This window comes from Actinomyces timonensis (assembly GCF_040702965.1).
In the GTDB taxonomy this organism is placed as follows: Bacteria; Actinomycetota; Actinomycetes; order Actinomycetales; family Actinomycetaceae; genus Actinomyces; species Actinomyces timonensis_A.
The window spans coordinates 1780349-1837252 of the sequence record NZ_CP159989.1 but is presented as its reverse complement, the minus strand read 5'-3'; the positions used below and the strand labels follow the sequence as shown (position 1 = coordinate 1837252).

The 56904-nt window shown below is 71.2% G+C and carries 47 protein-coding genes, 5 tRNA genes, 1 other RNA gene and 4 pseudogenes (2 of these 57 only partly in view); 37 read left to right on the top strand and 20 right to left on the bottom strand.

Annotated elements, in window-relative coordinates; all coding sequences use genetic code 11:
• Positions 1-1737 carry the 5' portion of a polysaccharide biosynthesis protein gene (locus ABXS69_RS08035; RefSeq protein ID WP_366180175.1) on the bottom strand. 432 nt of this gene lie to the left of the window's left edge, so the window shows 1737 of its 2169 coding nt (coding positions 1-1737); its start codon is at positions 1735-1737; its stop codon lies beyond the left edge, outside the window.
• A gap of 328 nt (positions 1738-2065) precedes the next feature.
• Between ABXS69_RS08035 and cimA the strand changes: the two genes are divergently transcribed.
• Positions 2066-3748 (top strand): citramalate synthase, encoded by a 1683-nt coding sequence (cimA, locus tag ABXS69_RS08030; RefSeq protein WP_366180174.1) that lies wholly within the window; start codon positions 2066-2068, stop codon positions 3746-3748.
• Here cimA and ABXS69_RS08025 read toward each other — a convergent pair.
• The 3 genes from ABXS69_RS08025 to orn form a co-directional block, all read right to left on the bottom strand.
• Positions 3735-4133 (bottom strand): DUF6463 family protein, encoded by a 399-nt coding sequence (locus tag ABXS69_RS08025; RefSeq protein ID WP_366180173.1) that lies wholly within the window; start codon positions 4131-4133, stop codon positions 3735-3737. The two genes, cimA and ABXS69_RS08025, sit on opposite strands and share 14 nt — an antisense overlap.
• A gap of 68 nt (positions 4134-4201) precedes the next feature.
• A tRNA-His gene (locus ABXS69_RS08020) sits at positions 4202-4277 on the bottom strand.
• Between the two features lie 150 nt (positions 4278-4427).
• Positions 4428-5057, bottom strand: coding sequence for an oligoribonuclease (orn, locus tag ABXS69_RS08015; protein ID WP_366181574.1), 630 nt, complete (start codon positions 5055-5057; stop codon positions 4428-4430).
• Between the two features lie 158 nt (positions 5058-5215).
• Between orn and ABXS69_RS08010 the strand changes: the two genes are divergently transcribed.
• Genes ABXS69_RS08010 through ABXS69_RS08000 form a run of 3 tightly spaced genes read left to right on the top strand, consistent with a single transcriptional unit; the run spans position 5216 to position 8017 of the window.
• Positions 5216-6355: a serine/threonine-protein kinase gene (locus ABXS69_RS08010; RefSeq protein WP_366180172.1), complete on the top strand. Its 1140-nt coding sequence runs from the start codon at positions 5216-5218 to the stop codon at positions 6353-6355.
• The gene (locus ABXS69_RS08005) at positions 6352-7032 is read left to right on the top strand and encodes a hypothetical protein (protein ID WP_366180171.1); all 681 of its coding nucleotides are present in this window, start codon (positions 6352-6354) and stop codon (positions 7030-7032) included. Before ABXS69_RS08010 ends, ABXS69_RS08005 begins: the two co-directional genes overlap by 4 nt.
• Positions 6977-8017: a hypothetical protein gene (locus tag ABXS69_RS08000; RefSeq protein WP_366180170.1), complete on the top strand. Its 1041-nt coding sequence runs from the start codon at positions 6977-6979 to the stop codon at positions 8015-8017. Before ABXS69_RS08005 ends, ABXS69_RS08000 begins: the two co-directional genes overlap by 56 nt.
• A gap of 6 nt (positions 8018-8023) precedes the next feature.
• Here ABXS69_RS08000 and ABXS69_RS07995 read toward each other — a convergent pair whose 3' ends face one another.
• The gene (locus ABXS69_RS07995; RefSeq protein WP_366180169.1) at positions 8024-10891 is read right to left on the bottom strand and encodes an ATP-binding cassette domain-containing protein; all 2868 of its coding nucleotides are present in this window, start codon (positions 10889-10891) and stop codon (positions 8024-8026) included.
• Positions 10892-11076: 185 nt separating this feature from the next.
• On the opposite strand from ABXS69_RS07995, the gene ABXS69_RS07990 reads away from it, so the two are divergent.
• The 4 genes from ABXS69_RS07990 to ABXS69_RS07975 all read left to right on the top strand — a co-directional run bounded on the left by ABXS69_RS07990 (position 11077) and on the right by ABXS69_RS07975 (position 15113).
• A tRNA-Arg gene (locus ABXS69_RS07990) sits at positions 11077-11149 on the top strand.
• 103 nt (positions 11150-11252) lie between these two features.
• Positions 11253-12857: a GTPase gene (locus tag ABXS69_RS07985; protein ID WP_366180168.1), complete on the top strand. Its 1605-nt coding sequence runs from the start codon at positions 11253-11255 to the stop codon at positions 12855-12857.
• A 59-nt stretch (positions 12858-12916) separates the two neighbouring features.
• Positions 12917-14347: a GTPase gene (locus ABXS69_RS07980; RefSeq protein WP_366181573.1), complete on the top strand. Its 1431-nt coding sequence runs from the start codon at positions 12917-12919 to the stop codon at positions 14345-14347.
• Positions 14348-14504: 157 nt separating this feature from the next.
• Complete coding sequence (locus ABXS69_RS07975; protein ID WP_366180167.1) at positions 14505-15113, top strand: single-stranded DNA-binding protein; 609 nt, start codon at positions 14505-14507, stop codon at positions 15111-15113.
• A gap of 33 nt (positions 15114-15146) precedes the next feature.
• Here ABXS69_RS07975 and ABXS69_RS07970 read toward each other — a convergent pair whose 3' ends face one another.
• Positions 15147-15686, bottom strand: a complete 540-nt coding sequence (locus tag ABXS69_RS07970; RefSeq protein ID WP_366180166.1) for a hypothetical protein — start codon at positions 15684-15686, stop codon at positions 15147-15149.
• 205 nt (positions 15687-15891) lie between these two features.
• Between ABXS69_RS07970 and ftsE the strand changes: the two are divergent.
• The 6 genes and pseudogenes from ftsE (at position 15892) to ABXS69_RS07940 (ending at position 20687) form a co-directional block, all read left to right on the top strand.
• Positions 15892-16582: pseudogene (gene ftsE, locus ABXS69_RS07965) on the top strand (cell division ATP-binding protein FtsE).
• 12 nt (positions 16583-16594) lie between these two features.
• Positions 16595-17512, top strand: a complete 918-nt coding sequence (ftsX, locus tag ABXS69_RS07960) for a permease-like cell division protein FtsX (protein ID WP_366180165.1) — start codon at positions 16595-16597, stop codon at positions 17510-17512.
• A gap of 8 nt (positions 17513-17520) precedes the next feature.
• Positions 17521-18801 (top strand): peptidoglycan DD-metalloendopeptidase family protein, encoded by a 1281-nt coding sequence (locus tag ABXS69_RS07955; protein ID WP_366180164.1) that lies wholly within the window; start codon positions 17521-17523, stop codon positions 18799-18801.
• Positions 18802-18938: 137 nt separating this feature from the next.
• On the top strand, positions 18939-19481 hold the full coding sequence (gene smpB, locus ABXS69_RS07950; protein ID WP_366180163.1) for an SsrA-binding protein SmpB: 543 nt from the start codon (positions 18939-18941) through the stop codon (positions 19479-19481).
• Positions 19482-19600: 119 nt separating this feature from the next.
• Positions 19601-19971: a transfer-messenger RNA gene (ssrA, locus tag ABXS69_RS07945) on the top strand.
• A gap of 110 nt (positions 19972-20081) precedes the next feature.
• The gene (locus ABXS69_RS07940; RefSeq protein WP_366180162.1) at positions 20082-20687 is read left to right on the top strand and encodes an NAD(P)H-dependent oxidoreductase; all 606 of its coding nucleotides are present in this window, start codon (positions 20082-20084) and stop codon (positions 20685-20687) included.
• A 235-nt stretch (positions 20688-20922) separates the two neighbouring features.
• On the opposite strand, the gene ABXS69_RS07935 is transcribed toward ABXS69_RS07940, so the two are convergent.
• On the bottom strand, positions 20923-21090 hold the full coding sequence (locus tag ABXS69_RS07935) for a hypothetical protein (protein ID WP_366180161.1): 168 nt from the start codon (positions 21088-21090) through the stop codon (positions 20923-20925).
• 180 nt (positions 21091-21270) lie between these two features.
• On the opposite strand from ABXS69_RS07935, the pseudogene ABXS69_RS07930 reads away from it, so the two are divergent.
• Positions 21271-21527, top strand: a pseudogene (locus ABXS69_RS07930) (hypothetical protein); the annotation flags it as partial.
• 137 nt (positions 21528-21664) lie between these two features.
• Here the strand turns inward: ABXS69_RS07930 and ABXS69_RS07925 are convergent.
• Together ABXS69_RS07925 and ABXS69_RS07920 are read right to left on the bottom strand one after the other, a co-directional pair.
• The gene (locus tag ABXS69_RS07925) at positions 21665-23647 is read right to left on the bottom strand and encodes a solute carrier family 23 protein (protein ID WP_366180160.1); all 1983 of its coding nucleotides are present in this window, start codon (positions 23645-23647) and stop codon (positions 21665-21667) included.
• Positions 23648-23767: 120 nt separating this feature from the next.
• A complete protein-coding gene (locus tag ABXS69_RS07920) occupies positions 23768-24445 on the bottom strand; it encodes a GntR family transcriptional regulator (RefSeq protein ID WP_366180159.1) in 678 nt (225 codons plus the stop codon).
• Between the two features lie 228 nt (positions 24446-24673).
• On the opposite strand from ABXS69_RS07920, the gene ABXS69_RS07915 reads away from it, so the two are divergent.
• The 13 genes and pseudogenes from ABXS69_RS07915 to ABXS69_RS07855 all read left to right on the top strand — a co-directional run bounded on the left by ABXS69_RS07915 (position 24674) and on the right by ABXS69_RS07855 (position 39711).
• Positions 24674-26308 carry an ABC transporter substrate-binding protein gene (locus tag ABXS69_RS07915; RefSeq protein ID WP_366180158.1) on the top strand — a complete coding sequence of 545 codons (1635 nt, stop codon included), beginning with the start codon at positions 24674-24676 and terminating at the stop codon, positions 26306-26308.
• 227 nt (positions 26309-26535) lie between these two features.
• On the top strand, positions 26536-27501 hold the full coding sequence (locus ABXS69_RS07910; RefSeq protein ID WP_366180157.1) for an ABC transporter permease: 966 nt from the start codon (positions 26536-26538) through the stop codon (positions 27499-27501).
• Positions 27501-29638 (top strand): annotated as a pseudogene (locus ABXS69_RS07905) (dipeptide/oligopeptide/nickel ABC transporter permease/ATP-binding protein). Before ABXS69_RS07910 ends, ABXS69_RS07905 begins: the two are co-directional and overlap by 1 nt.
• Positions 29638-30477 (top strand): ATP-binding cassette domain-containing protein, encoded by an 840-nt coding sequence (locus ABXS69_RS07900; protein WP_366180156.1) that lies wholly within the window; start codon positions 29638-29640, stop codon positions 30475-30477. The pseudogene ABXS69_RS07905 and the gene ABXS69_RS07900 overlap by 1 nt, the downstream one beginning before the upstream one ends.
• A 53-nt stretch (positions 30478-30530) precedes the next feature.
• Positions 30531-31451 (top strand): dihydrodipicolinate synthase family protein, encoded by a 921-nt coding sequence (locus tag ABXS69_RS07895; RefSeq protein WP_366180155.1) that lies wholly within the window; start codon positions 30531-30533, stop codon positions 31449-31451.
• A 106-nt stretch (positions 31452-31557) separates the two neighbouring features.
• On the top strand, positions 31558-32577 hold the full coding sequence (locus tag ABXS69_RS07890) for an ROK family protein (RefSeq protein WP_366180154.1): 1020 nt from the start codon (positions 31558-31560) through the stop codon (positions 32575-32577).
• A gap of 79 nt (positions 32578-32656) precedes the next feature.
• Positions 32657-33388, top strand: a complete 732-nt coding sequence (locus tag ABXS69_RS07885; protein ID WP_366180153.1) for an N-acetylmannosamine-6-phosphate 2-epimerase — start codon at positions 32657-32659, stop codon at positions 33386-33388.
• A gap of 202 nt (positions 33389-33590) precedes the next feature.
• Complete coding sequence (locus ABXS69_RS07880; RefSeq protein ID WP_073452310.1) at positions 33591-33875, top strand: HU family DNA-binding protein; 285 nt, start codon at positions 33591-33593, stop codon at positions 33873-33875.
• A 151-nt stretch (positions 33876-34026) separates the two neighbouring features.
• Positions 34027-34809 (top strand): ABC transporter ATP-binding protein, encoded by a 783-nt coding sequence (locus ABXS69_RS07875; RefSeq protein ID WP_366180152.1) that lies wholly within the window; start codon positions 34027-34029, stop codon positions 34807-34809.
• Positions 34785-36497, top strand: coding sequence for a transporter (locus ABXS69_RS07870; protein ID WP_366180151.1), 1713 nt, complete (start codon positions 34785-34787; stop codon positions 36495-36497). Before ABXS69_RS07875 ends, ABXS69_RS07870 begins: the two co-directional genes overlap by 25 nt.
• Positions 36498-36647: 150 nt before the next feature.
• Positions 36648-37391, top strand: a complete 744-nt coding sequence (gene nagB / locus ABXS69_RS07865; RefSeq protein WP_366180150.1) for a glucosamine-6-phosphate deaminase — start codon at positions 36648-36650, stop codon at positions 37389-37391.
• Between the two features lie 161 nt (positions 37392-37552).
• The gene (locus tag ABXS69_RS07860) at positions 37553-37897 is read left to right on the top strand and encodes a DUF3039 domain-containing protein (protein ID WP_366181572.1); all 345 of its coding nucleotides are present in this window, start codon (positions 37553-37555) and stop codon (positions 37895-37897) included.
• Positions 37894-39711, top strand: coding sequence for a DEAD/DEAH box helicase (locus tag ABXS69_RS07855; protein ID WP_366180149.1), 1818 nt, complete (start codon positions 37894-37896; stop codon positions 39709-39711). Before ABXS69_RS07860 ends, ABXS69_RS07855 begins: the two co-directional genes overlap by 4 nt.
• A gap of 84 nt (positions 39712-39795) precedes the next feature.
• On the opposite strand, the gene ABXS69_RS07850 is transcribed toward ABXS69_RS07855, so the two are convergent.
• Positions 39796-41196 carry a nicotinate phosphoribosyltransferase gene (locus ABXS69_RS07850; RefSeq protein WP_366180148.1) on the bottom strand — a complete coding sequence of 467 codons (1401 nt, stop codon included), beginning with the start codon at positions 41194-41196 and terminating at the stop codon, positions 39796-39798.
• 64 nt (positions 41197-41260) lie between these two features.
• Between ABXS69_RS07850 and clpS the strand changes: the two genes are divergently transcribed.
• From clpS to ABXS69_RS07825, 5 genes and pseudogenes are all read left to right on the top strand, one after another.
• Positions 41261-41581, top strand: coding sequence for an ATP-dependent Clp protease adapter ClpS (gene clpS / locus ABXS69_RS07845; protein WP_366181571.1), 321 nt, complete (start codon positions 41261-41263; stop codon positions 41579-41581).
• Complete coding sequence (locus tag ABXS69_RS07840) at positions 41578-42141, top strand: DUF2017 family protein (RefSeq protein ID WP_366180147.1); 564 nt, start codon at positions 41578-41580, stop codon at positions 42139-42141. Before clpS ends, ABXS69_RS07840 begins: the two co-directional genes overlap by 4 nt.
• Positions 42142-42162: 21 nt before the next feature.
• A pseudogene (murI, locus tag ABXS69_RS07835) lies at positions 42163-43037 on the top strand (glutamate racemase).
• Positions 43034-43840: an MBL fold metallo-hydrolase gene (locus tag ABXS69_RS07830; RefSeq protein ID WP_366180146.1), complete on the top strand. Its 807-nt coding sequence runs from the start codon at positions 43034-43036 to the stop codon at positions 43838-43840. Before murI ends, ABXS69_RS07830 begins: the two are co-directional and overlap by 4 nt.
• The gene (locus ABXS69_RS07825) at positions 43837-44391 is read left to right on the top strand and encodes a DUF3054 domain-containing protein (protein ID WP_366180145.1); all 555 of its coding nucleotides are present in this window, start codon (positions 43837-43839) and stop codon (positions 44389-44391) included. The genes ABXS69_RS07830 and ABXS69_RS07825 overlap by 4 nt, the downstream gene beginning before the upstream one ends.
• On the opposite strand, the gene rdgB is transcribed toward ABXS69_RS07825, so the two are convergent.
• The 8 genes from rdgB to pip all read right to left on the bottom strand — a co-directional run bounded on the left by rdgB (position 44373) and on the right by pip (position 48577).
• Positions 44373-45122, bottom strand: coding sequence for an RdgB/HAM1 family non-canonical purine NTP pyrophosphatase (gene rdgB / locus ABXS69_RS07820; protein ID WP_366180144.1), 750 nt, complete (start codon positions 45120-45122; stop codon positions 44373-44375). The genes ABXS69_RS07825 and rdgB overlap by 19 nt on opposite strands.
• Complete coding sequence (gene rph / locus ABXS69_RS07815; protein ID WP_366180143.1) at positions 45119-45913, bottom strand: ribonuclease PH; 795 nt, start codon at positions 45911-45913, stop codon at positions 45119-45121. The genes rdgB and rph overlap by 4 nt, the downstream gene beginning before the upstream one ends.
• 213 nt (positions 45914-46126) lie before the next feature.
• Positions 46127-46208: transfer RNA gene (locus ABXS69_RS07810), tRNA-Leu, on the bottom strand.
• Between the two features lie 64 nt (positions 46209-46272).
• Positions 46273-46749 carry a thioredoxin-dependent thiol peroxidase gene (gene bcp, locus ABXS69_RS07805; RefSeq protein WP_366180142.1) on the bottom strand — a complete coding sequence of 159 codons (477 nt, stop codon included), beginning with the start codon at positions 46747-46749 and terminating at the stop codon, positions 46273-46275.
• Between the two features lie 57 nt (positions 46750-46806).
• Complete coding sequence (locus tag ABXS69_RS07800; protein WP_366180141.1) at positions 46807-46974, bottom strand: hypothetical protein; 168 nt, start codon at positions 46972-46974, stop codon at positions 46807-46809.
• 360 nt (positions 46975-47334) lie between these two features.
• Positions 47335-47408 (bottom strand) — tRNA-Lys (locus ABXS69_RS07795).
• Positions 47409-47445: 37 nt separating this feature from the next.
• Positions 47446-47519 (bottom strand) — tRNA-Lys (locus ABXS69_RS07790).
• A gap of 116 nt (positions 47520-47635) precedes the next feature.
• Positions 47636-48577 (bottom strand): prolyl aminopeptidase, encoded by a 942-nt coding sequence (pip, locus tag ABXS69_RS07785; protein WP_366180140.1) that lies wholly within the window; start codon positions 48575-48577, stop codon positions 47636-47638.
• Positions 48578-48899: 322 nt separating this feature from the next.
• Between pip and ABXS69_RS07780 the strand changes: the two genes are divergently transcribed.
• Positions 48900-49820: a glutathione synthetase gene (locus tag ABXS69_RS07780; protein WP_366180139.1), complete on the top strand. Its 921-nt coding sequence runs from the start codon at positions 48900-48902 to the stop codon at positions 49818-49820.
• 140 nt (positions 49821-49960) lie between these two features.
• Complete coding sequence (locus tag ABXS69_RS07775; RefSeq protein ID WP_366180138.1) at positions 49961-50344, top strand: YccF domain-containing protein; 384 nt, start codon at positions 49961-49963, stop codon at positions 50342-50344.
• A 46-nt stretch (positions 50345-50390) separates the two neighbouring features.
• On the opposite strand, the gene ABXS69_RS07770 is transcribed toward ABXS69_RS07775, so the two are convergent.
• On the bottom strand, positions 50391-51773 hold the full coding sequence (locus ABXS69_RS07770) for an amino acid permease (RefSeq protein WP_366181570.1): 1383 nt from the start codon (positions 51771-51773) through the stop codon (positions 50391-50393).
• A gap of 189 nt (positions 51774-51962) precedes the next feature.
• Between ABXS69_RS07770 and mmuM the strand changes: the two genes are divergently transcribed.
• Positions 51963-52994 carry a homocysteine S-methyltransferase gene (mmuM, locus tag ABXS69_RS07765; RefSeq protein WP_366180137.1) on the top strand — a complete coding sequence of 344 codons (1032 nt, stop codon included), beginning with the start codon at positions 51963-51965 and terminating at the stop codon, positions 52992-52994.
• A gap of 26 nt (positions 52995-53020) precedes the next feature.
• On the opposite strand, the gene ABXS69_RS07760 is transcribed toward mmuM, so the two are convergent.
• Complete coding sequence (locus tag ABXS69_RS07760; RefSeq protein WP_366180136.1) at positions 53021-55726, bottom strand: DUF3516 domain-containing protein; 2706 nt, start codon at positions 55724-55726, stop codon at positions 53021-53023.
• A 120-nt stretch (positions 55727-55846) separates the two neighbouring features.
• On the opposite strand from ABXS69_RS07760, the gene ABXS69_RS07755 reads away from it, so the two are divergent.
• Positions 55847-56904: the 5' portion of an alanine/glycine:cation symporter family protein gene (locus tag ABXS69_RS07755; protein WP_366180135.1), read on the top strand. It continues 481 nt past the right edge of the window; only the first 1058 of its 1539 coding nucleotides appear in the window; it begins with the start codon at positions 55847-55849; its stop codon lies off the right edge, out of view.

The window sequence follows — 56904 nt, the reverse complement described above, 5'->3', positions numbered from 1 at the left end:
GGCGAAGCGCCTGGCCAGGGACTCGATATTGTGCGGCTCGCCCATGTCCAGGACGAGGACCTCGCCGGAGCGCCCCAGCGCCCCGGCTTGGAGGACCAGTTGGCAGGCCTCGTTGATGGACATGAAGAAGCGCTCCATACGGGGATCCGTGACGGTCAGGGGCAATCCGCGCTCCAGCTGGGAGGCGAAGGTGTGGAGCACCGAGCCGCGCGAGCCCAGGACATTGCCGAAGCGCACGGAGATGAAGCGCCGCTCGGCGGGAAGGCTCATCCCCACGGCGGCGGTCAGCCGTTCGGCGATGCGCTTGGAGTGGCCGAGCACGCTGGTGGGATCGGCCGCCTTATCGGTGGAGATGTTGATGAACAGGCGTACGTCATGGCTGGTCGCGGCTGTGAGGAGGTCACGGGTGGCGGCCACGTTGGTCAGGAACGCCTCCTCGGGGAAACGCTCGGTGAGGGTGAGGTGCTTGAGCGCGGCGGCGTGGAAGACGATCGTCGGGCGAGCCTCGTCGAAGAGGCCGCTGATGAAGCCGGGGACGCGCAGGTCCCCGAGGATGAGGTCGGGGGAGTCGAGCATCGCCTCACCGTCGAGGGACAGCTGGACGGCGTGCAGGGCGGACTCGTCCCTGTCCACGAGGATGAGCCGCTCGGGCCGGTACCGCGCGATCTCATGGCACAGCTGCGCCCCGATGGAGCCCCCCGCGCCGGTCACGAGGATTCTCTCGCCGGTCAGGTAGGAGGCGATGGCGTCGACATCGGTATCGATCGCCCGGCGCCCCAGCAGGTCCGAGATCTCCAGGGGGCGGAAGATCCCGGTGCCCCGCTGGGCGACGGCGCTCGGCGGCGCGGGCGCGAGGGAGGGCGCCAGGCCCATGAGCTCCTCGGTGCCGGGCATGACCCGGATCTCGAGGCCGAGCTCGCGCGCCCGGGTCACGACGCCGTCGACCTCATCCGGCCTGGCGGAGGGCACGGCCAGCAGGACGAGGTCGGCGTTTGTCTCCCGGGCCACCTGCGCCAGGGAGCGCCAGGGGCCGAGCACCTGCACGCCGGAGAGCCGCAGGTGCCGCTTGGCGGGGTCGTCGTCGAGCAGGGCGACGGGGGCGTAGGGCGAGGAGGGGTCGTCCTGCATGATGCTGATGGCCGCCGCCCCGCCATGACCGGCGCCCATGACGATCACGCGGCGGGCGCGCCGGCCGACCGGGCGATGACGCGTCTCGACCACGCGCAGGAAGAGCCATCGGCAGGCGAGGTGGAGGGTGAGGGCGGCGCCGCCGGAGAGGATGGAGTAGCGCAACGGCAGGAGGAGGCCCGCGGAGATCCCTGAGGCCGCCGACAGGGCGACGGCGATGATGACGTCGGTGAGCAGGACGGAGGGGACCTCGTCGATGGTCGCGAAGCGCGCCCTGCCCCGCAGGAAGGCGAGGTAGCCGGCGATCTGGAGGATGACCGCCAGCAGCGCCGTCAGCGTGACCCCCATGCCCTCGGGATGGGCGTCGCTCCCCGCCGTCAGGCTGAGGGCGGCCACGGCCATCACGGCCAGCCCCCACATCGCGGAGTCGAGGGCGGCGGTCGCGCCGTGGGGCAGGTGCAGGCGCGAGCCGCCGATCTCCCTCTCCCGCCACTGGGGCACCGCCCCGTCCTCCAGGGGCGGTGGGGGCTCCGACGGTGATGGGGGCGTCGCGGACTGACGGGCAGCCCGCGCCCCGGCCTCGGTCGGGGCGGCGCCATGCTCAGGCACGGGGAGAGTCCTTCGTTCAGGGAAAAGGGCGCGGCGCCCGCGGAGCCGGTGCGGGGATATAACAGGTCAGGCGTTATATCATCACTGAGGCACCTGAGGCGGCGTCAACCCAGTATCCCCTATAAGCGCTGCTTGTGGAGTGGATTCGGTGGAGATCACAGGCTCCTCCTTTCGCGGGAGGGGCGGCCGAGCGGTGGTCGGCGCGTGGTCCGCCAAGGGCGCTGACCGCGTTTTCATGACAGGATGACGGCTGAAATGCCGCGCTGGTCACGACTGATCGCCGTCCTGGTCGCCGGACTGCCGGCCGACGATCGATGAAGGAGACGCCATGGGACTCGGTAGCGCGGCCCCGGCCGCTGGCGGTGGCGCCGTCGCCATCTATGACACGACGCTGCGGGACGGCGCCCAGCAGCAGGGCGTCTCCTTCACCGTGGGGGACAAGCTCGCCATCATCGCCCTCCTCGATGAGCTCGGCGCGGCCTATGTCGAGGCGGGCTGGCCCGGTGCCATCCCCAAGGACACAGAGCTCTTCGAGCGGGCCCGGGAGTTGGACCTGGCCACCGCGCGGCTCGTGGCCTTCGGCGCCACCCGTCGCCCGGGCTCCCGCGCCGCCGAGGACCCTGGCCTGCGCGCGCTCCTGGACAGCGGAGCCGGCGCGATCACCCTCGTGGCGAAGTCCGACCCGAGGCACGTCGAGCGGGCTCTGCGCACGACGCTGGAGGAGAACCTGCGCATGGTCGTCGACTCGACGGCCCTGCTGGTGGGCGCGGATCGGGAGGTGATGGTCGATCTGGAGCACTTCTTCGACGGCCTGGACCGACAGGCCGACGGCGCCTACGGGATCGAGGTGGCCCTGGCGGCGGCCCGCGCCGGCGCTGGCGCCGTCATCGCCTGCGACACCAATGGTGGCGCGCTCCCGGGCGCCATCGCGGACTCCGTCGCCCGCCTGCGCCGCGCCCTGGACGCCGCCGGGCACCCCGACTGCGTCGTCGGGATCCACACCCATGACGACTCGGGCCTGGCCGTGGCCGGCGCGATGGCGGCGGTGGAGGCCGGAGCCCGCCAGGTGCAGGGCTGCGTCAACGGCATGGGGGAGCGCACCGGGAACGCCGAGCTGCTGACCATCATCGCGAACCTGGAGCTCAAGACCCGCTTCACCGCCCTTCCGGGGGATGAGGCCGAGCGGGCGCGGCGCTTGTCCGAGCTCTCGCGCATCTCGCGCTCCGTGGGGGAGATCGCCAACCGCGCCCCCTCCACCCGCCAGGCCTACGCGGGGGCCAAGGCCTTCGCCCACAAGGCGGGCCTGCACGCCTCGGCGATCCGCGTGGATCCCGATCTCTACCAGCACGTCGACCCCGCCCGCGTGGGCAACACGATGAGCATGCTCGTCTCGGAGATGGCGGGGCGCGCCTCGATCGAGCTCAAGGCCCGCGAGCTGGGCATCGACCCCTCCGGGGAGGGCGACGTCCTGGGCGGGGTGGCCGAGGCCGTCAAGGCCCGTGAGGCCGTCGGCTACGCCTACGACGCCGCGGACGGCTCCTTCGAGCTGCTGCTGCGCCAGGCGCTGGGGGAACCGCCCGACTACTTCCGCGTGGAGTCCTGGCAGGCCTCGGTGCGCGCCGCCCCGGTGGGGGCGGATCGCTTCCTGCCGGCGGACGGCTCCACCCTCACCCAGGCGGAGGCCACGGTGCGCCTGTGGGCGGGCGGGAGGCGCTTCGCGGTGCTGGGGGAGGGCAACGGCCCGGTCAACGCCCTCGACGCCGCCCTGTGCGACGCGCTGGCGCAGGTGTACCCCGAGATCCGGGCCTTCGAGCTGACCGACTACAAGGTGCGGATCCTCGACGCCGAGCGGGGCACGCGCGCGATCATCCGAGTGCTCATCGACCTCACCGATGGTGAGCGCACCTGGTCCACGGTGGGTGTGGGCACGGATATCGTCGAGGCGACCTGGGAGGCCCTTACCGACGGGCTCGTGGTGGGGCTGATCCGAGCCGGCGTCAGCCCGCGCTGACGGGCGGGCCCGCCTGAGAGCGCCGGCGCAGGAGCGCGAGGGCCAGCGGGATCGTCAGGAACCAGAATCCTGAGGCCGGCATCGTGAGGACGCCCCCGATCGTCAGGGTCGCCAGCCCCGCGAGGACGCCCCGGGGCAGCGCTCGCTCATGGCGCTCGAGCGCGGCGACGGCTCCCCCCAGGAGAATGAGTGCCGCCCCGGCCACGAGGAACCAGTAGGCGGACGCCGTCTCGGCGCTGGAGCCCCACGTCCCGATCCCACCCTCGGCGAGGCCCGCCTTGATCCGGGGCCACTGGGACGACGATCCTACGAGGGTGTGGAGCACGCCGACCGCCATGAGGCACCAACCCACGATCGGCCGTAGTGAGGAGGTGATCGCCATCATGCTTCGAGGATACCGGCGGCACGCGCTGAAAAAGCGATCCTAAAATCCCGCCGTGCCCCGTTGCCTTCTGGGGTGGCTGACGGGGCTTGAACCCGCGACCTCCTGGACCACAACCAAGCGCTCTGCCAACTGAGCTACAGCCACCACGCGCAGTTCCCACGATGAGCAGGACCGCGACGAATCGGTACTGTATCGGTTCGCTCAGAACTCCGGCAAACCAGGGGCCGTGGACTGCGTCACGCCACGGTCCGGGCCCGCTGCCCCGGCTGCTCGCAGACCCGCGGTCCGCCGGGCTCAGGCCTGGCGACCGACCGCCGTCGTCGGGTTGGCGAGGATCTGGGCGGCGACGGCCCGGCAGTCATCCGAGGACGGCCCCTCGCCGTCGGGGAACAGCACCGCGCGGTAGTAGCGCAGCTCGTCGATCGACTCCAGGATGTCGGCGAGCGCGCGGTGACCGCCCCGCTTCTGGGGGGCATGGAAGAAGGTCCTGGGGAACCAGCGCTTGGCCAGCTCCTTGATGGAGGAGACGTCCACCACCCGGTAGTGCAGGTGGTCGATGAGCTCGGGCATGTCGCGCGCGAGGAAGGCCTTGTCCGTTCCCACCGAATTGCCCGCGAGCTGTGCCGCGCGGGCCGTGGGCACGAGGGAGCGGACATGGTCGAGCACCACGCGCCGCGCCTCGGGCAGGCTCAGCCCGCCGTCGAGCTCATCGAGCAGGCCGGAGGAGGAGTGCATGGAGCGCACGTAGTCGCCCATCTGCTCCAGGGCGGCGGCCGGGGGCTTGATGAGCACGTCGATGCCCTCGCCCAGCGGGACCAGCTCGTAATCCGTCACGATGACGGCGACCTCGATGAGCGCGTCGGCGCCCAGGTCGAGGCCAGTCATCTCGCAGTCGATCCACACCAGGGGATCCGAGGTCGTTATCTGTCGGCTCACGGGCCAGCAGTCTAGCCCGGCCCGTCACCCTCGGGGCCAATAACCTTCCGGAGCCAATCACCCCAAACGCCTCCCCATCGGCCCGCCGCCTGACGTAGATTCGACCTCAGTGCCACCCCTCGCCCCGCAGATCACGGAGTTCCTCGATGACATCCTCCGACGAGCCGCGTCCCCTCGGCAGTTCCTACTTGCTCAATGAGCGGATCGGGCGCGGTGCCCAGGGGGAGGTGTGGCTCGCCAGCAGGACCGGGGAGGCCGACGGAGCCGCGACGCCGCTGGCGGTCAAGATCCTGCGGTCCGACCTTGTCGAGGACCCCAGCGTCGTCGAGCGCTTCGTGCGTGAGCGCGCCACCCTCATGCGCGTTCACTCGCCCTACGTCATCGCGGTGCGGGACATGGTGGTCGAGGGCACGACCTTCGCGATCGTCATGGACTACGTGCCCGGGCCGGACCTGCGCGAGGCGGTCATGGCCACCGGCCCCCTGCCTCCCGCCGCGCTCGCCCGCCTGGGCGCACGGATCGCCGAGGGCCTCGTCGCCGTCCACGCCGCCGGCGTGGTTCACAGGGACATCAAGCCCGCCAACATCCTGTTGGAGAACTGGCGGTTCGGCGCGCGCCTCGGGCGGCACACCTCCCCGGCCGCGCCGTCAGCCGCCCAGGCGCCCTCCGACGCCGCTGCCGCCACGATGACCCCCGCGGCGGTGACCACCTGGGGTGACGGCGGCATCATCGCCCCGATCCCCAGGATCGCGGACTTCGGGATCGCGCGCATCTGCGACTCGCTGGCCACGGTCACCGGAACCGGCGTCGTCGGAACACCCCTCTACATGGCTCCTGAGACGATCGCGGGCGCCCAGCCCGCCCCCGCCGCGGACGTCTACGCCCTGGGCATCGTCCTGTACGAGCTCGCCTGCGGCGTCCCGCCCTATGAGGGCCAGCCCGTCCAGGTGCTCGCCCAGCACGCCCAGCGCGACCCGGGCCGGCCCGCGGGCATCCCGGACGACCTGTGGGGCCTCATCGCCTCCATGCTCGCCAAGCGCCCCGACCACCGCCCCACGATGCGGCGGGTCGCGGAGGGCCTGGAGCGGATGGCCCGGCGCTCCAGGGCCTGCCGGCCACGGCGGCCCTCGCCGCCCCGCCTCCGACCACTCCCTCGGTCATGCCCTACGGCTGGGAGGAGGCGGCGGGCCCCGGCGCGGCGGGTGGGGGAGCGGCCTCCGCCCCCACCGCGGCATCCGGGCCGTCCGAAGCGGGTCCGGAGGGGCGCGCGGAGACCCTCGCCGTGAGCGCCTCCACGCCCCCGACGATGGCCGCCCCCTGGCTCTCCACGGGCCAGGGCGGGCGGACCTCGCCGACCATCGCCATGGCAGGCGGCGCGCCGGCTGCTGACGGCGCCCAGCGGGCCACGCCCATGAGCTCTGCGGGGACCGCTCCCACCACCGCCGTCATGCCGGGTGGAGCGGGCGCCGCCGCGAGCCCCGGCCCGGGGAGCCCCTCACTGCCCGCCGCGGCCCACTCGCCGGCGGGGCCGGCCGCCGACGGCGCCGCCCTTCCCCGCGAGCGGCGCCGCAAGGCGGCGCTCGGTGGCCTGGCCGTCCTCCTCGTCCTCTCGCTCGCCGCGGGCGGCGCGTGGTGGTGGATCCACGGTGGCACGGGGGCCGAAGACCGGTCGGCCATGGGCTGGACATCGGGAATCACAGCGGGCAGCAGCGCCGACTCCCAGCGCGAGTTCAAGGACGCCGACGACGGGCTCCGGCTGTCCCCCGAGGGATCGGTGATGCTCGCCAAGGTCAAGGGGGCGGGCAAGCTTCAACAAGTTCGCCCTCTACGACCTGGCCTCCTCCTCCCAGGAGGCCGTCTGGACCGGGGAGTGCGACAGCGCGGTCGCGTTCTGGACCGAGCGCCAGGTGATCTGCCAGAGGAGCGGCTCGAGCGCATCCGTCCTCGTGTCCCTCGCCGCTGATGGGACGGCGACGGAGAGCGCCTCCCCCCTGTCCAAGGGCCAGGCCCCCATCGGCTCCGATGGGATGCGGGCGATCGTCCACAGCGGAGGCTATGAGGGCAACCTCATGGCCCTGGACAGTGCCGGGAACACGGTGTGGACCGTGCGCGGCGAGTATCGGAAGGCGATCATCCGCGATGGCTTCATCCAGGCCTACGACTCGTGGTCGCAGCAGACGGTGGTCCTCGACTCGGCTACCGGGAAGCGGATCGTGAGCAGCTCTTCGGGCGGTTCATCGGATTTCGACGGCAGCGATCCGCAGCCGGGGGGCATCGGAATCGACGCCGGGCCGCAAACCGTCTACCAGTGCGATCGAAGCAGCTGCACGGTCTACGACTCGGCCGGCAACAGCGTCGGCACCGTCACCGACCCCGGCCGGAGCTCCTGGGTGCTCTCCGGCCCCGTGACGCCCAAGCGCCTCCTGGAGATCCTCCAGCGGGCGGGCCAGGAAGGGATCCGGGGGGGCGAGATCGAGCTCATGGGATCCCTGAAGGTCCCGAGCCTCCAGGAGCCCAATTCTGACGGCAAGACCCTCGTGGTGGGGGCGGAGCGCATGGATGTGGTCACCGTCGACTCCGAGGCCTGCACGGCGACAGTCGGAGGCACCTCGCTGTCCATCCCTCCCAAGGAGACGAGCGACAAGTGCCGCATCAACCCCGTTGGCTGGACCGCTGGGGACAAGGCGATCCTCGTCCAGCTCGGTGGATCGTCCCCGGGCACTCCGTACAAGGGCGACATCCTCGGAGCCTACGACCCATCGACCGGCGCCGAGCTGTGGCGCGTGCCCGGTGACTGGGCCGCGGTCCCCGGCCGGGGCGCCGCGGCGGACGGATCAGCGGTCCGGGCGGCGGGCATCGACCCAGCCGGTCTGCGTAACCTCTTCCTCATCTGGCAGGCCAGCTCCGCGTTGAACGGCGAGTACGTCCTCTACCGCGCCAACGGCTGAGGCCGCTCAGCGGCGGCCCCGGCGCCACAGCCCGACGTAGCACGCGGTCAGCGCGACAACGAGGATGGCCCCCAGCGCGCCGAGGTTCGCCAGCCACTGCCCGGAGGCGTGATCCCACATCTCGTCGCCGCGCAGCGGGTTGATGGTGTTGAGATCCACCGTCCCCGCCGTCATCGCGAAGCCCCAGCGCGAGGGCATGACCCAGGAGAGCTGCTCGAAGACCGCCTTGCCCGCCACGGGGATGATGCCGCCGGACAGCACGAGTTGCGCCATGATCGAGACCACCAGCACCGGCATGACCTGCTCGGAGCTGGACACGAAGGCGGACACCGCCAGGCCCAGCAGGCCGGAGGCGAAGGCCACCGCCCACAGGCCGATGGCCAATTCGAGCCCCGGATCGCCCAGGAGGATCGCCTCGGAGGGGGCCTTGTTGAGCACCAGGGAGATCCCTACCATGAGGCTGACCTGGATGGTGACGATGAGCGCGAGCACGATCGTCTTGGCCAGCAGGTACGAGCCCGAGCGCAGGCCGACCGCCTTCTCGCGCAAGAACACGTCCCTCTCCCCGATGAGCTCGCGGATCGTCACCGACATCCCGGAGAACGCCGCGCCCGTCACCAGGATCACGAGAAGCTGCAGCGCCTGGTTGGAGTAGTAGACACATGGCTGCGACTCGGTCGGCTCGGGGATCACCGGCACGGAGAAGCCGTCGCTGCCCGGGATCGCCTTGGTCAGGAGCCCCATGACCACGGGCAGCGCCAGCATGAACATGAGGTAGGAGGGGTCCGCCGCGATGATCCGCAGGTGCCTGCGCACCAGCGTGGATATCTGCCGCACCGCCGACTGCTTGGGGATCCGCTTCGTGGAGGCGTCCACCTCCCGCTCCTTGGCGGGAGCGCCGCCGCGGCGCGTCGAGGGCACGGTCGCCTCGAGGTACTGCCTCAGCTCGGGGGTGTGGTTGCGGATGAGCGCGTACACGTCCGCGAAACCGTCGATCGCCGGCGGATCGGTGAAGTCGCCCTTGGGTGCGTAGAGCTTGAGCCTGCCCTGACTGGTGAGCTCGGCGTGACGCTGCCGGAAGTGGGGCAGGATCTGCTGGGGCGGGCCGTAGTAGACGGGCTTGCCGCCAGCGGCCAGGATGAGGACCTTGTCCGCCCTGTCGATGTGGTTCTCGTTGTGCGTGACCACGACGACCGTGCGCCCCGTGTCGCCCGGCCGGGTGCCGTGCGCGAGACTCGCGAGCAGGTCCATGACGTCGCGGTCGAGCTGGGGGTCGAGGCCGGACGTCGGCTCGTCGAGGAACAGCAGTGAGGGGCGGGTGAGCAGCTCGATCGCCGTCGACACCCGCTTGCGCTGGCCGCCGGAGAGCTTCTTGACCCGCTTGCCCACGTGCTGGGTCAGGTCGAGATCCTCGAGGACCTCGGCGATCCTGTGCCTGCGCTCCTCCTTGGACACGTCCTTGGCGAAGCGGAGCTCGGCGGCGTAGTCCATCGTCTGCTGGACGGTGAGCGCCTGGTGGACGACATCGTTCTGGGGGACCACGCCGATCTTGTTGCGCATGATCGGGTAGTGGTCGTAGACGTCGATCCCGTCGAAGAGCACCTGGCCGTGCTGAGCCTTCTGCTCGCCGGTGAGGGCCTTGAGGAGGGTGGACTTGCCCGCCCCGGAGGGGCCGACGACGGCGAGCAGCTCGTTGCCGGGCAGGGAGAAGGACACGCCGTCGAGGAGGCGCAGGCTCCCGCCGTTCACCTCGAAGACGAGGTCCTGGCCGATGAGCTCGCCGCCGGTGCCCGCGTTGACCTGCACCTCGCAGGTGCCATCGGGATTGACCGCGATGAACGTCGAGCCGATGCCGACGATGCTCGGCCGCGTCACCAGGACGCGCGGAACCCTCTGAGGGCCCAGGTAGATGCCGTTCGTCGAGCCCAGGTCAGTGATGAGGATGCCCTGCGGCGTCGGCTCGATCCTGGCGTGGTGCTTGGAGACGAGCGGGTCGTCGAGGACGAGGGCGTTGTCCGGCGCGCGGCCGATCGTGCCGGCCGCCGTGATGCGGAAGGCCTGGATCGTCTGGCGGCGCACGGGAGCGCGCATGCGGTCCACGTCCTCGCCCGGCAGGGCGGTCGAGCGCATGGGCTCGACCGGGGCCCCGGCGCGCGGCGCCGGGGGAGCGCCCAGGAGCGTCTCCGCGCTCCGCGCCTCAGGGGAGTCCTCGGCCACGGCGCGGTTGGAGGCATCCGCGGAGGGCGCCGAGGCGCCCGGGCCGGGGGCCTGGGTGGGTCCCGCGGCGCTATCGGCGTGAGGCGCGGGCTGCCCCGGCGTCCCAGCCGGCCCTGTGGGCGCGGGAGCGCCTGCCACCCCGTGGGGGCCGTGCTGCCCGAGGGGCTGCCCCGCCGCGCTCTGGTAGTGCCCCGGCGGAGGGCCGGCGGGCGGCTGGGCGAAGGGCTGCCCGGGCCCTCCGGCGGGCGGCCCCGCGGGCGCCCCCATCGGGGGCATCATCGGCTGGCTGGGCGGTGGTCCCATCGGCATCCCCGTCTGGGGCGCGCCGGGAGCCCCGGGAGGGGTGACGGGACCACCCACGGGGGTCATCGCGATCGCCGGCCCGGAGGCGTCGCCGAGCTGGATGCGCGTGCCATGAGTGATGAGGGCCTCTCGCACCGGCACGCCGTCGACCAGCATCCCGTTGCGGCCCTCGCACAGCACGTACCAGCCGGCGGGCTCGGGGCGCACGATGAGGTGGTGGCGCGAGACCAGCGGGTGGTTGACCTGGACCTGGCAGTCGGGCGTGCGGCCCACCCGGAACGGCTCGGTGAAGGTCTTGGGCTCCGCCGGGGCATGGGAGGACAGTGACTGAACGACGAGCGCGATGGGTGGCACGGCGATCCTTCCGGACGGGCGGACTGGTTCACGCGAGAACTGGAACGGGATGCCGACGCGCCGCAGGACTGCCACGGTGAGCCGCCTCAGCCTGGCGCCGGTGCCCCACGCCACGATACCGGGAGGTCGGGCTCGGGGCACGGCGTGGCGTAGGCTGGAATCGCCGTCGGGGTGCCCCGGCGCGCGCCTCCATAGCTCAATGGATAGAGCGTCGGCCTTCTAATCCGCAGGTTCCCGGTTCGAGTCCGGGTGGGGGCACCGTTGGAATGACGCCGTTTCCCGGATCCCTGGGCCCGGCTGGCGGCATCGCCGCGCCGGAGCGGTCGAGCGCGATCAGCCCCGTTGCCCATATTGTTGGATCATGCCCCCTACCGCCCCGTCGGCATCCCCAGCACCCCATGGGGATGGCCTGCCCTCCTCGGCGCTCAGCCGCGCCCAGCTCATCGAGGTGCTCAACAGCACTGTCGGCGACCTCGAGCGGCTCGATCTTGCGCTGGGCGCTTCCGAGACGGAGGCCGCCCGCCGTCTGCGCCACAGCCTCATCTGCCAGATCCGCGACCACGTCCTGCCCCGCATCGCCGACGCCGAGGTCCCGGCCATCGTCGTCGTCGGCGGCTCCACCGGCGCCGGCAAGTCCACCCTCGTCAACTCCGCGCTCGGGGCGGAGGTCTCCGTCGCCGGGGTCCTGCGCCCGACGACGCGCACCCCCGTCCTCGTGGTCAACCCCGAGGACCGCGAGTCTCTCAGCGACCACTCCCTCGCCGGCGTGTGCGCGTTCCAGGAATCCGAGGCGGTTCCCGCCGGCCTGGCCCTCGTGGACGCCTCGGACCTGGACTCGGTCCACGAGTCCAACAGGGTCCTGGCCGCGCGCCTCCTGGAGTCGGCCGACCTGTGGCTCTTTGTCACCACTGCCGCTCGCTACGGGGACCAGACGCCGTGGAGCACGCTGGAGGCCGCCGCTGAGCGGAAGATGCCCATCGCGATCGTCCTCAATCGCGTGCGCGCCGACGTCCTGCCCGAGGTGCGCAGGGACCTCATGACCCGCCTGGACCAGATCGGGCTGGCCGAAGCCCCCTTCTTCGTCATCCCCGACGCCGGCCCGCACGAGGGTCTCCTGCCCGACGACGCCGTCGCCGAGATCCGCGACTGGCTGCGGCTCCTGGCCGGGCGCCATCGCGCGGCCGGCCTCGTGCGCCGCGGCGGCCGCGGCCTGTGGTCCGCCCTGAAGAAGGACCTGGCAGCCCTGGCTGACGCCGTTGATGTCCAGGACGACGCCGCCAAGCGCCTGGAGGAGGCCACCGCCGCGCTGCTCGTCGACCCCGGCGCCGAGATCCGCTCGGACCTGGAGCGCGGGGAGATCGGTGACGGCGCGCCCGCCACCCGGTGGGTCACCCTGGCGTCCTCCGGCGCCCCGCTCGCCCCCCTGGCCACGGGATCGCGCCTGCCCTGGGGCATGCTCGGGCGCGCCGCCAAGGCCCGGGTGGAGGCTCTCGCCAAACTCGCCTCCGACGCCCAGTCGGCCCTCGCCTCGCGCCTCGAGGCCGCCCTCGTCGCCCTGGCCGACGACGTCCAGCGGATCTGGGCCGAGGCCGGGGCGGAGGAGCCCGCTGGGCGCCTCCTGCCGGCCGTCCCCGACTCCGAGGCGATCATCGCCGAATGGGCCGACGCCGTCCGCGCCAACCCGGGGGCCTCCGCCCGCGGCCTGCGCGGGACAGCGATCGGCGATCTGATCATCGCGGCCGCCGCTGGCGTCGAGGGCTCGCGAGCCGCCACTGACAGGCTCCGCCTGGACGACGCCGTGAACTCCGCGCGCGCCTCCCTGACCGCCACGCTCGACGCCGCCCTGGCGCGCGTGGCTCCCCCCGGGACAGCCCTCAGCCTCGCCCCCGACCCCGCGCTCGCCGCGGCGCTGCGCCTGCGCTCGGGCGAGCTCACTCCCTTCACCCGCCCTGGAGCGACCGCATGACCACCTCCCCCAAGCCTGATCAGTCCCGCACCGCCTCCACCGCCCGGGAGGACGCCCCGATGGTGCTCGACGCCGCCCACCTCGACGCGCGGCTCCACCGCCTGCGCGCGGCCATCGACTCCTGCCCGATGGAGGTCCCCGCCTCCCTCGCCCTGCCCGCTCGAACCAGCCTCGAGGAAGTCGGCGAGCGGCTCGTCCTGGGCGTGGACCACACCGTCGTCGCCCTCCTGGGAGGCACCGGATCGGGGAAGTCCTCCCTCTTCAACGCGCTGTCGGGGCTGCAGTTCGCCGATGTGGGCGCCCGCCGCCCCACCACCTCGGAGTCGGCGGCCTGCACCTGGGGCGATGACGCCATCGCCCTGCTGGACTTCCTGGGCGTCAACGACGAGCGCCGTATCCGCCGTGAGTCCCTCCTCGACGCCGATGACGAGGACGAGCTCGCCGGTCTCGTCCTGCTCGACGTCCCCGACTACGACTCGGTGACCGCCGAGCACGCCCTCCAGGTGGACCGGCTCGTGCCCCTGGCCGACGTGCTCGTGTGGGTGGTCGATCCCCAGAAGTACGCCGACGCCGCCCTCCACGAGGGGTACCTGCGGGGCCTGGGCGCCCGCCAGGAGGACATGCTGCTGCTCGTCAACCAGGTCGACACCCTGCCCCCCGGCGGGCAGGAGCGCCTCCTGAGGGACATCCGCTCCCTCCTGGACTCCGACGGGCTCCACGAGGTCCGGGTCATCCCCGTCTCGGCCTCCCGCGGCGACAACCTCACGCAGGTCCGCGACCTCCTCATCGACAGGGTCTCCCGCGAGTCCAACGCCGCGCGCACCGCCTCCGCCGAGCTCGACGCCATCTGCCTGCGCCTGCGCCCGTCCGCCGCGGCCCACCCCGTGGGCACTTCGCCCGAGCACGAGGCTGCCGCCGTCGAAGCCCTCATCCACGCCTCGGGCGCGCGCGCCGTGGAGGCCTCCATCCGCGAGGGGCTGGCGCGGCCGCTGCCGCGCGCCCTGGCCCGCCCGGAGGCCCCCTCCCGCCCAGCCGTGACCGCCATCCGCACCACGTGGATGCGCCGCACCACCGAGGGCCTGCCCGCCGCCTGGCTGCGCAGCGTCGACGCCGAGGTCATGAGCCCGGAGACCCTGGCCGCCCAGACCGCTGAGGCGGTCGGCTCCATCCGCCTGCCCGGGCACCGCTCGCCGATCATCGAGCTCGGCTGGTGGGGAGGCCTCATCGCCACGCTGCTGGGGCTCGCCTGGGGCGGCCTCATGATCGCTCAGGGCGGCAGCTTCCTCATCCCCATCACCCTGCTCGTCCTGGGTGCGCTGCTGTTCCTCTGGTCGGGGGCCCGCCGCATCGCGCGCGCCGATCAGGAGGCCAACGACTACGCGGACCGGGTGCGCGAGAGGCTCGCCGTCGTCGCCGCCCGGGGGCTGACCACGCCCGCGCAGGGCGTGCTCGCCCGGCACCGGGAGCTGCGCGAGGCCCTGCGCGTCTGACGGCTGGGCTCCCAGGCTCCCGGCGCGGGGAACCACAGGCTTCGCGGCGCCACCCGAGCGGGCCCGCCTGGGGGCCCGCCGGCCCGCGGCGGAGCCGCCTCGGGCACTGTGGGAGGGAACCGGCGTCCGGCCGGATCCCCCACCCACAGGAGTCATCATGACGCACCAGCTCGAGCTCACCATCCAGGGCACCCTGGGCACCAACCCCGTCCTCACGTTCTCCGGGAACGATGAGCGGCGCCTGGCCTACTGCCGCTTCCGAGTTGCCACCACCACCCGCCACCGCACGCGCTCAGGCCAATGGGTCGACGACGCTACCATGTGGTTCACCGCCAAGTGCTGGGAGAGCCTGGCGCTCAACGCCGCGGAGGCCCTGCGCAAGGGGGACCCCGTCCTCCTCGCCGGACGCATGACTCAGGAGGCGTGGGACTCGGGCAGGGGCGTCATCATCACCAACGTGCTCAGCCTCACCGCCGTCGGCCATGACCTCAACCGCGGCTACACCCGCTTTGCCCGCGTCCGCCGTGATGAGAACGGCAATGAGCTCCCCGACGGCGCCACGACCCCCGCGAGCCCGTCGAGCGCGACGACGCCGGGCGCCGCCAGCGCCGGATCGGCGGACGCGGCCGGGCCAGCGGCGGGCGCTGAGGCCGCCGCTCCGGCGCCTGCGCCATTGCCGGTGGACCACTGGGAGGCGCCGGCCGAGCGGTCGGGGAAGCCGGCCTACGTCGTCGTCGATGACGAGGCGGTGCAGGGGGAGGGGTAGGGCCCTCGCGGTCGATGTCCTCGCCGGGGCGGCTCAGACCCGGGCGACGAGATGGTCGAGGTCCGCCGGGTGCGCCACCCGCAGCACCTCGATGAGGGCGCGCGTCATCACCTCGGCGGCCCGGGCGGCGTCGTCGAAGGTCTGGCGCATGACCTCCCCGTCGGATTCCCATCCCAGAGCGCTCAGCCCCTGGCGCATCGCGTCGTCGAGGAGGAGCCTTCCCGCCTCATCGACGATCGGCAGGTCCACCTCGACGCCGCCAACGCGCCCGAGGACGATCATCCCAGGCGGCTCCGGGGACACCTCGGGCCGACCCCGGGAGAAGAGGAGCGCGCGCAGCCCCCGGCGCTGGCCGAGGGCCTCCTGAGCGGCCGCCGGCGCAGGAGCGGTGAGCAGGATCATCAGCCCCGCCCGGGCGTCGAGACCACCGGGGGAGAGCCCGTCCCGGGCCGCGCCGCCGCTCAGCGTCGCCAGGAAGGGGGCCAGGGACGGCGTGAAGCGCGCCCATGAGCCGCGGTCCACCATCGAGGCGAAGGAATCGCTCGCGGCGCGAAGCGCCTCTTGCTCGTTCATGGGATCAGGTTATCGGGCTAGGGCCGGCGGCCCTCCGGCGGCGAGGCTGCCGGGGCGGCGCTGGGCAGGGCGGGCGCCCGCGCATCACAGGGGTGTCGCCTTGCTCGCGCCCGGGCGTGTCACGGGCTGCATCCGCCCTCATCGTGCGTACCGTGGCTCCGACCGGCGCGCATTGGCGCCTGTGCCTGCCAGGAGCGATCCACCGATGATCCGATTTGACCACGTCTCCAAGGTCTACAAACGAGGGGCCCGTCCCGCTCTCGACGATGTCGATATCGAGATCGAGCGCGGCGAGTTCGTGTTCCTCGTGGGCGCCTCCGGCTCCGGGAAGTCGACCTTCCTGCGCCTGACCCTGCGCGAGGAGCGCCCCACCTCAGGGGCGGTGCACGCGCTGGGACGGGATCTCTCCCAGGTCTCCACCTGGAAGGTCCCCCAGCTGCGCCGCGAGATGGGCTTCGTCTTCCAGGACTTCCGCCTGCTGGAGACCAAGCCCGTCGCCGAGAACGTCGCCCTGGCGGCCCAGGTCATCGGCAAGCCGAGCCACTACATCCGCACCGCCGTTCCCGAGGCGCTCAAGCTCGTCGGCCTGTCCGGCAAGGAGAAGCGCCTCCCCCACGAGCTTCTCCGGCGGCGAGCAGCAGCGCGTCGCCATCGCCCGGGCCATGGTCAATCGCCCCAAGCTGCTCCTGGCCGATGAGCCCACCGGCAACCTCGACCCCTCGACCTCCGTTGGCATCATGCGCCTCCTGGACCGGATCAACCGGCAGGGGACCACGGTGGTCATGGCCACCCACGATGATGAGATCGTCGATCAGATGCGCAAGCGGGTGATCGAGCTCAAGAGCGGCAAGGTCGTGCGCGACCAGGACCGCGGCGTCTACGGCTCGGACCGCTGAGGAGGACCACTGATGAGATTCCGCCTGATCACCGCTGAGACCCTCAAGGGGCTGTCCCGGAACGTCGCCATGACGATCTCGGTCATCCTCGTCTCGTTCGTCTCCCTGCTGTTCGTCGGCTCCGCCGCCCTCCTGCAGTCCCAGATCTCGACCATGAAGGGGGAGTGGTACGACAAGGTCCAGGTCAGCGTCTACATGTGCCCGCCTTCGTCGGCCCGCCCCGAGTGCGTTGCCGGCGAGGCCACGCAGGCGCAGATCGACGCCGTCGAGCAGCTCCTGGGTTCCGAGGCGCTGTCCTCCTACGTCAAGGGGTACACGATCGAGACGAAGGCAGAGGCCTACGCCAAGTTCGTGAAAGCCTACGGGAACTCCCCGATCGGGCGCACCGCCACGGAGGCGATGATGCCGATCTCCTTCCGCGTCAAGCTCAATGACCCCGAGAAGTACCAGGTGGTCTCCGAGCAGTTCGCCGGGCGCGATGGCGTCGAGCGCGTCGTCGACCAGCGCTCCACCCTGGAGCCCCTCTTCCTGGTCATGAATCGCGCCACCTGGATCACCGGGGGCCTGGCGGCGATCATGGCCCTGGCGGCGGTCCTCCTCATCTCGACGACGATCCGTCTGTCCGCGATGAGCCGCTCCAAGGAGACAAGCATCATGCGGCTAGTGGGCGCCTCCAACCTCTTCATACAGCTGCCCTTCGTCCTGGAGGGCGTCATCGCGGCGCTCATCGGGGCGCTGATGGCCATCGGCGCCCTGTGGCTAGGCGTGCACTACATCGTCGAGCACTGGCTGAGCCGCTCCGTGACCTTCACCAGCGCCTTTATCCGCACCGGTGATGTTCTCTACATCGCCCCCTGGCTCGTCCTGGCTGCCGTCGCCCTGGCCGCGATCTCCTCTGCCGCCTCGCTGTCGAAGTACACGAGGGTGTGATCTGAGCCGTGTCCCGCCGGAGCCTCCCCATCCTCCTCGCTGCCGCCCTGTGCCTGACTCCCATGTCCTCTGCCCTGGCGGATGACCGATCCGACGCCGTCGATGAGCAGAACGAGGCGCAGCGCAAGCAGGCTGAGCTCGCGTCCTCCCTGGAGGGGGTCTCAGCCGACCTGGGGCAGGCCTACATCGACTTGCAGAACGCCCAGACCAGCCTGACGACCGCTGAGACCGAGCTGAAGACCGCGGAGACGACCCTGAAGGAGAAGGAGCGCGAGAAGAAGACCGCCGCTGATCGCCTCACGATCGCCGAGGGCTCCCTTGAGCGGATCACCGCGGAGGCCTCCGCCTCGCAGTCCGCCGCCGATGAGACCTCCGGCTCCGTGGCCCAGCTCGTCGTGTCCGCCTACCAGGGCGATACCTCGGTGACCTCCCTGACCTATATCCTGGAGTCGGGCTCCGCCGAGGAGCTCAGCTCCCGCGCCGAGACGATGCAGATCGCCTCCGGCCTCCAGGAGTCGGTGCTGTCCGCCGCGGAGGCCAAGCGGGCCCAGGACGCCAACCGCAAGGCGCGCCAGGACGCCGCCACCAGCCGGGTCGCAACCCTCAAGGCGGATGCCGACGCCGCCGCCACCGCCGCCCAGACCGCGCGCGATGACGCCAAGACCAAGCGGGACAACGTCTCGACCCTGGCGGCCCAGAAGGCCAAGGCCGCATCCGACCTCGAGGCCCGCAAGACCGACCTCGAGGCCCAGCAGGCCCAGGCCGCCAAGGACGCCGATGCCGCGGCGGCCAGGATCGCGGAGATCGACGCCAAGAACCGGGCCGCCTACGCCGCCGGGCAGACGGGGGTCTCCTCGGACACCATCGCCGCGGACTCCCTGGGATCGGGATACATCGGCCACCCGATCCCAGGGCCGCTCACCGTCACCTCACCCTTCGGGTTCCGCATCCACCCCGTCACCGGGGTCGGCGTTGGGCACCAGGGAACGGACTTCGCCGCCGCCGAGGGCGCTTCGCAGTACGCCTCAGTGTCAGGAACGGCCACCTACTGGGACTCCCCGTCCTGCGGAATCGGCATCGACATCAACGCCGGCTACATCGACGGGCACTCCTATGTCATCACCCTGTGCCACCTCTCTGGGCGGGCGATCGCGGACGGCCAGTACGTCAACCGCGGTGACGTCGTCGGGTACACCGGCTCCACGGGCTACGCGACGGGCCCGCACGTCCACTTCCAGGTCGCCCGGGACGGCGTGTACATCGATCCCATGTCGCTGCCCGGCTTCTGAGCCCGCGGCGGAGCGCCCAGCGCGCGAGGGGACCCGCGCGGCGCGTAGACTCACCAGTCCGCGCGCCGCGCCCGCCCTCGGCTCCAGCCAGGGCCCGGCGGCGCGGCGATCGCATCGTGAACCGGAGGGAGACGACCATGGCTTCATCGGGCAGGTCAGGGCAGGGCAAGCCCAAGAAGGCGACACCGGGCGAGCGCGCCAAGGCCGCCTCGGACGCCCACAAGACGATCGCCCGCAACAAGAAGGCCGGTCACGACTACTTCATCGAGGACCGCTACGAGGCGGGACTGGCGTTGACCGGAACGGAGGTCAAGGCCCTGCGCATGGGGCGGGCCTCGCTGACCGAGGCCTGGATCGAGATCGACCGCAACGGCGAGGCCTGGCTGCAGGGCGCGCACATCCCCGAGTACCTCCAGGGCACGTGGAACAACCACGCCCCGCGCCGCAAGCGCAAGCTCCTCCTGCACCGCGCCGAGCTCGCCAAGCTCGCCGTGCGCGTGGCCGCGAAGGGCTTCACCATCGTCCCGCTGGAGCTGTACTTCATCGGTGGCCGGGCGAAGATCGAGATCGCCCTGGCGAGGGGCAAGCAGGACTGGGATAAGCGGCAGGCGCTGCGCGAGGCGCAGGACAACCGCGAGGCGCAGCGGGCCATGGCGGCCGCCAACCGGCGCCGGGGTTGAGTGCTGGAGCTCCGGGCGGTCCGGCCTGCGGCCCATCTGGACCGCGGCATGGATAGCCTGCTATGGTGGGTGGTCGCCGTGGGCGCGCGCAGTTGCCTCGCCGGCGGTACAACTCCATAGGGGATGATCGGTTTCGACGACGGTCGTGGGTTCAGGAGAAGCGGGTCGAGGATGCGCAGTCATCTCGTCAACGCTCTGCGCGAACCAATAGGTGCCGATAACACTCGCACCGACTTCGCCCTCGCCGCCTGAGCGAGCCTCGAAGTCCGTCAGCCCGGGGATCGCTTCCGCCCCGGTTCCTGGCGTCATCTAGGGAGCCACTGCTGAGGTCTCATGTCACCGGGGACCTCGGGACATCTAGGTGACTGAGCCCGTCGGCGTCCTTGCTCGCGTGAGACGCCGGGGCCGAGAAAACCACTAGCGAGCTGCACCCGGAGAAGTCCTGTTGCGCCACCGTCGGACGGGGGTTCGATTCCCCCCATCTCCACCATCTGCGCTCAACTTCGAATAAAAAGTGTGCGTGCGAAACGAGTTCCTTGCAGGGGCGCGTCATCATTAAGATGACGCGTTTGCTGGCAACAAGCGATCGCGGAGAATTTCATGAACGTTCTTCTAATCAATGCTCACCACCGTTACCCCGGTTGGTCGGAGGGGTCGCTAAACGCGTCGGCGATGACGATGATGCAGGATTTCTTCACTGCTCGTGGGGACGTGGTGACCACGACAATCATCGACCATGGCTACGACCCGGCCGATCAGGCGCGTAAGCACCTTGAGGCCGACCTAGTCGTCTTGCAAACTCCGGTCAACTGGTTCGGCGCCCCATGGACGTGGAAGAAGTACATTGATGACACATTCAATGTCGGCTTGCAAGAACAAACCATGCTGACAGGCGATGGGAGGACTCGCTCCGATGCGACGAAACCATACGGATCTGGCGGCCTGATGCAGGGTAAGAAGTTCATGTTCAGCGCAACATGGAATGCCCCGGCTGCGGCGTTCAGTAACGATGACTCTCCGGTGTTCCGCGGGCTCAGCGCCGACGAGGCTCTCAGTGAGCTGGCGGCCTCGTATTATTTCACGGGCTTCGACGTCCTGCCCGCTTATCACATTTATGACGTGTTCAAGAACCCTCGCAATGACGAAGGGCTTGCCGGTTTGATCGAGCATCTGAATAAAGTTCTGGATACTACGGGCGCATCCTGAGGCGGGTGGTGCGCCCGGAGCCCGCCTGGCTCCTCGGAGTTTGTTGGGGTCTGTTGGCGCGGAAAGTAGTGAAGGCGTTTCATGCTCAGGGCGCGAAGCGGGAACTCGGGTCCCCGCCGGGGGTCTCGTCCTCGCTCAACGTGGCGTTGGCGCGCAATAGTCCGCGTGCGGACGTGGGCATGTTGCGAGGGATGCCGATCTTGTGCCTCGACCCGCCTGAGGGCTTCATGCGCAATCAGTCCGTCAGGTCGTATTCGATGGCCAAGGGCTCCTCGCCGAGGGCGCGGTTGCGGGTGCGCGCCGTCTTCTGCTTGCCGTCGTCACCGCGAGGCGTCATCCGATCGCATTCAGGAGTCGCTCCGACGTCGGTGGTCTGGCGCTTGGCGAACTCCCGTTGACTCACGGGGTGACCCGACGTCGCCTCCTTCCTCATCCAAGCGGCGCGCATCGCGAAAAGGAGCTTCCAGGGGAGCGGGTCCCGTCGGAACTGAGGCAGGGACTCCTCGGCGAACTGGAGGATCGGATCGTTCTCGACGCGAGTCTCCCCGAGCAGGTCTTCGCCCTGCCCGAGGACGGTGGCGCGCTCGACGCCGAAGCCCTGACCGCCGTCGTCGCCTCCCGCGCGCGCCTGTACGACAGGACGGGCGAGGAGCACGACAATCTCATCCCCGCGCTGCGCAAGCCCATGCGCGGCGGCGACCCGGACGCCGCCCTGTACTGGCTGGCCCGCATGCTCGGCGGCGGCGAGGCCCCCTTTGCATCGCGCGCCGGCTGGTGCGCTTCGTCAGCGAGGACGTCGGCCTGGTGGGCCCCGCCGCCCTCCAGGTCACCCTCGCCGCCCTGGCGCAGGCCAGCACCACCTCAATGACGCACCTTCACACTGCGCATACCGGCGCGGCCTCTGAGCACCACCCATCCTGATGGCCCCCGCACCGCCCGGCGCGGGGGCCATCAGCGGCCATCAGCATGCTCGCGCGTCAGTCCAGCTGCTCGAACTTGCGGGCCCAGGCGCTGCGCACGGGGTTGGCGTCGGCGATCATGGCGTCGAAGCGCTCGTCGGCGATGTCGACGATCTCGCCGATCGTCGTGCGGGCCTCGCGCTCGGGGGAGGCCTCGACGCGGTTCCAGCCCCGGGAGATGAGCTGGGAACGGTCGGCCAAGCGCTCCACGTACATGACCAGCGGGCGGTCGAAGCGCTCGTGGTAGGCCTCGGACAGCGCTCGCAGCTCGGCGGCCTCGGCGTCGTTGAACTCGCCCAGGGCCAGCGAGGCCGTGTCGAGCCCCGCCTGGGGATCGTCCTCGGCGCCCTGGCCGAGGATGAGGTCGACGATGTCCCGGTAGTTGGCGGTCAGGGTGGCCTGCTCCACGCCGCTGGCCGACAGGACGACGTCCTGGAAGGCCTCGCGCAGTCGCGCGGTGGACTCGAAGGGGATGCCCTCCCACACCCGCTCGGCGGGCCACGTGACGCCGGCGTGCATGGGGGAGAAGACCGTGACGAACCGCTCGCGGTCCATGGCGTTGACCTCCTCCAGGTTGACCGGGCGGCCGTCCACGCGCGCCACATCGGGGCCCGTCTGGCGCCCGACGTGGAAGAACAGCAGGTTGAGGACGACGGCGGTGATCGAGCCGATGGTCACGCCCGAGCCGAAGAGGATCGCGAGCCAGGACGGCATCATGCCCGCCAGGTCGGGCTTGAAGGTGACCAGCAGGGCCAGGCCGATGGAGGAGGAGACGATGACCGCGTTGCGGTTGTCATGCATGTCCACCTTGGAGAGCGTCTGGATGCCCACCACGGCCACGGAGGCGAACATGGCCAGCGACGCCCCTCCGATGACGGGGGCGGGGATCGCGGCGACGACGGCCCCGGCCTTGGGCAGCAGGCCCAGGAGGATCATGAGCCCGCCCGCGGCGGTGACGACCCACCTCGACTTCACCCGGGTCAGGCGCACGAGTCCGACGTTCTGCGCGAAGCAGGTGTAGGGGAAGGAGTTGAAGACCCCTCCCAGGAGCGTGGACAGCCCATCGGCGCGCAGCGCGTTGGCGATGTGGCGGGAGGTGATTCGTCGACCGACCACCTCGCCGGTGGCGAAGACATCGCCGGTGGTCTCCACGGCGGTCACCGCCATGACGATGGCCATGGACACGATGCCGGCCAGGGAGAATCGCGGGATGCCGAAGAAGAAGGGGGTGGTCAGGCCCACCGGCGCCGCGGCAGCCACCCCGGAGAAGTCCGCGTCGCCCAGGGCCAGGGCCACCGCCGTGGCGACGACGAGGCCCGCGAGGACGGCAATGGTGGCCATGAAACCCTTGAAGACCCGCTGCACGAGGAGGATGACGCCCAGCGTCCCCAGGGCGTAGAGCAGGCCCTTGATCGTCAGGGCGGCGATCCGCGCGTCAGTGGCGCCCTCGGGAGCGCTCGTGCCCCAGGAGACGATGTCTCCCGCTGAGACGCTCATGAGGGTCGTGCCCATGACGGTCAGCAGCGTGCCGGTGACCACCGGCGGGAAGAACCTCAGGAGGCGGGCGAACCAGGGCGCCGCGAGGAAGGTGAGGACCCCGGCGGCGATGATCGAGCCGTACATCGTGGCCAGGCCCGCGTTCCCGCCCTGACCCCCGGAGGCGGTCATGCCGATCGCGATGAGGGGCGAGACCGCGGTGAAGGTCACGCCCTGGATGAGGGGCAGCCGCACGCCGATCCTGGGCCCCAGGCCCGCCGATTGGATGATCGTGGCGATGCCGCAGGTGAAGAGGTCTGCGTTGATGAGATGGATGGTGGTCGCGGCATCCAGGTGGAGGCCGGAGGAGATCACCAGTGGGACGACGACGGCGCCCGCGTAGAAGGCGAGCACGTGCTGGATGGAGAGTATCGAGAGCCTGCCGATCGGCGGCACGGCGTCGACCGGGTCGACGGTTCTGGCAGGCGTGGCGGGGGTGGTGCTAACGGCGCGGCCCTGCGTCATGCGTTCTCCTGGGAGTGCGGAGAGGGACAAGAACAGCGCCATTGTGTCCTGCCCCGGCCAGCGGGGGAAACCGGTCCCGTCGGAGCCGCCGCGCCGACAGGGTCGGGTGGCGGCGCGGGCTCAGGCGCCCAGGGCCGAGGTGAGTGGGGCGTAGTGCTTGCGGGTCGCTTCGCGGTAGGCTTCGACGTCGCCCCTTCGCGCGGCCTCGAGCATCTCGCGGTGCGCCTTGGCCGTGGTGATGATGTCCTCCGCGGCGGGCGCGTCCATGAGCGGCACTGTCAGGGTGTGGACGGCCCAGAAGGCGTCGATGAGGTAGGCCCACAGGTGGTTGGAGAGGGGCTCCAGGAGCCGGGCGTGGAAGGCCTGGTCCTGCTCGGAGAAGATCTTGCCCTCGGCAGCGAGCTCCTCCATGTCGTCGATGTAGCCGTCGAGGACGGGGTCGGGGCGCCCCTTCCACACCTTGACGACCTCGTCGGCCAGCGCCATGTCCAGGGTGATGCGCACCCCGACGACGTCGCGCAGGCTCGCGTAGTCATCACCCGGGGCCAGCAGGCCCCGGAACACGAGGGACTCGACCATCGGGCGCATGGAGACCTGGCCGACGAACATGCCTTGACCATGGCGGACCTCCACGATGTCGAGAGCGACGAGCGTGCGGACCGCCTCGCGCACGGAGGAGCGCGACACGCCGAGGTCGGCACACAACTTGGACTCCGTGGGCAGCGGGTCGCCCGGTCGGAGGTGGTGCGAGAGTATGTAGTCCTTGATCGCGCTCATCGCGGTGGACGCCTGAGTCATCGGTGCCGGGTGCAGGGCGACGTAAGTACTGCGCAGGGCTTCTCCGGGGGCCATATGTGGCGCACCTCACTTTCTCGCTCTTCGGTTCGGTGATCGGGTCTTCAGTGATCAAGGTCTTATAGCGATTCTGACATGGCGCCGTCAATGATTGGCTGGAAGCGGGTCGGACCTGTTAAAGTCATCCTACCTACGTCGGACATGAGACGTCAGATCTTCAGGAGTCCATCAATGGCGATTTCACTTCCCCGCGCTTCCCGGCGCGACTTCATCAAGATCAGCTCCACCGCGGGCCTGGCTGCCGGCATCGCGGCGACGCTCGCCGCCTGCGGTGGTGGGACCGCCAAGAAGCCCAGCAGTGGCGCTGGCTCCTCGGCCGCCCCTGATGTCGAGGTGACCAACAAGGACGGCGTCATCACCGCCGGCATCTCCTATGAGCTCGGCACCAACGGCTATGACCCGCTGACGACGACGTCGGCCCTGACCATCGCCGCCAACTGGCACACCATGGAGGGTCTGACCGAGATCCATCCCGCCACCCGCGAGTGCTACCCGGCCCTCGGCGCCGCCCTACCCACCAAGGTCAGCGACACGAGCTACGAGGTCGCCCTGCGTGACGGCGCGGTCTTCTCTAACGGCACGGCCGTCACCGCGGAGGACGTCGTCTTCTCCTTCGAGCGGGTCCTCAACCCGGACAACAAGTCGCTGTACGCCTCCTTCCTCCCCTTCCTCGACAAGGTGGAGAAGAAGGACGACAAGACCGTCACCATCACGCTCAAGTACCCCTTCTCGCTGGTCGCCGAGCGTATCGCCGTGGTCAAGATCGTCCCGAAGGCCACCGTTGAGGCCGATGCGAAGGCCTTCGACCAGATGCCCGTGGGTACCGGCCCCTACGTCATGAAGGACAACGGCGCCGCGTCCAAGACCGTCGTCTTCGAGCGCAACGACAAGTACAACGGCTCCAAGCCCGCTCTGGCCAAGTCCATGACCTGGCAGATCCTGCCCGATGACACCACTCGCACCAACGCGATGAGCAACGGCACCGTCCAGGCGATCGACGCCGTGCCCGCCGCCCAGCTCACCGCTATGTCCGCCCCGGTCAAGGTCAGCGCCGAGCAGGGCTTCGGCCTCCTGTTCGCGATGTTCAACTGCGGCTCCGAGGCCATGAAGGACGTCAAGAACCGCCAGGCGATCCTCTACGCCCTCGACTACGTGTCGATCTGCAAGAACGGCATGGCCGGCCTGGCTACCCCGGCCACCTGCTTCGTCCACAAGGAACACCCCGCCTACCGCGCCGCCAAGGTCGACTACTCCAACGGCGGCGCCGAGAAGGCCAAGGCCCTCCTGGCCGAGACCGGCCTGAAGACCGTGCGCCTGCTGTGCTCCGACCACGGCTGGTTCTCCTCGGTCCGCCCCATCATCAAGGAGAACCTCGAGGCCGCGGGCCTGACGGTCACCTATGAGGAGAAGAAGTCCGCCGAGGTCTACAACAGCATCGACAGCGACCCCGACTCCTACGACATCCTCGTCGCGCCCGGCGACCCCTCGGTGTTCGGCAATGACGCGGACCTGCTCCTGCGCTGGTGGTACTCCGGTGACACCTGGATCGACAAGCGCATCCACTGGAAGGGGCAGGAGTCGCAGATCAAGGTCCAGGAGATGCTGGACGCCGCTGTGCAGAAGACCGGTGACGAGCAGGTCAAGGCCTGGCAGGAGATCTTCGACGCGATCTCCGAGGTCGTGCCGGTCTACCCGATCTTCCACCGCAAGACTCCCACGGCCTGGAACGGCGACACCCTGGTCAACTTCAAGCCGATCACTCTGACCGGCCTGTCCTTCATCGGGGTCGGCTCGAACAAGAACTGAGTCCCGTGGACTCATCCGCCTGAGGCACGCGCGGCGCTCCCCCTCTCGTCGGGGGAGCGCCGCGCCGCGATTGGCGGGATCTCCGCCGATTTGCTATTGAACATCAGACGTCAGACAATATATCTGAGGTCTCCCGACCGGCCTCTCGCGCCCCATGGGCGCCGGGGCGAGCCGGCAGGCCAACCACCGCCCGCCTGGGCGGGACACCGAAGCAAAGGAGCACTCCAGTGTCCAACCTCATCCGCCTGATTGGACGGCGCCTCCTGGCGCTGCCCGTCATGGTGCTGGGTGTGACGCTGCTCGTCTTCGTCGTCATGTCGTTCTCCTCGGCAGACCCCGCGCGCCTGGCGCTGGGCGAGGCGGCATCGGCGGACGCCCTCGAGCAGTATCGGATCGACCACCACCTCAACGACCCCCTCCTGACCAGGTTCTGGGACTACCTCGTCGGCCTCGTCCAGGGCGACCTCGGCCAGAGCTTCACCGGCGTCGACATCAGCCGACTCATCTCGGACGCCTTCCCCATCACCCTCCAGATCACCCTCATCGGCCTGGCCGTGGCGATCGTCTTCGCGGCGGTCCTCGGCATCATCGCGGCCCTGTACCGCGACCGCTGGCCCGACCAGGTCATCCGCGTTGTCTCCATCGCCTGCCTGGCCACCCCCTCATTCTGGCTGGCGCTGCTCCTCATCCAGTGGCTCACCGACGTTCCCGGGGGAGTGGGGATCTTCCCGGCGCTCATCACCAACTGGGTCCACTTCTTCGACGACCCCGGTGAGTACGTGCGCCAGGTGTTTCTGCCGGCCCTGGCCATCGCTGTGCCCAACATCGGCTCGCTCACCCGGGTCGTGCGCACCGCCATGGTCGAGGAGCTCGATCGCGACTACGTGCGCACCGCCATCGGCGCCGGCATCCCCAAGCGCATCGTCGTCGCGCGCAACGTCCTGCGCAACGCGCTCATCACCCCGCTGACGGTCCTGGGCCTGCGTGTGGGCTACGCGATGGGCGGCGCCGTCGTCATCGAGATCATCTTCAACATCAAGGGCATGGGCCAGCTCATCCTCGATGGCATCACCCGCAACGAGGTCAACATCGTTCAGGGCGTCTCGATCACCGTCGCGCTGGCGTTCATCGTTATCAACATCATCGTCGACATGCTCTACGTCCTCGTCAACCCGCGAATCAGGAGCGTCTGATGCTGCACCGCCGCACACTCGAGAAGGCCGCCAAGCCCGGCCTGCGCTTCCAGGGTTGGAAGACCCTGCCGCTCGGCTCCAAGATCGCCGTCGTCGTCCTGCTCGCGATCGTGCTCATGGGGCTCTTCGCTCCGTTCATCGCCACCTACAGCCCCTCCACCACGGGCCTCGCTCAGGGAACCAGCTACCAGGAGGGCATCGGCGAGATCACCACGGTGACCGTGGGCCCTAACGGGGAGCAGTTCTTCGGCACCGACAAGACCGGGCGCGACGTCTTCTCCCGGGTCGTCTACGGCTCGCGAGTCTCCATCGTGGTCGGCCTGTCGGCTACGGCCCTCGCCCTGGCCGTCGCCGTTGTCCTGGGCGCCATCGCCGCCACCGCGCGCAAGTCGATCTCCGAGGTCCTCATGCGCGTCCTGGACATCCTCATGTCCTTCCCGGGCATCGCCCTGGCGGCCGTGCTCGTCTCCGCCCTGTCCCAGAGCCTGCCGATGCTCCCGGTGATCATCGTGTCGATCGCCATCCTCTACATCCCGCAGCTCACGCGCGTCGTGCGCGCCAACATCCTGTCCCAGTTCGGGGAGGACTACGTGGCGGCCTCCAAGGTCATGGGGGCCGCCGTGCCCTGGATCCTGGCCAAGCACGTCGCCCGCAACTGCCTCGCCCCGATCATGGTCTTCGCGACCGTGCTCGTGGCCGACGCGATCGTCTTCGAGGCCTCGCTGTCCTTCATCGGAGCGGGCATCAAGTCCGTCAACATCCCCACCTGGGGCAACATGCTCTCTGAGGGCAAGGAGCTCCTCCTGCAGGGGGCCTGGTGGCCGACCTTCTTCCCCGGCCTGATGATCCTTATCACCACCCTGTGCCTCAATGTCCTGTCCGAGGGCCTCACCGACGCCATGGCCTCGCCGCGCATCCGCCGCAAGGTCGACGTCCAGGCCGATGAGGAGGCCATGGAGGCCGTCGAGACCGCCAAGGCCTGGGACGAGGCTGGCGCCGCCGTCGAGGCCAACGCGTCGGTCCCCGCGGGCGCCGCCGAGGGCGGGGCGATGAGCAGCCTCACCGGGATCGTCGAGCCCGCCGCCGAGGACGTGCCGCTGGCCGAGCGCCTCCGGCAGCTGGCGGTGGCGGAGCGCGAGCGCGGCGACCGCCTCGTCTACACCGACACGGGCGCCGCCCCGGTCCTGGAGGTCAAGAACCTGTCCATCGCCTTCCCCGCCCAGCACGGCGAGGTCAACATCGTCGACGACGTCTCCTTCTCGGTGCGCCCCGGCGAGACGATGGGCCTGGTCGGCGAGTCCGGCTGCGGTAAGTCGATCTCCTCCATGGCCGTCATGGGGCTGCTTCCCCCGACCGCCCGCATCACCGGCGAGATCCTGTTCAAGGGCAAGAACATCCTCGAGATGACCCCCGGGCAGCACAACGCCCTGCGCGGCCACGAGATGAGCATGATCTACCAGGACGCCCTGTCGTCCCTCAACCCCTCCATGCTCATCAGCGCCCAGATGAAGCAGCTCACCTCTCGCGGGGGCAAGCGCACCGCCGCCGAGCTCCTCGAGCTCGTGGGCCTCGACCCCGAGCGCACCCTGAAGCTGACCCCCACGAGCTCTCCGGCGGCCAGCGCCAGCGCGTCCTCATCGCCATGGCGCTGACCCGCGACCCCAGCCTCGTCCTGGCCGACGAGCCCACCACCGCCCTGGACGTCACCGTCCAGAAGCAGGTCGTCGACCTCCTCAACGACTTGCGCGAGAAGCTCGGCTTCGCGATGGTGTTCGTCTCCCACGACCTGGCGCTGGTCGCCAAGCTCGCCCACCGGATCACCGTCATGTACGCCGGCCAGGTGGTCGAGCAGGCCGAGACCACCGAGCTCCTCGTCAACCCGACCCACGAGTACACCCGGGGCCTGCTCGGCGCCGTTCTGTCCATCGAGGCGGGATCCAACCGCCTCCACCAGGTGCGCGGCACCGTGCCCAGCCCCTCGGAGTTCGTCTCCGGCGACCGCTTCGCGCCGCGCTCCTCCCACCCCACCGTGGGCCTCGAGACCCGCCCCACCCTCAAGCCGGTCGATGGCAACCCGGACCACGTCTTCGCCATCACGCCCGAGCTCGAGGCGATCCTCGCGAAGGAGGCCCACTGATGGCCGCACGCACATCCCCCCGTGGCACCGCCGATGGCGCGTGGACCGAGGCCGATCCCGTCATCGAGCTGAAGAACGCGCACGTCATCCACACGTCGCGCACCGGCAGCCTGTTCAAGCCCGACACCGTCCACGCCGTCAACGACGTGTCACTGACGGTGCGCCGCGGCGAGACCCTCGGGCTCGTGGGTGAGTCCGGGTGCGGCAAGTCGACGACGGCGCGCGTCATGGTCGGCCTGCAGCCCCTGACGAAGGGCGAGGTCTACTTCAAGGGCAAGCGGATCGGCCACTCGGCCGCGGACCGCAAGGCCCTGGGCCGCTCGGTGTCCGTGGTCTTCCAGGACCCCGCCACCGCGCTCAACCCGCGCATGATTGTGCACGACACGCTCATCGATCCGCTCAACGTCCACGGCATCGGCAGCCCCAAGGAGCGCGAGGCCCGCGTGCGCGACCTCCTGCACCTCGTGGGCCTGCCGCCCAGCGCCCTGGACGTCCTGCCCCGCCAGATCTCCGGAGGGCAGCGCCAGCGCGTGGCCATCGCCCGCGCCCTGGCCCTGGACCCGGACATCATCGTGGCCGACGAGCCCACCTCCGCCCTCGACGTCTCCGTGCGGGCCCAGGTGCTCAACCTCTTCCAGGACCTCAAGGCCACCCTCGGCCTGGGTCTGGTGTTCATCAGCCACGACATCAACACCGTCCGCTACGTCTCGGACAAGATCGCCGTCATGTACTACGGCCGGATCCTCGAGATGAACGCGACGGCGGAGATCTTCAACAACCCCCAGGAGAACTACACGAGGACGCTGCTATCCGCCGTGCCGTCCCTGCTCGAGGGCTGAGCGCGCCGCGCCCAGTGCTCACTCCCATCCCAGCAATCAGGAAGAGAACCTTCATGGACACCCGCTTCACCGGCGTCATCCCACCGGTCATCACCCCGTTCACCGCCAGTGGCGACGTCGACTACGAGGACCTCGACAAGGTCATTGACCACCTCATCGACGGTGGTGCGCACGGCCTGTTCGTGCTCGGCTCCTCCGGTGAGGTCGCCTACCTCACCGACGCCGAGCGCGATGAGATCGTCAAGAGGACCGTCGCCCGCGCCGCCGGCCGGCTGCCGGTGCTGGCCGGCGCCATCGACACCACCGCCAGGCGCGTCATCGAGCACGCCAAGCGCGCTGAGGCCCTGGGCGCCGACGGCATCGTCGCGACCTGCCCCTTCTACGCCATCAATGACGAGGAGGAGTTCGCCGCCCACTTCCGGGCCATCGCCGCGGCGATCTCGATCCCCCTGTTCGCCTATGACGTCCCCGTGCGCCTGGGCGGCAAGAGCTTCTCCCGCGACCTGCTCGTGCGCCTGGGGTCCGAGGGCGTCATCGCCGGCGTCAAGGACTCCTCCGGCGACGACGTCGGCTTCCGCCGCCTCGTGGCCGCGAACGAGAAGGCCGGGCACCCCCTGGCCCTCCTGTCCGGCCACGAGCTGATGGTCGACGGCATGCTCCTGCTGGGCGCCGACGGCTTCGTGCCCGGCTACGGCAACGTCGAGCCGCGCCCCTACCGGGAGATGTGGGACGCCTCCCGCGAAGGCGACTGGCCCCGTGTGCGCGCCATCCAGGACAGGATCGCAGCCGGCTTCGAGACCGTCTTCGCCGTTCAGGGCCGCTCCGCCGACGCTACCGGCATCGGCGCCTTCAAGACCGCCATGGTCGAGCTCGGCGTCATCAAGACCAACCACGTGGCCTTCCCGATCAAGCCCCTCGAGGGCGCCAACAAGGAGGCCATCGTGGCCATCATGAAGGAGGAGGGCCTCATCTGAGGCCCGCGCGGCCCGGGCCGGACGCCGTGCCCGGCCCGGGCCGCCCCCCATCCCGCACCCCATCGCATCCTCACTGCGCCGCGCTGCCGGCCGCGAAAGGAATCCCATGGCCTCCACCGACGCCAGCGGCACGACGGGCGCCTCTGACACGCCCAGCACCACCGGCGGCGCGGCCACCCCGGTCGTTGTCGGACTCGACCTGGGCGGCACCAAGATGGCGGCCGCGCTCGTGGGCGCCGACGGCCGGCTGCTCGGTCCCATCTCCTCCGTCCCCACCCCTGCCCACGAGGGGCCCGACGCCATGCTCGACGCCATCGCCGCCCTCGTCGTGGAGGTCGTGCGCAAGGGAGGCACGGGCACTGAGGGCGCCATCGGCGCGGTGGGCATCGGCACCGCCGGCGTCGTCGACGTCGAGCGCGGCGAGATCGTCTCGGCCACGGACGCCATCACCGGCTGGGCGGGCACCCGCGTCGCGAGGGGCGTCCAGGCCCGGCTTGAGGCCGAGGGCCTGGGGCACCTTCCCATTCACGTCGAGAACGACGTTGACGCGTACGCGGCGGGGGAGGCCTGGCTCGGCGCCGGGCGCGAGACCCGCTGCGCCCTCATGGTGGCCGTGGGCACCGGCGTGGGCGGCTCCGTCCTCCTCGACGGCGCCCCCCTGCACGGCGCGCACCACGTCGCCGGGGAGATCGGCCACATGCCCTCGAGGCTCGCCGCGGGGGAGACCTGCACCTGCGGGCGCCCAGGGCACCTCGAGCCCATCGCCGCGGGCCCCCAGATCCACCGCCGCTACCTCGCCGCCGGGGGCGACCCCGCGGCCGTCAACGCCCACGACGTCGAGAGGCGCGCCCAGGCGGGCGACGATCTCGCCGCGCGCGTCTACCGGGAGGCCGCCGTCGCCCTGGCCCAGGCCATCGCCGGTGTGGCCACCGTCCTCGACCCCGAGCGCATCATCATCTCCGGCGGCCTGGCCCGCGCCGGCGATCTGTGGTGGACCCCGCTGCGCGAGGCCTTCTCCGCCGAGGTCATCGACCCCCTGGCCGGCATCGAGATCGTCCCGGCCGAGCTCGGCACCACCGCCCCTATCGTCGGCGCCGCCCGGGGCGCCCTCGCCCTCATCGGGTGAGGCGTCGGCCCGGTGCCGTTCCGCCGCCGGCCCACTGCCGCGCCGCATCCCACATCCCGCCCACGAAAGAAGGCCCGTCATGACCGCCACAAATGAGCCCCTGCCCCGCCAGGCCATCCTCGATCGCCTTGAGGGGGGCCTCATCGCCTCCGCACAGGCCTACCCCGGCGAGCCCATGCGCGACCCCCGCACCATGGACGAGGTCGCCCAGGCCTGCGTGGCCGGTGGCGCCGTCGGCATCCGCGCCCAGGGCCTCGCCGACCTCGCCCTCATCAACCAGCACGTGGACGTGCCCGTCATCGGGCTGTGGAAGGACGGGCACGACGGCGTCTTCATCACCCCCACCCTCACCCACGCCATCGCCGTGGCCGCCACCGGCAGCCAGATCGTGGCCCTGGACGGCACGCGCCGCCCCCGCCCCGACGGGCTCACCCTGGCCCAGACCGTCGAGGGACTGCGCGCCGCCCGTCCGGGCGCCCTCATCATGGCCGACTGCGGCAGCGCCGATGACGCCCGCGCGGCGCAGGACGCCGGCGTCGACGTCCTGGGCACCACCCTGGCCGGCTACACCGGCGAGCGTCCCAAGACTGATGGCCCCGACCTCGAGCTCGTGGATGAGATCGTCGGCTTCGCCTCCTTGCCGCTCGTCGTCGAGGGGCGGGTCCACACCCCGGCCCAGGCCGCCTCGGCGATGGAGCGCGGCGCCTTCGCCGTCGTCGTCGGCACCGCGATCACCCATCCCACCACGATCACGTCCTGGTTCGTCAGCGCCGTCGGGCGCTCCGGTGGGAGCGACGCCGCCACCGCCTGAGCGCTCCAAGCGGACTCCCAGGTGAGAGGCCATAACGATGCCGGTGTGGTCGATGTGGTTCGTGGGATGATTGAGGCGCTGATCTGGTGTGTCGTACGCCGAAAATCGGCTCAGCAACTGACAGAACGGCTGGTTTGCGCATAGCGTTGCCGCCAGTGGCACCACCCAACCGAGGTGCCGCTCCACGACCGAGAGGCAAGACATGTCCGTCAACCGCACTGAGCTCATCGCAGCCATCGCCGCCAAGACCAGCCTGAAGAAGACCGAGGCCGATGCCTTCCTCGCCGCCTTCCAGGACGTTCTCGTGGAGAGTGTCTCGAAGGGTGAGGCTGTCAAGATCACGGGCCTGATGGGCGTGGAGCGCGTGAAGCGCGCCGCCCGCACTGGCCGCAACCCCCGCACCGGTGAGGAGATCCAGATCCCCGCGGGCTACGGCGTGAAGCTGACCGTGGGCTCGGCCCTCAAGAAGGCCGTCGCCGACAACTGAGCCCGGCTGAGGGCAGAGGGCCCCGCGGCGGCTCCCCCTCGACCGCCCGCACGCCCCCGGGGGTGCGCTACCACGACGGTGGCGCACCCCTTCTCGTCCTCTCATCACTCCGGAGGAGGCTGCCATGCCCCCTCCCCGCTAGCCTGGCAGTATGAGCCAGACGACACCTGGGATGCCTCCCGCGTTGCTCATGGAGGGGCTGTGCAAGGCCTTCGGCCAGAAGATCGCCGTCAACATGCTCAGCCTGTCGATCCCGATGGGCTCGATCTACGGCGTCGTCGGCCCCAATGGCGCGGGCAAGACCACGACGCTGTCGATGTGCACCGGCCTCCTGCGCCCCGATGCCGGTCGCGCTCTCGTCCACGGCATCGATGTGTGGGAGGACCCCGCCGCCGCGAAGCCGCGCCTCGGCGTGCTCCCCGACGGACTGCGCGTCTTCGACCGCCTCAACGGCCTCGAGCTCGTCGCCTACTCGGGGCTGCTGCGCGGCATGGACCGCGACGTCGTCATCGACCGGGCGACCGAGCTGCTCGACGTCCTGGAGCTGTGGGACGCGGGCAAGACCCTCGTGGCCGACTACTCCGCGGGAATGCGCAAGAAGATCCACCTGGCCTGCGCCCTCGTCCACTCGCCCTCCGTCCTCGTGCTCGACGAGCCCTTCGAGTCCGTCGACCCCGTCGCGGCGAGGGCGATCCAGGCGATCCTGCGCGACTTCGCCGCCACCGGCGGCACCGTCGTCATCTCCAGCCACGTCGTGGCGACCGTCCAGCGCTTCTGCTCCCACGTGGGCGTCATCGGCGCCGGGCGGGTCCTGGCCGCGGGCACGACCGACGAGGTCGCCGCGGGGGAGGACCTCGATACCCGGTTCGCCCAGCTCGTGGGCGGCCCGACGACGACGGAGGGGCTGTCGTGGCTGCGATCCTCATCCGACTGAGGTGGAGGCTCACGCTCAACGCCGTCACGCGCAGCCCCTGGACGATGGTCGGCGCCGCCCTCGGCGCGCTCTGGGCGCTCACGACGCTGAGCTGGGTGATCCAGGGCTCCGTGCTCCTCGGAGTCAAGGCCGGGACCGGCGACACCGCCCTCGTCCTGGGCGCGGCGGGCGCGCTGCTGGCCGTGGGCTGGATGCTCGTGCCCCTGCTCATCGTCGGCGTGGACTCCACTCTCGACCCACGGGCCATGGCCGCGTGGATCGCCCCTTCGCGCCGCCTCGCCATCGGGTTGGCCGCCGCCGGAGCGCTCGGTCTGCCCGGGATCGTCACGGGCGGCGCCCTCCTCATGCCCGCCGTCACGTGGATGGTCGCGGGTCAATGGCCCGCGGCGCTGCTCGCGGTGCTCATGGCCCCCGTGGCGCTGGCCACCTGCGTGCTCCTGTCGAGGATCGTGGTCATCGGGCTCGGGATCTCGACGACGCGGCGCGGGCGGGACGCCGTCGGGGTCATCGCCGTCGTGCTCTTCATCGGGGCCTCGCTGCTCCTCAACGGCATCGGCGCGCTCGCGAACCGCGCGCAGGGGGCGTCCCTCGACGGCCTGCGCGCACTGGCCCGGGCGCTCAGCGCGAGTCCTCTGGGCTGGGCGTTGGCCGCCCCCGGAGCGATGGCGCAGGGGCGGGCCGGGATCGCTCTCGCGCAGGCTCTGGGGGCGGCCGCGCTCGCCGTCCTCCTCGTCCCCATCTGGGAGCGGGTCGTGGTGGGAGTCATGACGGGGCCCGCCAGGAGCGCCGGGCGTGGCGGGGCCTACGCCGCTCCGGAGGGGACCCGCGACAGCGCGCGCGGGGCCGCGGGGCCCGCCGGCGCGCTGGTCTGGCACAGGCGCCTGTCGCCGATCATGCCCTCCCCGGCCGCCGCCGTCGCCGCCCGGTGCCTGAGGTACTGGCGAACCGACCCCCGCTATCTCGCGCAGGTGCTCAGCGTGGTCCTCATGCCGGTGCTCATGGCGGTCGCCGGAGGCCTCAACGGCTCCGCGGCCGCGGGCCCCGGGCATGGCGCCTCCCCGTCGGGGATGATGACGATGGCTCTCGCACCCGCCCTCATGGCCGTCCTCGCCGGGTGGTCGCTCCACAATGACCTCGGCAACGACTCCACCGCGCTGTGGTCGCACATCAGCGCTGGAATGAGGGGACGCGATGACCGCGTCGGCCGCCTGGCGGCGGCGCTCCTGTGGCAGGTCCCAGCAATCACGGCGATGCTCGCTGCCCTCGCCCTGTGGACGGGGCGCTGGGACATGGTTCCGCTCATGCTCGGCGTGGTGGCCTCCCTGCACGGCGCCGGGCTGGCCTGGTCCTGCGTCATGGGCGCGCTCATCCTCTACGAGGTGATCGCCCCGGGGGAGAGCCCTCTGAAATCGCGGACGTCGGGGACCATCCTCTTCGCGATGATCGCCCAGTGCGCGGGCCTCCTCATCGTCCCGCTCGTCAGCGCGCCGGTCTGGGGGCCCGCCATCCCAATGGCCGCAGCGGGCACGTGGGCGTGGGGCTGGGCCGTGCTCGCGGGCGGGGCGCTCTGGGGCTGCGCCTGCATGGTCGTGGGCGTCGTCGTCGGCGGGAGGATCCTGGACGAGCGGCGACAGGTCGCGGTCCTCGCCACCATCTCGTCCTGGCCGGGGCATATGGAGGCGCGCTGAGAAGGGGACGGGGCGCGCGGGCGCGGTGCTGCGGGGGCCGGGCGCGTTGACCGCGCAACGTGACGTTTGATGATCGGATAATTTACAATTCGATCAGGAGCGCGCAGGCGCCCGTCCCACATGAGACCCCACTGATCGAGGAGAGCAACCATGGAGCTCATCGTCCTGGACACGCCCGAGGCCATCGCCGAGCGGGCCGCTGACGCCATCGAGGAACTGCTGGCCACCAAGCCGGGCGCCGTCCTGGGCACCGCCACCGGCTCCAGCCCGCTGCCGCTCTACGACGAGCTCACGCGCCGCTGCGAGGCCGGCCGCCTCTCCTTCGCCAAGGTCACCGGCTTCATGCTCGACGAGTACGTGGGCCTGCCCGAGGGCCACCCCGAGCGCTACGCCACCTTCATGGAGCGCAACCTGCGCTCGCGCGTGGACATGCGCCCCGGCTCCCTCAACGGCCCCGACGCCCTCAACCCCGACCTGCAGGCCGCCTGTGACGAGTACGAGGCCAAGATGGCCGCCGCCGGCTACTGCGACCTGCAGATCCTTGGCATCGGCGCCGACGGCCACATCGGCTTCAACGAGCCTGGCGGCCCCCTCGACTCGGCCACCCACATCGACGTCCTGACCGAGCAGACCCGCCGTGACAACGCCCGCTTCTTCGACGGCGACATCGACGCCGTCCCCACGCACTGCATCACCCAGGGCCTGGGCACCATCATGAAGGCCCGCAAGCTCGTCCTCATCGCAACTGGTGAGAACAAGGCCGAGGCCGTGCGCCAGCTCGTTGAGGGCGAGGTCAGCGCCGAGTGGCCCGCCACCGTCATGCAGAACCACGCCGACGCCCTCGTCCTGGTCGATCCCGCCGCCGCCTCCCTCCTCACCGCTGCCCGCCCCTGACTGAGACCGGTCGAAAATAGGAGCGAGACCGGTCCGCGGACCGGCCTCGCTCCTATTTTCGACCGGTCTCGACGAAAGAGGGGTGGGCGAGTTATCGCACAGGCCACCGGCTCGGAGAGCGTCCGGGGCGGGCCTAGACTGGCCGCATGATCCTTCCCCGCATGAGCTCCGATCCTGCCGATCCTGGTAGCCCCGCGGACCCGGGCGCCGAGCCCGGGCGCTCCGTCGGCACGGCCGTCCTGGAGCGCGAGGAGCTGCGGTCCACGGACGACGGCGACGCCGACCGCTTCGCCCATTACGTGCGCAAGGACAAGATCGCCGCCGCTGCCGCCACCGGCCGCCCTGTCGTCGCCCTGTGCGGCAAGGTGTGGACCCCCGGCCGCGACCCGTCCAAGTACCCGGTGTGCCCCACCTGCAAGGAGATCATGGAGTCCATGCGCTCCGACGGTGGGGGCGGGGGAGGCCCGCGCCGCCCGCGCTTCCCCTTCGGGCGGGGTGGTCAGTGAGCCCCGCGCGCGGGAGCCAGGCCCAGCACAACCCGACCCAGCCCTCGATCTTCGCCGCGGAGCACCTCTCCCCGGCCTACCCGCAGCGCGCCGCCTGGGGCACGACGCGCTCCCTGCGCGCCTGGCAGGCCGCCGCCCTCGAGAAGTACATGAGCGCCATGCCGCGGGACTTCCTGGCCGTGGCTACGCCGGGAGCCGGCAAGACCACCTTCGCCCTGCGGATCGCCGTCGAGCTCCTGCGGCTCGGCGAGGCCCACAAGGTGACGATCGTGTGCCCCACCGAGCACCTGAAGTTCCAGTGGGCGGAGGCCGCCGCGAAGGTCGGCATCCACATCGATCCCTCCTACTCCAACGGGCAGGGGGCGCTCGGATCGAGGTTCGACGGCGTCGCCCTCACGTACGCGCAGGTCGCCGCCAACCCCGCGCTGCACCGCGCACGCACCGACTCCATCCGCACCCTCGTCATCCTCGACGAGATCCACCACGGCGGCGACGCCCTGAGCTGGGGCGACGCCATCCGCGAGGCCTTCAGCCCCGCCCGGCGCCGCCTGGCCCTGACCGGGACTCCCTTCCGCTCCGATGAATCCCCCATCCCCTTCGTCACCTACGCCGAGGAGGCCGGGGGCATCAAGCGGTCCAAGGCCGACTACTCCTACGGCTACTCCGACGCCCTGCGCGACGGCGTCGTGCGCCCGGTCATGTTCATGTCCTACTCGGGCGAGATGCGCTGGCGCACGCGCGCCGGGGATGAGGTGGCCGCGCGCCTGGGCGAGCCGCTGACCAAGGACCTCGAGGCCCAGGCCTGGCGCACCGCCCTCGATCCCAAGGGCGAGTGGATCCCCGTGGTGCTGGCAGCCGCGGACCAGCGCTTGAGCGAGGTGCGCCGCCAGGTCCCCGACGCCGGCGGCCTGGTCATCGCCACCGACCAGCAGCGCGCCCGCGCCTACGCCCGCCAGCTGGCCGCGATCACGGGGGAGCCGCCCACCGTGGTCCTGTCCGATGATTCGGGCGCCTCCAGCCGCATCGAGGCCTTCGCCGAGTCCACCGACCGCTGGATGGTGGCCGTGCGCATGGTCTCCGAGGGCGTGGACGTCCCGCGCCTGGCCGTGGGCGTCTACGCGACCTCCACCTCCACGCCGCTGTTCTTCGCCCAGGCCGTCGGGCGCTTCGTGCGCTCGCGGGCGCGCGGCGAGACGGCGAGCGTGTTCCTCCCCTCGGTCACCCCGCTGCTGGGCCTGGCCAATGAGATGGAGGTCGCCCGCGACCATGTGCTCGGCAAGCCGCGCTCCAACGAGGACGAGGTCTTCGGCTCCCCGGAGGACCGCCTCATCGCCGAGGCCAACAAGGAGGAGAGGGCCTCAAACGACCTCTTCGGCGCCTTCGAGGCCATGAACTCCACCGCCGAGTTCGATCGTGTCCTCTTCGACGGCGGCGAGTTCGGCACCGGCGCCATGGTCGGCTCCGTGGAGGAGCAGGACTACCTGGGCCTGCCCGGGCTGCTCGAGCCCGAGCAGGTCACCGCCCTGCTACGGGCCCGCCAGGACAAGCAGATCAAGTCCCAGAAGCGCCAGGCCGCTGCTGCCGCTCAGCGCCGCGCCAACTCGGGAGTCGATGACGCCCGTAAGCGCGCCGCCGCCCGCAAGGAGCTCAACTCGCTCGTGTCCGCCTGGGCCCGACGCTCCGGTCAGCCCCACGGGGCCGTCCACAACGAGCTGCGCCGCGTGTGCGGGGGACCGGAGGTCGCGCAGGCCACCACCGAGCAGATCGAGAAGCGCGTGGGCACCCTGCGCCGCTGGTTCGTCGGCAAGCGCTGACGCGCGCCGGTGGGCGCTGAGAGCGGGCGCCGGGGCGCCGAGCCGGTTGGGCGACGGCGTTCGGGCCAGCCCGCTCAGCGCGCTTCAGCGCCGGGTGGCGGTGCGGCCGTCGAGGTCGAGATAGCGGGTCGGGATCGCGGCATCGCCGTCGCTGAGCCGCCACGCCTCGTAGGGAAGCTCCGCGCGCGAGACCTGGTGGCGCTCCGCGGCGGCGGCCAGCGCGTCCTTCCCCCGGTGCTCCTCCACGATCGCCCCGTCGACGACGAGCGGCACCTGCAGGGGGCGCGCACCCGCCTCGGCCAGTGCCGCCAGGCCCTCCGCCTCGGCTCGCGCTGAGACGAGCAGCTCCTCGGTGGCCGTCCCCGCGCCGTCGATGACACGGCCCGCCCACTTGCGGCCGCCCACTGTCGACTTCCCGCCTGAGGAGAACTTCGCGACCTCCGCCATCTCGCCGTCGGCCCCCCGGCGCTCCACGAGCTTGTAGACCAGTGCCGCGGTCGGGCGCCCCGAGCCGGTCACGAGCTTGGTCCCCACGCCGTAGGAGTCCACGGGCGCGGCGCCGAGCGCGGCGATCGCGTGCTCATCGAGGTCGTTCGTCACCGTGATCCTGGTGGACGCGGCTCCCAGGGCGTCAAGCTGCGCGCGCACCTTGAAGGCCTCGGCCACGAGATCGCCGGAGTCCAGGCGCACCGCGCCGAGCTCCCCTCCCGCGTCCCGGGCGGCCCTGACCGCCCGCTCCACGCCCGTGGCGATGTCATAGGTGTCCACGAGGATCGTCGTGCCCGTGCCCAGCGAGGACACCTGCGCCGCGAAGGCCTCCTCCTCGCTGTCGTGCAGGAGGGTGAAGGAATGCGCGGAGGTCCCCACCGTGGGGATCCCGTAGCGCATCCCCGCCTCCAGGTTCGAGGTCGCCGTGAACCCGCCGACGACGGCGGCCCTCGCCGCCGCGATGGCCGCCTCCTCATGCGCCCGGCGCGCCCCGAAGTCAGCGCAGGGGCGGCCGTGCGCCGCGATCGTCATGCGCGAGGCCGTCGAGGCCACCGCGCAGTCGTAGTTGTAGATCGACAGGGCGAGCGTCTCGATGATGCAGGCCTCCGCGAACGTGCCCTCGACCGTGAGCAGGGGGGACCCCGCCACATAGCACTCGCCCTCGGCATAGCCGCGGATCGTCCCCCGGAACCGGTAGTCGCGCAGGAAGTCCAGCGTGACGTCATCGACGACCCCGGTGCGGTGCAGGAAGTCGATCTGCTCGGGGGTGAAGGCGAAGGCCTCGACGGCGTCCAGGAGGCGCCCCGTGCCCGCCACCACGCCGAAGCGCCGGGAGGCCGGCAGCTTGCGGCCGAAGAGCTCGAAGACGCTGTCCCGCCCGGCCGTGCCCGCCCGCAGCGCCGACTGGAGCATGGTGAGCTCGTACATGTCGGTCATGAGGGAGGTCGATAGCGAGGTGGGCGGCGAGGCTGACGGAGCGCCAGGCGTGATCGTCATGACAACAACCTAGCCCGAACCGAATGCGCGCCGCATGCCCGTCACCTCCGGCTACGCTGCCAGCATGAGCCCCGCCGTGCCGGTCGCGGACCCGATCGTCCAGCCAGATGAGCGCACCAGTGCCCACCGCCTGTGGGCCACCGTCGTCCACGACGACCCCATCAACACCATGGACTACGTCACGTGGGTCTTCGCCAGCTACTTCGGCTACCCCCGGTCCAAGGCCGCCCATTTGATGATGCAGGTCCACATGACCGGCCGGGCGACCGTCTCCCGCGGCGAGCGTGCCCGCATGGAGGCCGACGTCACCGCCATGCACTCCTACGGGCTGCGCGCCACCATCGAGCCTCTCGGCCCGCCCGATGGAGGGGGAGAGGACCGATGAGGGCCTTCGCAGCCGTCGAGGGCGGGTGGGAGAGCCGGTTGGAGGCCTGGGAGCGCGAGGCCCTGGCAGGCCTCCTTCTGCAGGTCGCCACCGTCCTGCGCGCCGATGACGACCACCCCGCCGAGTCCTCCGCGGACCGGGCGCTCCGGGCAGAGGCCGCCCTGGCCCGTGAGATCCTCCTGCCCGACGCCTCGGAGGACCCGGAGATCGCCGTCGCCATCTCCGCCCGCAGGCGCGCGGACCTGCGCGACCTCAAGGACTCCCGGGCGCGCGACGTCGTTGCCGAGCTCCTGAAGCCCTCGGGCGCCCGCGGCGCCGTCCGGGTGGTGGCAGGGGCCGAGGGTGCGTGGCTGGGAGCGCTCAACGACGCCCGCCTCCTGCTCGCCCGGCGTCTGGGGATCGACAGCCCCGAGGCCGCTGAGGCGATTCATTCGCTCGCTGACTCACCCCCGATCCGTGATGAGGATCCGCAGGTCAGAGAGCATCGCGCGGCGGCGATCCTCTATACCGTGCTCACCTGGTGGCAGGAATCACTGGTATCGGGGCTCCTGGGGGACTGAGCGCCGCATAGTCTCGGGTCCATGAATGACGCCGCCATCGGAATGTTCGACTCCGGGGTTGGCGGGCTCACGGTGGCGCGCGCCGTCCTGGACCAGCCCCAGGGGAGAGGATCCTCTACATCGGCGATACCGCGAACACCCCCTACGGGCCGCGTCCCATCGACGAGGTGCGCGCCCTCGCCCTGGGGGTGATGGACGAGCTCGTCGATTCGGGCGTCAAGCTCCTCGTCATCGCCTGCAACACGGCGTCGGCGGCCGTGCTCCATGATGCCCGTGCCCGGTACGCCCTGGGCAAGGGCGTGCCCGTCATCGAAGTGATTCACCCGGCCGCCCGCGCGGCCGCCCGCGTGACCCGCAACGGGCGCATCGGCCTCATCGCCACCCAGGGAACCGTGGACTCTCGCGCCTACTCCGACGCCCTCGGCGCCGTCCCGGGGGTCGAGCTCGTCAGCCAGGCCTGTCCGCGCTTCGTCGACCTCGCCGAGAGGGGCGTGACCACGGGGCCCGAGGCGCTCGGGGTGGCCGAGGAGTACCTCGCGCCCGTGCGTGAGGCCGGCGTCGACACCCTCATCCTCGGCTGCACGCACTACCCGCTGCTCGTGGGCCCCATCTCATACGTCATGGGGGAGGATGTGAGCCTCGTCGCCTCCTCCGATGAGACGGCCAAGGACGTCTACCGGGAGCTCGCCGCGAACGACCTCCTGCGCGACCCGGGCGCTCCCGCCCCCCTCCACGACTTCCGCTCCACGGGGGACCCGGAGGCCTTCGCCGTGCTCGCCCGCCGATTCCTGGGCCCCGAGGTCGGGGCGGTCGCCCGTGCCGGCCGCCCGGCGCCGTCGGCGGGGGCCGAGCAGGTCGTTCCCGTCGCCGCCGTCTCTGACGAGGAGAGCGCATGAGGCTCACGATCATCGGCTGCTCCGGCTCCATGTCGGGGCCGGGCTCCTCGGCCTCCTCCTACCTGGTGCAGGCCAGCGGCGGTGACCCCCTGGGCCCTGTGGGCGCCGAGCACACCTGGTCCGTCATCCTGGACCTCGGCCCGGGCTCGATGGGACGCCTCCTCAACCACGTGGACCCCGCCGACCTCGACGCCATCTGCATCTCCCATTGCCATGCCGACCACATGGCCGACCTCGTCGGCATGCACGTCTTCCGCCGCTGGAACCCCGCCGGCCCCCTCGGCCCCGTCCTCACCCTCGGGCCCTCCAACCTGCTGGAGCGCCTTCGCGGCGTCGACGGCACGGAGAAGACCGACGAGGACTACCGCACCGAGTTCGATGTCCGCACCGTCACCCCGGGGCGCCCCGTCCGCGTGGGCCCCATGACGATCACCCCGTACACCGCCCTGCACCCGGTGGAGGCCTACGGCTACCGCATCGAGGGCCCCAGCGAGGACGGGTCGCGCATCGTCACCATGGCCTTCACCGGGGACACCGACTCCTGCGACGGTATGACCGCCATGGCCGACGGCGTCGACCTGCTCCTGTCCGAGGCCGCCTTCGTGGAGGGCGGGGAGGCCGTGCGCGGCATGCACCTGACGGGCCTGCGCGCCGGCGAGCTCGCCGCGGAGGGACGCGTGGGGCGCCTGATCCTCACCCACATCCAGCCCTGGACGGATCCGGCCATCCCCCTGGCTGAGGCCCGACGCGCCTATTCGGGCCCGGTGGACGCGGCCATGAGCTCGATGGCGTGGGAGCTGTGAGCGGGCGCGGAGCCGCGGGCGAGGTCGAGGGCGGCCCCTCATCATCGGCCGCCGGGGCGGGACGCCGGATCGACTGGGCTCCCGCCGTTCCCGACGGCGTCGACTGCCCCTGGACCCGTGACCGGCTCACGCGCTGGTGGCTCGTCCTGCCCGCGGACGCCATCGGCGCCGCCCTGGTGGCGGTGCTGGGAGCCGCCGGGTCGCACGCGCTCGACACGATCCCGACGGCGCTGGCGCAGGGAGTCGTCGCCGTGATGACCGCGTGGGCGGGCGCTTGGGCGCTGTGGCGCGGGCGCGAGCACCACCTCGAGAGGCCCTGGCCGGAGGGCGGGGCCGTCGTCGCCGTGGCGTGGGGCGCGTGGGCGGTCATGCGCGTCCTGGTCGTCGGTGGCGCTGGACTGGCGTCATGGGCCCTGATGACGGGCGTGCTGCTCGTGGCGGCGCTGGGGGGCTGGCGGTGGCTCTACGGCTTCGCCAAGGCCCATGACTCGCTCACGCCCAAGCCCCTCCAGCGCCGCCTCGACGCGCAGGATCAGTCCTCCAGCGCCTGATCCTCCCATTCGTATATCCTATGAGTGAGGAGGTCGGCGAGGATAGGGGCCAGGGCGCGGAAGGCCTGGCCGCGATGGGAGATTGCGTTCTTCTCCGCCGGGGTCAGCTGGGCGCTCGTGCGACCCGCCGCCCCGGGCTCATCCTCGCTGGCGGGAACGAAGATCGGGTCATAGCCGAAGCCTCCCTCGCCGACGGGCTCGGTGACGAGCCGCCCCTCCATCGAGCGCTCGATGATCTCCTCGCGCCCAGCCTCGCCCTCAGCACCGGGGATGACGAGCACGGCGGCGCAGGTGAAGCGGGCAGTGCGGTGAGGGTCCGCCACGGCGCTGATCTGGTCCAGGAGGAGACGCAGGTTCGCCTCGTCGTCGCCGTGGCGACCGGCCCAGCGCGCCGAGAAGATCCCCGGCGCCCCGCCGAGGACGTCCACGCACAGCCCCGAGTCGTCGGCGACGGCGGGCAGGCCCGTGGCCCTTGCCAGGGCCCGCGCTTTGATGAGGGAGTTCTCCGCGAAGCTGAGGCCGTCCTCGATCGGCTCGGGGGCTCCCAGCCCGGCTGCGGAGAGGATCGCCTCCGGCGCCAGCCCGGGCACGAGCGGCGCCAGGATCTCCCGCAGCTCGGCGAGCTTGCCGGCGTTGTGGGTGGCCAGGACGAGGCGGGCCCCGCGGGGCGCCTTGACGGCGGATGACCCGGCGGCGGGGCTGACAGGCTGCTCGTCGGCGGCGGGGCTCATGCTCGTGCCCCCGCGCCGGACGAGACCGTCACGGGCCCGTCGGCGCGCTCGGAGAGGGCGCGGCGCTGGAGGGCGGCGAGCTCGGCGTTGCCCGCGCTCGCCAGGTCGAGCAGGGCGCTGAGCTCGTCGCGGTCGAAGGGGGCGTGCTCGGCGGTTCCCTGGACCTCGATGAAGCGCCCGTCGCCGGTCTGGACGACGTTCATGTCGGTCTGGGCGCGCACGTCCTCCTCGTAGGGAAGATCGAGGCAGGGGACTCCGTCGATGATGCCGACGCTGATGGCGCTCAGCGAGTCGGCGAGCACGGGCCGCCCGGCGCGGGGCTTGATGAGGCCGCGCTCGGCGCCCCAGGCGACGGCGTCAGCCAGGGCGATGTAGGCCCCGGTGATCGCGGCTGTGCGGGTGCCGCCGTCGGCCTGAAGCACGTCGCAATCCAGCGCGATGGTGTTCTCCCCCAGGGCGCCGACGTCGATGATGCCCCGCAGGGACCGGCCGATGAGGCGGGAGATCTCGTGGGTGCGCCCGCCGACCTTGCCGCGCACGGACTCACGGCCGCTGCGCTCGGAGCCCGCGCGGGGAAGCATCGCGTACTCGGCGGTCACCCACCCCTCTCCGCTGCCCTTGCGCCAGCGGGGGACGCCCTCGGTGAACGACGCCGCGCACAGCACGCGGGTGCGCCCGAAGCTGATGAGGACGCTGCCCTCGGCGTGGTCGAGCCAGCGGCGAGTGATGGTCACGGGGCGCAGCTCGTTGGTCGCGCGCCCGTCCTTGCGGGTGAATCCAGTAGTAGTCACTGGGACAGGGTACTCGTGGGCCACGACGCCGCGCCGCGGTTCCGGGCGCGCTCACTGCCCGCGGGCCCTTCTCCGGCATCGTCCCCGAGGCGCGCCGCTGACCGCGATGCCGCGGGGCCGGTCGCGCGCCCGGGGCGGGTGCCGGTGGGACGGGAGGGGAGGCCGACGGCGCCAGGCCCACGACGCGCGCGATCGGGTCCTCTGACTGGGCAGTGCGCGAGAAGGGACTCGAACCCTCACGCCCGAAGGCACCAGGACCTAAACCTGGGGCGTCTACCAATTCCGCCACTCGCGCTCAGGGGCGAGCCTACCCGCTCGGGCGGGCCGTGGCCCGGCGGGCCCCGGCCCGCGGCGCCGCCTCAGTCGATGCCGAGCTCGGCGCGCAGGCGCCCGACGTGCCCAGTGGCCTTGACGTTGTGCTTGGCCAGCAGGACCTTCCCGGCGGTGTCCACGACGACGGTCGAGCGGATGACGCCGGTGACGAGGCGTCCGTAGTTCTTCTTCTCGCCCCAGGCGCCCCAGGCCTCCATGACGGTGTGATCGGGGTCGGACAGCAGCGGGAAGGGCAGGGACTGCTTCTCGGTGAAGCGCGCCAGGGCGGCGGGGGAGTCGGGGGAGACGCCGACCACCTCGTAGCCGGCGGCCCGCCAGGCGGCCAGGGAGTCGCGGAAGTCGCAGGCCTCCTTGGTGCAGCCCGGCGTAGAGGCGCGGGGGTAGAAGTAGACGACGACGCCGGCGCCGGCCCTCTGGCGCAGCTCGGCGAGGCCGACCCGCGCGCCAGAGGCGTCAGCCAGTGAGAAGTCCGGGGCCGTGTCCCCGACGGCGAGTGCGCTCATGATCCGTCTCCTGTCCTTGTCCAACCTGGGTGTTGCCCCTTACGCGCGGCCCGGGCCTCAGGCGGCCAGGTCCAGGGCCTCCTCGGCGGCCTGTAGGCGCTCCAAGGCCCGCTCGAGGCGGGACGGCGACGCGGTGGCGACCAGGGAGTCGACCTCGGTGCGGGCCGCGGCGAGCTCGCGCTCGGCTTCCTCGCGGGATGCGGTGATGCTGATGATGCTCATCATTTCTCTCTCCTTCTTCTCATCTCAGCCCTTCTGGGAGGGCTCCTCGATGCCGGGCGCGGGCAGGGACGGCAGGGAACCTGCTCGGTGGCGATGCCGCGCTCCGGCGGATGGTCACGGTGGGCGCGAGCGGCACAGGGCTCCCGGAGGGTTCTCCACGGGAGGGCGCCTCGGCGCTCGCGGCACGGCGGCGTGCGCTCGGGATTCGTTCCCGCAGCGGCATCGCGCCGATCCAAACGTGGTACACCGCCAAGGACTCGAACCTTGAACCCGCTGATTAAGAGTCAGCTGCTCTACCAATTGAGCTAGCGGTGATCGGCCACTCGCGTGGCCGACGGCTTCCGGCTGGGCCGGGAGTCGTCGTACCCCCTCAGGGACTCGAACCCTGGACACCCTGATTAAGAGTCAGGTGCTCTAACCAACTGAGCTAAGGAGGCTCTGGTGGGCGGCTTCCGGCTGGGCCGGGAGTCGTCGTACCCCCTCAGGGACTCGAACCCTGGACACCCTGATTAAGAGTCAGGTGCTCTAACCAACTGAGCTAAGGAGGCATTGGATTGTCATGATCGCCAGGCGCGAGCGCTTGGCAACGGAGACAGACTGTACCTCCGGGGCGCGGCGCGAGTCCAGCCGGGAGCGGCTCGGAACCCTCGATGTGCCTGATATCTCAGGCCTCGGTGGGGGTGGCGCCTCTTCGCGCCGCGGGTCCGGCGAGTCCCGCGAGCTCGACGGCGAAGCGATCAGTCGCCCTGATGAGGGAGTCGAGGGTCTCGGGCTCGTTGAAGGCGTGGCCCGCGGTGGGGCTGATGCGCAGCTCGGCCTCCGGCCAGGCGCGGTGGAGGGCCCAGGCGGTGCCGATGGGGCAGCACATGTCGTAGCGCCCCTGGACGATCACCCCGGGGATGCCGTGGTCGGCCAGCGTCCTGGCGCGGGCGAGCAGCTCGCCGTCGTCCATCCAGCCGCGGTTGACGAAGTAGTGGTTCTCGATGCGCGCGAAGGCGAGGGCGAAGGCCGGGTCCTGGACCTCGTCGATGTGCTCCTGGTCGCGCAGGAGCGTGGAGGTCGCCGCCTCCCATGTGGTCCAGGCGATCGCCGCCGGGCCGTGGATGGCGGGATCCGGGCTGGTCAGAAGGTCGTGGTAGCGCTCGATGTACCCGCCTGGGCCGACGCCGTCGCCGGCCGCCGCGGCGTAGGCCTCCCACTCGTCGGGCCAGACCATGTCCGCGCCGCCCGCCTCGTAGTACCAGTCGAGCTCGCGCTGGCGCAGGGTGAAGACGCCGCGCAGGACGAGGGCGGCCGCGCGCTCGGGGCGCGTGACGGCGTAGGCCAGGGCCAGGGTGGATCCCCAGGACCCGCCGAAGATGAGCCAGGACTCGATGCCCAGGTGGGCGCGCAGGCGCTCCATGTCCTCCACGAGGTGCCAGGTGGTGTTCGCCGTTAGGTCCGCCTCCGGTTCCCAGGCGTGGGGCAGGGAGCGCCCGCAGCCGCGCTGGTCGAACAGGACGATCCGGTACTTCGCCGGGTCGAAGCAGCGCCGGTGCGCCGGCGCGCAGCCGCCGCCGGGGCCCCGTGGACGAAGACAGCCGGGATGCCGGCCGGGTTGCCGCACTCCTCGTAGTAGACGCTCTGGCCGTCGCCCACCTCGAGAAGGCCGGTGGCGTAGGGCTCGATCTCCGGGTAGAGGCCGCGCAGGGCCGACGACGGCGAGGCGCTGACGGGGGAGGCGGCATCGGTGGGGAGGGGGCTGGGGCCGGTCTTCTCGGGGGCGCTCATGGCGGCATTATGGCGCTGGCGCGGGGCGGTGCTCTCGTGACGGCTCGCGCCGGCCGCGGCGGGGCATCGGGGCCCGGGGTGAGGGGGGCTCGCCGTCCCGTTCGTTCTCACAGCCCGGGAGGTGGGACCTAGGGGCGCGCGCGCGGTACGGTGGTGCCGTGAGCATGCCGATTGTGACCCTCGCGACCTCTTCCGACTTCCCGGGACTCGATGAGGACGACCGCGCCCTGCCCGACGCGCTGCGCGAGCGGGGCATCGAGCCGCGCATCGCCGTGTGGAATGAGCCGGGCGTGAACTGGGACGAGTCGGACATGGTTGTCCTGCGCTCAGTGCGTGACTACGCCAAGAGCGACCGCTACGAGGACTTCATGCTGTGGACGCGCTCCGTGCCGCGCCTGGCCAACCACCCCGACGTCGTCGCCTGGAACGCGGACAAGCACTACCTGCGCCGCCTCAGCGAGCTCGGCGCGCCCATGATCCCGACCCTGTGGCTGGAGCCCGATGCGGGGCTGTCCAAGCACCAGGTGCACTGCCGCTTCCCGGCATTCGGCGACTTCGTGGTCAAGCCGGCCATCTCCTCGGGGGGCCGCGGCACGGGGCGCTACACGGCGATCGACGCCGGATCGCGCTCGGAGGCCATCAACGACGCCATGCATCACCTCTCGCGGGGCCGCACGGTCATGGTGCAGCGCTACCTCGAGGAGGTGGACCGCAGGGGCGAGCTCTCCCTGGTCTACTTCAACGGCGTGCTCTCCCACGCCGTCGAGAAGGCCCCTATGCTGCACCCCTCCTTCCGCTCCACGGACGAGGTCCACGAGGAGATCGTCACGGCGCGTGAGCCCAGCGAGCAGGAGTGGCTGTGGGGCGAGCGCGTGCGCAAGGCCCTCCACCAGCACATCAAGGAGTGCTCCGGGCGCGACATCCAGCTGCTGTTCAACCGGGTCGACGTCGTCGAGGACGGCCAGGGGGGCTTCTACCTCATGGAGGTCTCGCTCATCGACGCCGGCCTCTACCTGGGCTCGGCCCCCGACGCCCTCAACAACTTCGCCGACGCCATCGCCCAGCGCGTCTTCTGGTGACCCGGCGGGGCGGGGCCCCGCTCCCCTCGTGGGAGCCAAGGCCAGCGCCTTGATGATCCGGGCGGCCTCGCGCGGCCTGGTCGCCCACTTGATCCCAGGGCGGCTCGGCGGCTGAGGGCCCGGTGTGATAGGACTGCGGCATGCGCGCGCTGCTCAACATCATCTGGGTCGTCTTCGGCGGCTTCTGGCTCTTCCTCAGCTACATCGTCGCGGGGGTCATCGCCTGCGTCTTCATCATCACCATCCCCGCCGGGGTGGCCTGCTTCCGCATCGCCGGGTACGTGCTGCGGCCCTTCGGCCGCCAGGTGGTCCCCAGTCCGGGCGCCGGCGTCTTGAGCGGGCTGTCCAACGTCATCTGGTTCCTCGTCGCCGGCCTGTGGCTCGCCATCGGGCATGTGGCCACCGCATTCGCCCAGGCCGTCACGATCATCGGGATCCCGCTGGCCATCGCCAACATCAAGCTCATCCCCATCACCTGCTTCCCCTTCGGCAAGCGGGTCGTCTCCGGGCGGGGCCTGCTGTGAGGACGCCGATCGGCGCGCCCGATCGGCGCGCCGATCCCCGATCCGATCAGAGGCTGACGCGGCGAGCCGCTGCCCAATAGCCCCCGTAGCACACCGCCAGGAAGACCGCTGTGATCCCCAGGGCCGGTCGCTGAACCGGGTCGAAGACGATGAGCAGGCACGACGCCGTCGTCAGCACCAGTGCCGCGATCGGCACCCACGGGTATCCCGGCGCCCGATACGCCAGCTCCTTAGCGCCGCGCCCCTCGGCCACCCACCTGCGTCGGAACGACAGGTGCGAGGCCGAGATCGCCACCCACACGAGCACCACGGCCAGGCCCGAGACCGACACCAGCACGAGGTAGACCGTCGACGCCGCGTACACCGAGGTCAGGAGCGCGGCCAGGCCGCCGACCATGGACAGGCCCATCGCCAGGGCGGGCACGCCGAAGCGGTTCGTGCGCGCCAGCGCCCTCGGAAGGGTCCCCTCGTTCGCCAGGGACCACAGCATCCGGGTCGAGGCGTAGAGCCCCGAGTTCGCCGCCGACAGGATCGCCGTCAGGATGACGACGTTCATGATGCCCCCGGCCCCAGGGATCCCGATCCCGTCCAGGACGGTGACGAAGGGGCTCTCCTCCACCCCCGCGTCCTGCCATGGGATGAGCGCCGCGATGATGATGACGGAGCCGATGAAGAACACGACCAGCCGGGCCAGAGTGGCATGGATCGCGCGGGGGATCGTGGTTCCCGGGTCCTTCACCTCGCCCGCGGTGATGCCGATGAGCTCGGTGCCCGAGAAGGCGAAGTTGACCGCGAGGATCGTGGTGAACACCGCGCCGAGGCCATTGGGGAAGAGGCCATCGCCGGTGAGGTTCGACAGCAGTGGCGCCGAGTCGCCCGCGCCACCAGTGCCCCCGCTGCCCGGGCCCCCCGCCCCGCCGCCGGAGTAGGGCAGCAGCCCCACCACGGCCGCCGCTCCCAGGACGATGAACAGGATGATCGCCACGACCTTCACCCCCGACAGCAGCGTCTCCGCCTCGGCGAAGACGCGCACCGAGAGCATGTTGAGCACGAGGATGAGCGCGATGAACAGTGCCGCCCACACCCACACCGGCACGCTCGGGAACCAGCCGTTCATGATGATGGTCGCGCCCGTGAACTCGCTGCCCAGCGCCACCGTCCACGTCAGCCAGTACAGTACCGCCGTCACGAATCCCGTGGCCGGCCCGATGAAGCGCCGGGCATAGAGGTGGAACGCCCCGGTGAAGGGCATGGCCACGCTCAGCTCGCCCAGGCACAACATCACCAGGTACACGATGACGGCGCCGATCGAGTAGGCCAGGACGGTCCCGAAGGGGCCCGCCTGGTTGATCGTGTACCCGGTGGACAGGAACAGGCCCGTGCCGATGACACCGCCGAAGCTGATCATCATGAGGTGCCTCTTGTTCATGCGCCTCTCGAGGGCGTCGACGCGCCCCTCCGCGGAGCCCTGATCCGCTGGGGCGAGAGGTCGGCTGGGGGAGGAGTCGTCGCTGGGCATGGCGGGGACGCTATCGGTCAGGTCAGAGGCGGCGACGGCGCATCTCGCGAAGCGGGCCGCCGGGCGCGGGCCCCCGGGGGCGGGCAATAGGCTCCCGGCATGGAGCCCGCCCAGACCCTCCCCCTCAGCCCCGCTGGCAGCGCTGCCGAGGGCGTCGCCGACGGCCCAGCGCCGGCGCCACTGGCCCGGGCGCTGGGTGAGGGGCCCCTTATCCTCGACGGCGCGATGGGCACCGAGCTCGATGCGCGCGGCGTCCCTACCGCCCAGGAGCTGTGGTCAGCCCTCGCCCTCGTGACGGCGCCGGCGGCCGTGGCGGCCGTCCACGACTCCTACCTGCGCGCTGGCGCGCGCGTCATCACCACCAACTCCTACCAGGCCGCCCTGCCCGCTCTCATGCGCTCAGGGCTGAGCGGGCCCGAGGCTCGGGGCGCCATCGCCTCCAGCGCCCGCATCGCCCTGAGGGCCGCCGCCCGCTCCTCCCAGGAGCGCCCTGACCGGGTGGCGCTCGTCGCCGGGAGCCTGGGGCCCTACGGCGCCTATCTCGCCGATGGCTCGGAGTACACCGGTGCCTACGCCCTCCACGCGCCGGACTTCGAGGCCGTCCACATCTCGCGCATCGAGGCGCTGGCCGGCGAGGGCGTCCGGCTCTTCGCTGTCGAGACCCAGCCTCGGCTCGATGAGGCCCAGTGGATCGTCCGGCAGGTCAGCCGGATCGCCCCCGGCGCCGAGTGCTGGGTCTCCTTCCAGACGGAGGACGACGGCGAGCGCCTGGCCGATGGCACCCCTCTCGCTGAGGCCGGGGCATGGGCCGATGCTGAGCCCGGCGTGGCCGCCGTCGGCATCAACTGCGTCGCGCCCAGCGCGGTCATGCCCGCGCTGGGCGCTCTCGGGAGCGTGACCGCCAAGCCCCTGGTCGCCTACCCCAATTCCGGGGACATCTACCGTCCGAGCACGAAGACCTGGACCGCTGTCGCGCCCGACCAGCGCTTCACCGCCCACGCCCCTCAATGGGCGCGGGCCGGCGCGCGGCTCATCGGCGGCTGCTGCCGGACGACGCCCGCCGACACGGTGGTGCTCGCCCGGATGCTCGGCCGGCCGACCGCCGCGGCCGACCCCGAGCCGCGGCGCTGAGGGCTGGCCATGCCGCCCCGCCCGGATCAGCCCTGAGGGCCGACGCTCAGCAGCCGGATGACAGCGCGCTCGGCCTCGTCCGAGGCCTCCAGGTCCACCAGGGCCGTGAGCCTCCAGTCATGGTCGCCGTCGGGATCCTCGATGATCTGAGTCGCCAGCCACACGCGCCGGCCGGTTCGCTCGATCACGTCGACGAGGCGCTCGGACACTCCCGCCGCGGCCAAGGCCTGGGCGTCGGGCGACTCATCGAGCGGCGCCAGGGCGATGGCGCGCGCGGCGGTGCCGGTGCCGATCCAGTCGTACTCGTCCCAGTAGCGCGCCAGCGCCTCATCCCAGCGCTCCTCGCCCCAACCCGACGCGGCGTCCAACCGCGCCAGGCCCTCGACGTCGTCGCGCGCCATGAGCTCGACGCGCCGGAACATCTCGCGGCGCACCGCCACCCGGAAGGAGTGGAGGTTGCGGGTCAGGGCGACCCGCCCATCGGGATCGGCCCCGAATGCCCGCTCCGCGCCGGCCGAGTCATTGGCCCCGGCCCGGTCCCCGGCGACGACTCCCGCGCCCGGCAGCTCGCCGCGCTCGGCGGCCCCCAGGGCCTCCCACTCGTCGAGCAAGGAGGAGTCGACGGCCCGCACGAGGCCGCCGAGCCAGTCGACGACCTCCTCGACCTGCTCCGTGCGGTGCTCCTCGGGGACCACCTGCCGCAGCGCCCGGTAGGCATCGGTGAGGTAGCGCAGGAGGACGCCCTCACTGCGCCCGAGCTCGTAGCGGGAGACCAGGTCGGAGAAGGTCATCGCGTTCTCCACCATCTCGCGCACCACCGACTTCGGGCGCAGCTCGTGCTCGGTGGTCCAGGGGTTGGCCCGCTTGTACATCTCCAAGGCGGGGGCCAGGAGCTCGGCCAGCGGCTGGGGCCAGGTGATCTCCTCGACGGCGGCCATCCGCTCCTCGTAGTCCATCCCCTCGGCCTTCATCGCCGCGATCGCCTCGCCGCGGGCCGCCCTCTGCTGGGCGTACAGGAGGGGCCGGGGATCGTCCAGGGTCGCCTCGACGACGCTGACAACATCCAGCGCGTGCTCCGGCGACTCGGGGTTCAGCAGGTCCATGGCGGCCAGGGTGAAGGGCGCGAGCGGCTGGTTGAGGGCGAAGTCCCCGGGAAGGTCCACCGCCAGGCGCAGGCGGGGGCGCCCATCCGCGGCGGCCACGGTGCTCGGCACGTGCTCCACCACGCCCGCGGTTCGCAGCGAGCGGTAGATGTCCAGCGCGCGGCGCACATGGGCCCGCTGCTCGGCGGTGCTCGAATGCGCGCGCTCCAGGAGGCGGGCCATGTGCGCCACGGGGTCCCCGGGGCGCTCCATGAGGCTCAGGATCATGGTGGTGGTGACCTGGAACTGGCTCGTGAGCGTCTCCGGGGCGGCGTCGCGCAGGCGCTCAAAGGTCTTGTCCGTCCAGTTGACCCGCCCCTCGGGGGCCTTCTTGCGCACGATCTTGCGGCGCTTGCGCTCGTTGTCGCCCGCCTTGGCCAGGGCCTTGGCGTTGAGGATGACGTGCTCGGGGGCCTGGACCGTCACGTAGCCGCGCGTGTCGAAGCCGGCCCGCCCGGCGCGGCCCGCCACCTGGTGGAACTCGCGGGCCGTCAGGTGACGCTCCTTCGCGCCGTCGAACTTCACCAGGGAGGTCATGACCACCGAGCGGATCGGCACGTTGATGCCCACCCCCAGGGTGTCCGTGCCCGAGATGACGCTGAGCAGGCCGGCGCGGGCGAGCTGCTCCACGAGCCTGCGGTAGCGCGGCAGCATCCCCGCGTGGTGGACGCCGATGCCCGCCCTGAGCAGCCTGGACAGGGTCGCCCCGAAGCCCGGGCCGAAGCGGAAATCGCCGATCGCCCCGACCACCTCCGCCTTGCGCGCCCTGGTCAGGCCCAGGTCGACGCTCAGCAGGGAGGTCGCGCGCTCGACGGCCTCCTTCTGGGAGAAGTGGACGACGTACACGGGGGCCTTGTCCTGGCCCACCAGCCGGGTGAGGAGCTCCTCGATGGACTCCACCGAGTACTCCAGCTCCAGGGGCACCGGCCGCACCGCGTCGTCGACGACGGCGACCTCCCTGCCCGTGCGCGCCTCCATGTCACCCACGAAGTAGGACACGTCCCCCAGGGTGGCCGAGAGCAGCACCATCTGGGCCTGGGGGAGCTGAAGGAGGGGCACCTGCCAGGCCCAGCCGCGCTGCGGGTCGGCGTAGTAGTGGAACTCGTCCATGACGACGCAGTCCGCGTCCAGCTCCTCGCCCTCGCGCAGGGACTGGTTGGCCAGGATCTCCGTGGTGCAGCAGATGATGGGGGCGTCGGCGTTGATCGAGGCGTCCCCGGTGACCATGCCGACGTTGTCCGCGCCGAACAGGCGCACGAGCTCGAAGAACTTCTCGCTCACCAGGGCCTTGAGGGGCGCGGTGTAGTAGGAGCGCCCACCCCGGGCGAGCGAGGCCGTGTGGGCGGCGAGCGCGATCATCGACTTGCCCGAGCCCGTGGGGGTCGCGGCGATGACATGACGGCCCTGAAGGATCTCGCTCAGCGCCTCGTCCTGATGGGGGTAGAGAGGGCGGCCCGTGGACTCGGCCCACTCGGTGAAGGCGAGGTAGACCTCCTCCGTCTCGGGCTCGCGCAGCGGGTCGTCTGCCGGGATGAGGGCGTCGAGCATCGCGTTGAGCGCGGGGGCCTGGGGGGCGGTGCCGGTCGACATGGCGTCATCGTCCCACATGGGAGAAGACGCGCCATGGCCCAGGATCCGGCACGGCGCTTCGCGCGGGGGCCGCTTCATGAGAGCATTCCCGGCGTTCCCACATTCAGCGGAAGGCACAGCATGGACGCGCTCGCGGCGGATCTCCAACAGGTCGCCGATTGGATCACCGCCCACATCACCATGTGGGTCCTGGTCGGCACGGGCCTCATCCTGACCCTCGCCACCCGGGGCGTCCAGGTCCGCCACCTGGGCTCCATGATCCGGCAGGTGTGCGGCGCGCGCAGCGGTGCCGAGGGCGGCATCTCCTCCTTCCAGGCCTTCGCGATCTCGCTGGCCGCGCGCGTGGGCATCGGCAATGTCTTCGGCGTGGCCGCCGCCCTCCTCCTGGGCGGGCCCGGCGCGATCTTCTGGATGTGGGTGGTGGCGCTGGTCGGCATGGCGACGGCGTTCTTCGAGGCGACCCTCGCCCAGATCTTCAAGGTCCGCTCCGCCGACGGCTCCTTCCGGGGCGGCCCCGCCTTCTACATGACGCGGGGCATGCGCAGCCGGCCGCTCGCCGTCGTCTTCTCCATCATCTCCCTGGTCACCTGTGGGTTCATCATCACCTCGGTGCAGTCCAACTCCGTCGCCGGCACCCTGCTGGCGGCCTTCGGGGCCGACGACGCCGCCCCGCTGCCCGGCGTCGGAGGACTGACCTCCGCCCAGCTCGTCGTCGCGGCCCTCATCTTCGTCTTCACCGCGATGGTCGTCTTCGGTGGGGTGCGGGCCGTGGCGCGCGTGACCGAGTGGATGGCGCCGATCATGGCCCTTATCTACATCCTCCTCGTGGCCTTCATCTGCCTGACGAACCTCCACGAGTTCGTGGACGTCCTGGGCCGGATCGTGCGCGCCGCCTTCGCCCCCGAGCCCATCGCGGGGGGCCTGGGAGGCGGCATCCTCGCCGCTGTCGTCAACGGCACCAAGCGCGGCCTGTTCTCCAACGAGGCCGGCCAGGGCACCGCCCCTAACGCCGCCGCCACGGCCACTGTCGCCCACCCCGTCCAGCAGGGGCTCATCCAGTCCCTCGGCGTCTTCGTGGACACGATCATCGTGTGCACGGCCACCGCCTTCGTCATCCTCATCGCCGGGCCTGAGGTCTGGTCCTCCCCGGACGCCAATCCCGCGACGCTGACCACCCT

Coding starts and splice junctions, on each gene's coding strand:
- rdgB (WP_366180144.1), bottom strand. CDS start 45,122: ATGAGCCCCGCCGCCGACGAGCAGCCTGTCAGCCCCGCCGCCGGGTCA.
- ABXS69_RS07980 (WP_366181573.1), top strand. CDS start 12,917: ATGGTGCTCGACGCCGCCCACCTCGACGCGCGGCTCCACCGCCTGCGC.
- ABXS69_RS07770 (WP_366181570.1), bottom strand. CDS start 51,773: ATGAACAAGAGGCACCTCATGATGATCAGCTTCGGCGGTGTCATCGGC.
- ABXS69_RS07840 (WP_366180147.1), top strand. CDS start 41,578: ATGAGGGCCTTCGCAGCCGTCGAGGGCGGGTGGGAGAGCCGGTTGGAG.
- ABXS69_RS07940 (WP_366180162.1), top strand. CDS start 20,082: ATGAACGTTCTTCTAATCAATGCTCACCACCGTTACCCCGGTTGGTCG.
- ftsX (WP_366180165.1), top strand. CDS start 16,595: ATGAGATTCCGCCTGATCACCGCTGAGACCCTCAAGGGGCTGTCCCGG.
- ABXS69_RS07975 (WP_366180167.1), top strand. CDS start 14,505: ATGACGCACCAGCTCGAGCTCACCATCCAGGGCACCCTGGGCACCAAC.
- ABXS69_RS07985 (WP_366180168.1), top strand. CDS start 11,253: ATGCCCCCTACCGCCCCGTCGGCATCCCCAGCACCCCATGGGGATGGC.
- ABXS69_RS07875 (WP_366180152.1), top strand. CDS start 34,027: ATGAGCCAGACGACACCTGGGATGCCTCCCGCGTTGCTCATGGAGGGG.
- bcp (WP_366180142.1), bottom strand. CDS start 46,749: ATGAGCGCACTCGCCGTCGGGGACACGGCCCCGGACTTCTCACTGGCT.
- ABXS69_RS07830 (WP_366180146.1), top strand. CDS start 43,034: ATGAGGCTCACGATCATCGGCTGCTCCGGCTCCATGTCGGGGCCGGGC.
- ABXS69_RS07970 (WP_366180166.1), bottom strand. CDS start 15,686: ATGAACGAGCAAGAGGCGCTTCGCGCCGCGAGCGATTCCTTCGCCTCG.
- clpS (WP_366181571.1), top strand. CDS start 41,261: ATGAGCCCCGCCGTGCCGGTCGCGGACCCGATCGTCCAGCCAGATGAG.
- ABXS69_RS07860 (WP_366181572.1), top strand. CDS start 37,553: ATGAGCTCCGATCCTGCCGATCCTGGTAGCCCCGCGGACCCGGGCGCC.
- ABXS69_RS07920 (WP_366180159.1), bottom strand. CDS start 24,445: ATGACTCAGGCGTCCACCGCGATGAGCGCGATCAAGGACTACATACTC.
- ABXS69_RS08010 (WP_366180172.1), top strand. CDS start 5,216: ATGACATCCTCCGACGAGCCGCGTCCCCTCGGCAGTTCCTACTTGCTC.
- mmuM (WP_366180137.1), top strand. CDS start 51,963: ATGGAGCCCGCCCAGACCCTCCCCCTCAGCCCCGCTGGCAGCGCTGCC.
- ABXS69_RS08025 (WP_366180173.1), bottom strand. CDS start 4,133: ATGATGGCGATCACCTCCTCACTACGGCCGATCGTGGGTTGGTGCCTC.
- cimA (WP_366180174.1), top strand. CDS start 2,066: ATGGGACTCGGTAGCGCGGCCCCGGCCGCTGGCGGTGGCGCCGTCGCC.
- ABXS69_RS07885 (WP_366180153.1), top strand. CDS start 32,657: ATGACCGCCACAAATGAGCCCCTGCCCCGCCAGGCCATCCTCGATCGC.
- ABXS69_RS07900 (WP_366180156.1), top strand. CDS start 29,638: ATGGCCGCACGCACATCCCCCCGTGGCACCGCCGATGGCGCGTGGACC.
- ABXS69_RS07800 (WP_366180141.1), bottom strand. CDS start 46,974: ATGATGAGCATCATCAGCATCACCGCATCCCGCGAGGAAGCCGAGCGC.
- nagB (WP_366180150.1), top strand. CDS start 36,648: ATGGAGCTCATCGTCCTGGACACGCCCGAGGCCATCGCCGAGCGGGCC.
- ABXS69_RS07760 (WP_366180136.1), bottom strand. CDS start 55,726: ATGTCGACCGGCACCGCCCCCCAGGCCCCCGCGCTCAACGCGATGCTC.
- ABXS69_RS07915 (WP_366180158.1), top strand. CDS start 24,674: ATGGCGATTTCACTTCCCCGCGCTTCCCGGCGCGACTTCATCAAGATC.
- ABXS69_RS07880 (WP_073452310.1), top strand. CDS start 33,591: ATGTCCGTCAACCGCACTGAGCTCATCGCAGCCATCGCCGCCAAGACC.
- ABXS69_RS07850 (WP_366180148.1), bottom strand. CDS start 41,196: ATGACGATCACGCCTGGCGCTCCGTCAGCCTCGCCGCCCACCTCGCTA.
- ABXS69_RS07890 (WP_366180154.1), top strand. CDS start 31,558: ATGGCCTCCACCGACGCCAGCGGCACGACGGGCGCCTCTGACACGCCC.
- ABXS69_RS07925 (WP_366180160.1), bottom strand. CDS start 23,647: ATGACGCAGGGCCGCGCCGTTAGCACCACCCCCGCCACGCCTGCCAGA.
- ABXS69_RS07775 (WP_366180138.1), top strand. CDS start 49,961: ATGCGCGCGCTGCTCAACATCATCTGGGTCGTCTTCGGCGGCTTCTGG.
- smpB (WP_366180163.1), top strand. CDS start 18,939: ATGGCTTCATCGGGCAGGTCAGGGCAGGGCAAGCCCAAGAAGGCGACA.
- ABXS69_RS07895 (WP_366180155.1), top strand. CDS start 30,531: ATGGACACCCGCTTCACCGGCGTCATCCCACCGGTCATCACCCCGTTC.